This window comes from Streptomyces sp. NPDC005151 (genome assembly GCF_053599875.1).
The window spans coordinates 1-56,102 of record NZ_JBSFYR010000011.1; the positions used below are offsets into that span (position 1 = coordinate 1).

Genomic DNA, 56,102 nt, shown 5'->3' on the forward strand with positions numbered 1-56,102 from the left:
ACGGGGCTGGGGCACGCACCTCGCGGCGTTGTCGTCCATCACCATGGCTCAATCCTCCGCCTTGCGATGCACGCACCCCAGCCCCGCTCCTTCACTCACCCCCCCATTGCCGGTCGGTCTCAGCCGACGCTCTCCGTCCGTTCCAACTCCTTGAAGAAGTGATGACGGGTGTGGCCGCCCGGGAGCCCACCGCCGCTGCCGGTCTCCAGATAGCCCTGTCGGCGGTAGAAACCGGGCGCCTGGAAGGACATCGACGAGACGATCACGGAGGTACAGCCGCGCCCCAGAGCCTCGTCCTCGGCGGCGCGCACCAGTCGGGCACCCCACCCCTCGTGACGCCGGTCGGCCCGCACCCACACCTCGGAGATCCCGGCGCACCCGCCCCAGGTCCAGCCGACCAGCCCCGCCACCAGGTCACCCGCCTCGTCGGTGACCCGCACCGAGAGCCCCCGGTCGTCGTGGGCGCCCGTCGCATGGTTGTTGAAGGCTGTCAGCTCTTCGCTCAGCCTGGCGGAGAGCTCCGCGTCCTCCGCACCGACGCGCAGGTTCACGCCCGCGCTCCGTCCAGTCGTCATGAAGCAGGAGTGTGCCAGCTCCGCCGATCCTGCGAAACCGGAATTTCTCCAGGTCAGGGAGGTGCCGAAGGCTGCCGCACTCCCGGGGCGGACGCTACAACCAGCCCTTCTCGCTCGCGATGCGCACCGCTTCCGCCCGGTTGCGTGCCGCTGTCTTCTGGATCGCCGTGGACAGGTAGTTGCGGACCGTGCCCTGCGAGAGATGGAGGGCTGTGGCGATCTCCGCGTTGGTGGAACCGTCGGCCGCCGTGCGCAGCACGTCGCGTTCGCGCTCGGTCAGTGGGCTCGCGCCGTCGGCAAGCGCGGCGGCCGCCAGGGTCGGATCGATGACGCGTTCACCGGCGAGCACCTTCCGTACCGCTTCTGCGAGTTGGGACGCCGGGGCGTCCTTCACCAGGAACGCGTCCGCGCCCGACTCCATCGCCCGGCGCAGATAGCCGGGGCGGCCGAAAGTCGTGACGACGACGACCTTCACGGCCGGGAGCTCCCGGCGCAGCACGCCCGCCGCTTCGATGCCCGTCATGCCCGGCATCTCGATGTCGAGGAGGGCGACATCGACGGCATTCTCGCGGGCCGCCGCGAGGATCTCGTCACCGCGGGCGACCTGGGCCACCACCTCGATGTCGGGTTCCAGGCCGAGCAGCGCCGCGAGGGCCTCGCGCACCATGCACTGGTCCTCGGCAAGGAGGAGTCTGATCACGCTCATTCACCGGATCCTAGGGTGGATCCGAGCGGAACACCGAGGGTGAGGGTGAAGCCTTTACCGGAAACGGAGCTGGTGGCCCGGGCGGTCAGCGTGCCGTCGACCGTGGCGAGTCGTTCGCTGATGCCGGTGAGGCCGTTGCCCGGCTTCGTTCCGGAGCCGCCCCGGCCGTCGTCCGCCACCGTGAGTTCGAGGATCCGGCCGTCGAGCGTCTGGCGGGGGGTGAGCGTGACCGCGCAGCGGCGGGCGCCGCTGTGGCGTACGACGTTGGTGACGGCTTCCCGCAGCGCCCAGGCGAGGACCTCCTCCGGCTTCTCGGGGAGCTCGGCGGGGGCGTCCGTCGGGATGTCGGCGATGATGCCCGCGGCGGCGAGTGCGGTACGGGCCCCGGCCAGTTCGCCGGGGAGGGTGGGCCGTCGGTAGCCGGTGACCGCACTGCGGACGTCCACCAGCGCCTGGCGGCTGACCTGTTCGATGTCGGCGACCTGGAGCGCCGCCTGGTCGGGGCGGTCGGGCAGCATCCGCCCCGCCAGCTCGCTCTTGAGCGTGATCAGGGAGAGGGAGTGGCCGAGCAGGTCGTGCAGATCGCGGGCGAGCCGCAGCCGCTCCTCGTTGGCGGCGAGCTGGGCGACGGTGGCGCGGGCCTCGCGCAGCTCGATCGTCGTGCGGATCATCTGCCGTACGCCGGTCATGGCGAACCCGCCGAGCAGGGCGGGGAAGACCAGGGCGGTGATGACATCACGCGGGTGGTCGCCGGTCAGGCCGATGCCGACGAGTACGGCGGTGACGACGGGGATCAGCCGGCCGGCGGTCCGCAGGGGCAGGGTGGCCCCGACGGTGACGGAGACGTACACGAAGAGGACCAGCCACGGGGTGCCCAGCGTCAGGGAGAGGACGGCTGCCAGGGCGCCGAGGAAGACGATCGTCGCCCCGACCCGGCGGCGGTCCAGTGCCTTCGAGGTGTGGCGGAAGACCAGGACCAGGTACGTCCCGACGAAAACCAGCAGGCCGAGGGCGCCCAGCGCGGCGGCCCACGGGGTGTGGTTGCCGTCGATGAGGTCCTTGACCGGGGCGCTCATGAACGCGAGCCAGATGCCGATCCAGAGCAGCTTGATGCCCACCTGACGGCGGTTGGCCGGCGGGCGCCCGATCCCCACGAACGTCTCGTCGTCGTTCACGCCTTCAGGGTGTCCTTCCGGTAGAGCCAGGCCGCGCCGCCCGCGAAGAGCAGGAAGTAGACGCAGAGGATGGCGACGTCCTTGGCGTGTGGCGAGCCGCCCATCTCGACCGCCTGGCCGAGTGCAGCGTACGCGTGGGTGGGCAGCCACTCGGAAATGTTCTGGAGCCACTGCGGGAAGGTCGCGCTCGGCATCCACAGGCCGCCGAGGATCGACAGACCGAAATAGATGATCATGGTGATCGGGCGGACCGCGTCCCCGCTGGCGATGTAGCCGATGGCGACCCCGAGCGCGGCGAAGACCAGCGATCCGGCCCAGATGACCCCGATCAGCGCGAACCACTGCCAGGTCTCCATCCGTACGTGCTTGACGACGGCGGCGACCAGGAACACGACCACGATGCACGGCAGGGTGACCATCGCGGCACTGGCGATCTTCGCCAGGACATAGCCGCGGCTGGGCAGCGGGGTGAGGCGCAGCTGGCGGACCCAGCCCTTCTCGCGCTCCTTGGCGATGCGCTCGCTGTTGCCCATGAGGACGGCGGTCAGCGCACCGAAGGAGGCCATCGAGACCATGAAGAACGCCTGCAGGGTCAGATCGGCGTGCGGGACCTTGTCGGTGGTGTTCCGGGTGCCGGAGATCAGCAGGTAGATGAACGACGGATAGATGATCGAGAAGAACATGAACTTCTTGTTCCGCAGGGTGCGGGTCACTTCGAGCTTGATGAGCGCCCACGAGAAGAAATTCAGCATGCGGTCCTGGCCTCCTCGGCCTCGGTGATGGCGACGAAGGCCTGCTCCAGGCCGAGTCCTGCGACTTCGAGTTCGCGCGGGTAGAGGCCGAGTGCGTAGACCGCGTGGACGGTCGCGTCGGCGTTGTGCGACTGGATACGGACCCGATTGCCGCTGATGTCGAGCACGGACAGGAACGGCAGGCCGCGCAGGGCCGATTCGTCGACCGCGCCCTCCAGTTCGAACGAGATCCGGCGGGCTCCGGCCTTCGCCTTGATCTCGGCGGCGGTGCCGTCGGCGAGGAGCCGGCCCTTGTGGAGGACGAGCACGCGGTCGGCGATCGCGTCGGCCTCTTCGAGGTAGTGGGTGGCGAACAGGACGGTACGGCCCTGCTCGGCCTGTTCCCGCATGGTGGCCCAGAACGCCTGGCGGGCGGTGACGTCCATGCCGGTGGTCGGCTCGTCGAGGACGATCAGGTCATTGGCCCCGGCGGTGGCGAGCGCGAACCGTACGCGCTGCTCCTGGCCGCCGGAGAGCTTGTTGACCATCCGGTCGGCGATCGACGCGATGCCCGCGCGGGCCAGCACGTCGCCGACCGGGTACGGCCGCGGGTGCAGATCGCAGACGAGCCGGACGAGCTCCTCGACGGTGACGTCCTCCATCAGGCCGCCGGTCTGCAGCATCGCGCCGACCCGGCCCTTGGCGATCGCCTCCTGCGGGGACGCTCCGAAGAGCCGGACCGTGCCGGAGTCCGCGGTGCGCAGGCCCAGGAGCAGGTCGAGAGTGGAGGACTTGCCGGCGCCGTTGGGGCCGAGGATCGCCACGGTCTCGCCGGGGTGCAGGTCGAGGGTGAGCCCGTCGACGGCGCGTACGTCTCCGTACGCCTTGCTGACCTGGTCGAAGCTGACCACTGCGGCGTGCGCGGTGGTGGCTTCGGTGGCTGTCGTTGTCATGCGCCCAGCCTGGCGGAGCGGGGTGTCCGCCAGGCAGGGTCACGGGTCGTGAATCGGGGATGACAGATGTCATGCCCCACGCATGACGCCGCCCCCCGGAACGGGGGACGGCGTCATGGGGATCCGTGCTTCGGTGGTGCTATCCGTTGCCGTCGAGGGCAATGGTGACGGTGCGCTCGGTGGGGGTTTTGCCGAGCAGCGCGGTCTGCATGGCGTGTGCCACGTCGTCCGCACTGAGCTGGTGCTTCTTGCCGTCACCCTTGGTGATCATGATGCCGTCGAAGACGCCGTTACAGAGGGTGTCGATCGCGGTCTTGTTGTAGAACTCGACCAGCCGGCCGTCGACCGCCTTCATGGAGAGGATCTGCGGCAGCGACTTCGCCGGTCCGAACGGGATCTGCTTGGGCCCTGCCTTGATCGTGATCAGGCCGGACATCGCGGGTTTCGCGAAGTCCTTCATCGCCCGGTCCAGTTCGGCCTGGGTGATGGTGGGCTGGCGGGCGGTGACCGGCAGTTGGACCGTGGCCGCCTTGCCCGTCTGCACCTGGGCGCGGTACGCGTCCCGTACCGAGATCATCGACCTGTTGACGTCCAGCGTCTTGCCCACCTTGCCGGGGACCGCGACGGCCTTGCCAGGCTCGAACCTGATCGTGCCGTCGTTGGCGGACCCGGACACGCCCGCCAGGTCCGTCAGCGCGACCCCGAGCTTCTCCTCGTCGACCGGGATCACCGGGTCGGCCTTGCGCTCGGCGCCGAAGAGGGAGCCGATCACCGAGACGGGGTTGTAGTCGCTGCCCGCGGCGCCGCGCACGGTCTCCACGCTGTCCAGCGCGAGACCGGCCTTCTCCGGGGCGAGCTTCTCGTTCTTGCCGTCGACGGAGAGCTGGAGAGGGGTCTTGGCGCGCTCGCCGAGAGCCGCGTCCAGCTTGGCGACAGCCTGCTCCTTCGTGCCGCCGCCGATGTCGACGCCGAGGACGGTGGTGCCCTTGGGGACCTCGGAGTGGTTCATCAACAGCCCCGCGCCGTAGGCGACACCGGCCAGGACAACGACGCCCGCGCCGAGCATGACCGGCTTCGAGCGGCCCTTCTTCTTCGCGGGGGCCGGGGCAGGTCGGGCGGGGGCGGGCGCCTGGGCGGCGGGGCCGCCCGGTCCTGCCGGTCCGCTGCCCATCGGGTCGTTCGGGATCCGGGGCGACAGGTCGGCGCGCGGACCGGGCCCCCCGGGGCTGCCCGCGTTCGAGAACAGGGACGGAGCGGACGCCGAGCGGTGCTCCGGCGGGACGACAGGGATACCGCTGTTGAGCGTCTCCCCCGAGACATGGCCGCCGGGGCCGGGCGGTGCGAACTGCGGTGTGAGGATGGCCGTGTCGTCGGACATCCGCGGGGGCACGCCACCGGGGGCGCCGGGAGCGGACGGTCCACCGGGACGCGCCTGGCCTGCACCCGGACCTGCCGGGCCGGAACCGGGGCCGAAGCCGTCCGGTCCGCCGAGGCGGGGAGTCAGGGACGAGGTGCCGGTGACCGGGCCGGTCGTCGGGCCGGACGGGCCCGGCGTACGCACACCGAGATTCGGCGTGGCACGCGGCCCGCCCGGGACCGCGGAGTTGTCGCCGGGGCGGGGTGCGCCCTGGTCGCCGGTGCGCTGCGGGCCGTCCGAGAAGTACGGCAGATCGGCGCGCGGCGGGGTGGGAGCACCGGATCCGGCACCCCCGCCCGCACCGGCGGATCCGGCAGCGGCGGCACTGCCGGCCGCAGCGTCGACCACCGACGTGTTCGTCGGTGCCTTGCGCGGGGCGAACCAGTCGCTGCCGCTCTTCTCCCTGGCCGGCTTCTCGGCGCTCGGGTCCGCGCTCGCGGAGCCGTCTCTCGCGTCGGTGGCCGGTCCGCCCGATGCACCCGGCCCGCTCGACGCACCGGGCGCACCGCCGGACGCGGGTGCGCTCACGCGCGGCGTGCTGCCCGTGCGCTCACGCGTGGCGTCCGCGTCGGCGTCGCTCATCGGCGTACGCATCACGACCGGCGGGATGGGCCGCGAGCCGGGGATGTTGATCCGGATACGCGTCGTCAGCGTCGTCTCGGTCCTCGGCTCTTCGGACCGAGGCGGATCCGCAGGCTCCGGGGTCTCCTCCGGGGCGTCCTGCGAAGGGTGCAGCGACGGATACTGGCGTGATCCGTACGGCGGCGTACCCGAGGGATACGCGGCTCCCCCGCGCCCCTGGGGGCCGGTGGACGAACTGTCAGTTTCACGACTCAAAGCAGGTTCTCCCGATTGGCTCCGCCGCCCGTACTTCCCCCATGCCGCAGGCCAGGGGACGGCTCGGTGCGCGAACCACCATACTGGCCGCCACCGACAGACACCCCGCGACCGGGGGAAACGACGGTGCGCCTCCCGGACGGGCAGGGGGCATTACGGGATCGGACGTGGCACATTACTTGCCAGGTCGGCCGTTGTCGGCGCCCTGTTGGGGCGACCGCGACATGGTGGCACACATCACAGCGACGGCCATCCCCCCCAGCATGAAGAGGGTGAGCCCCAGTTCGTCTCCGAAGACGTAGTCGCCCTCCGGCCGTCCGCCGAGCAGAAAGATGACCGAAATCAGCCAGCCCGCGGCCGGCGCGAGGGCGCCGATCTGGGTCCCGATGAGCATGCGGCCCCCGTAGAACAGTCCGGCGCAGGCCACCAGTGCGAGCAGCAAACCGCCCGGGAACCAGGCGGCTTGGACGAACGCTCCCGCGAGCCCGACGAGCGCACCGAGGACCGCGAGGCCCAGGTAGGCCCCGATGCGGCCCGGGTTCAGGGGTGCGGCGAGACCGGTGGGCGCGGGCTCCCGGGGCGGGGCGCCGGTGCGGGGCCGGCGCTGCTTGCCGCTGCTCATGACCGTGCTCCCGACTCAGCCCCTGGCACGTCCTCCGCACCCGATGCGCCCGGTACTCCCGGTACGCCTGCGAAGAGATCGCGTTCCCGTGCACCCGCGGGCGCTCCGGACGTTCCGCGTACCAACTCGTAGTACTCGGTGGTGAAGACGGGCTGACCCAGATCGTTCGAGAGGGCGAAGAACGGGCCGTCCACGGCGATCTGGGTGCGGTGTGCCCGCATCGCAGCCGTCTTGGCCGCCGCGTGGGCGGCACCGTCGATCTCCGTGGTGATCCGGGTGTCGTTCACCACACCCGGTACGTCGGCGATCGCGGCGATCCCCGGGAAGGCGTCGGGGGCCGTCGAGCGCAGCCGCGCGAAGGCCTGCTCGGCGACGGAGCGCGGCACCCGGTTCCAGTAGATCTTGTCGATGGCGTGCGGGGCACCGAGTGCGCCGCGGTACGCGGGGTCGGCTGCCAGGTCCGCGGCGCGCATCGCGACGCGGTGCGCCTGGATGTGGTCGGGGTGCCCGTACCCGCCGTCGGGGTCGTACGTGACGAGGACCTGCGGGCGTACCGAGCGGATCACCTCCACGAGGTACCCGGCGGCCTCGTCCACGTCCGTGTTCCAGAAGGCGCCGGGGCGGTGATTCTGCTCGGCACCCATCATTCCGGAGTCACGGAACCGTCCGGGTCCGCCCAGGAAACGGTGGTCGGTGACCCCGAGCTCCTTCATCGCGGCAGCGAGTTCACCGATGCGGTGGTCGCCCAGGGTGTCGTCCCGGTCGGCCGCGAGATGGGCGAGTTCGGGCGGGATGACCTCGCCCTCCTCGCCACGCGTGCAGGTCACCAGAGCGACCCGGGCACCCCGGGCCGCGTACAGGGCCATGGTGGCGCCGTTGTTGATCGACTCGTCGTCGGGGTGCGCATGCACCAGGAGCAGACGACGGGCGGGAAGGTCCGTCATGGGACCCACCCTACGAGCCGACTGCCCTGCGGGACGACCACGGAGTGGGCCGGGGCCCGTCGCAGCTGCGCCTGCCGGACCCCGCGAGCCCGGCATGATCGGAAGGGCCCCGGATCAGAACTTGATGTCGCCGATCATGCCGGCCACATTCGTGGTCAGCTCCGAGATGGTGGGTGCAATGGACGAACTTGCGAGATAGAAACCGAGCAGCATGCAGACCACCGCATGTCCGCCCTTCAGTCCGGATTTCCGGATCAGCAGGAAGACAATGATCGCCAGCAGCACCACCGCCGAAATCGAGAGTGCCACGGCGGTTCACCTCCATCAGTACGGTCGGGACGGGCAGCACACATGGAGCCAGCAGGTTCATACCCACCGAGCGCTACGGATCATAACGATCCGTGCCATCGCATTGATCGGGGCACAGCAGCACGAGGGGCGCACGACCGGACGGTCGGGCGCTGTATCCGGTTCCGCGGTTCCCGCTCCGATCAGGCCTTAGGGTTCGGGGGTATGACCTCGCAGAAGCTCTCGTTTCCCCGTCAGCAAGCCAGAACACAGCGGTTCACCCTCGGTGCTCCGCGGGCGTTCACCGTCTCACCGGACGGGGAGCGGGTGATCTTCCTGCGGTCGGCCTCCGGCACGGACCGGACCAACCGGCTGTGGGTGCTGGACCTGGCGGACGGTTCCACGCCGAAGGAGCGGGTCGTCGCCGACCCCGAGGCGCTGCTGGGCGGTTCGGCGGAGAAGCTGTCCCCGCAGGAGCGGGCGCGGCGCGAGCGGAGCCGCGAGGGGTCTGGGGGGATCGTCGGCTATGCGGTCGACTCCGCGGCCGAGTTGGCGGCGTTCGCGCTCTCCGGGAAGGTGTACGTCGCCGAGTTGAGGGCCGGGACGGCCCGCGCGCTGCCGGTACCGGGCCCGGTGCTGGACCCGCGTCCGTCGCCCGACGGGCGCCATGTCGCGTACGTGTCGAAGGGCGCATTGCGCGTCGTGGGGGCGGAGGGTGACGGGGACCGGGCGCTCGCGGAGCCGGAGGACGCGCACATCTCGTACGGTCTCGCGGAGTTCATCGCGGCCGAGGAGATGCAGCGCTCGCGCGGCTTCTGGTGGTCGCCGGAGTCGGACCGGCTGCTGGTGGCAAGGGTCGACGACAGTGCGGTGAAGCGGTGGTGGATCGCCGACCCGGCACACCCCGACCGCAAGCCCGCCGAGGTCGCGTACCCGGCGGCGGGGACGCCCAACGCGGAGGTACGGCTTCTGGTGACGGACCTGGACGGGGCCCGTACCGAAGTGGTGTGGGACCGGGCCCGGTATCCGTATCTGGCGCAGGTGCACTGGTCGTCGGACGGCGCCCCGCTGATCCTGGTGCAGGCCCGTGACCAGCGCAGTCAGCTCTTCCTCGCGGTGGACACGGAGAGCGGTGCGACGCGGACTGTTCACGTCGACGAGGACCCGGTGTGGCTGGACCTGTTCCCCGGGGTGCCCGCGTGGGCGCCGGACGGGCGGCTCGTGCGGATCGTGGACGAGGGCGGGGCGCGGGTCCTCGCGGTGGGCGACCGGCCGCTGACCGGGGCGCAGTTGCAGATCCAGGCGGTCCTGGACATCGGTGAGTCGGATGTCCTGGTGTCAGCTTCGGCGGGCGAGGACGCGGCGGAGCCGGAGATCGGGCAGAGCCATGTCTACCGGGTCAATGAGCTGGGCGTGGAGCGGGTCTCCGAGGGGGCGGGGGTGCACTCGGCGGTCCGGGCGGGCGAGGTGACCGTGCTGGTCTCGGCGTCGCCGGAGCGGCCTGGCACGCAGGTGCGGGTGCTCCGGAGCGGGAAGCAGGTCGCGACGGTCGCGAACCACGCGGAGGAGCCGGTTCTCACGGCCCGGGTGCAGTTCACCGAAGGGGGCGCACAGCGGATTCCGTGCGCCGTACTGCTCCCCACCGGCTATCAGGAATCGGATGGTCCGCTTCCGGTCCTGATGGATCCGTACGGTGGACCGCACGGGCGACGGGTCGTCGCCGCGCACAATCCGCACCTCACCTCGCAGTGGTTCGCCGACCAGGGCTTCGCGGTGGTCGTCGCGGACGGCCGCGGCTCTCCGGGGCGCTCCCCCGCCTGGGAGAAGGCGATCAGGAACAACCTGGTCCTCACCATGGACGACCAGGTGGAGGCGGTGCACGCACTCGCCGAAAGGTTCCCGCTGGATCTCTCCAAGGTGGCGATCCGCGGCTGGTCGTACGGCGGCTACCTCGCGGGCATGGCCGTGCTGCGGCGGCCCGACGTCTTCCACGCGGCGGTCGTGGGAGCTCCGGTGACCGACCAGCGGCTGTACGACACCCACTACACCGAGCGCTATCTCGGTGACCCGACGACACAGCCCGAGGTGTACGCGTACAACTCGCTCCTCACCGACGAGGGGCTGTCCGAGGCCGCGGACCAGGTCCGGCCGATGATGATCATTCACGGGCTGGCGGACGACAACGTGGTGGTCGCGCACTCACTGCGGCTGTCGTCGGCGCTGCTCTCGGCCGGGCGGCCGCATGAGGTGCTGCCGCTGAGCGGGGTCACGCACATGACTCCGCAGGAGCAGGTTGCGGAGAATCTGCTGCTGTTGCAGGTGGACTTCCTGAAGCGGGCACTGGGGCTGGACAGGTAGGCGGGCGCTCCGTCCTCGGTCTCCCCCGGGCTCAAAGGCCCGGGGGAGACCCTCGACGCCTTCCGCCGACCGGGCGGGTCCTACCCAGCCCGGTGGGGGCTGGGAGGGCGGCGGGGCCCGAACACACCGGGCTGCGGGTAGCCGTAGCGCCGGTCCTGGGCAGTGGGGGCGGGGGTGCTGTCGGGGAAACCTCTGCGGGCCACGGCCGGCAGCACCACCACTCCGGCAAGTGTTTCGAAGAACCACGTCAGTACCGTGAGCCGACCCTCGGTCGGCAGCTTCCCGAAGTGGTCGAGCAGCTCGTAGTGCAGCACGCGGGCGATTCCCAGGATCCCGCCGGGCAGCAGCAGCCCGGCGGCGATCATGCCGAACGGCCGGGCGTGCACCGCACGGGCGAGGGCGCTGATTCCGGCGAAGAGACAGAGCAGCGCCACCACGGCGCCGTCCCATCCCGGCGGAGGGTCGGTCAGCGGCTCGGTGAGGGAGCCCCCGCCCACGAACCACTCGGGCTACATGGAGGGGTACGTGACGGCCTGGCGGATCTCCCAGGCGATCACCACCGCTCCCGAGGCTCCCAGCAGCAGGAACGTCGGGGCGCCGGCACTCCGGTTGAAACGGGTAACCGGCCGGAGGGACATGACCCCCCCCCCCCCCCCCCCGACCGGTTCACGGCACCCGCACGGCCGTACGATGTCCATGCTGGCGCGTTCGTATATCGGACGTGCGACGGTCAAGTTGCCCGTGCGTTAACGAATCCGGGGTTGCGTTCCCGGCCGCGGTCAGTCAGCGTGCGCGCCTCCGGACGGGGGTGCCGGCCCGTCGCCCTTGCCCGTGCCGTCGTAGGGTGCAGCCGGCTCACCGGGCCCGCCCGGCTCCTTTGGCGCCCCGGGCTCCGCCTCCGGCGCCTCCAGCAGCTCCTCCGGCGGCACCACCTGCTTCTCCTCCGCGAAATGGCACGCCGAATCGTGCGCGGCCGCGGTGTCCGTCAGCCGGAAGACGGCCGGGACCGCGAGCAGCGGCACCTCCAGTTCGCACCGCTCCTGCGCCTTCCAGCAGCGGGTACGGAAGCGGCAGCCGGACGGCGGGTTGGCCGGGGACGGCACGTCGCCGTGCAGGATGATCCGCTCGCGGTACTCGCGCGCCATCGGGTCCGGCACCGGCACCGCGGACAGCAAAGCCTGGGTGTACGGGTGCGTGGGGTGATCGTAGATCTGCTCGTCCGTACCGATCTCGGCGAGCCTGCCCAGATACATCACGCCCACCCGGTCGGAGATGTGCCGGACGATCGAGAGGTCGTGCGCGATGAAGACGTAACTCAGGTTGAACTCCGCCTGCAGCCGGTCGAGCAGGTTGATGACCTGGGCCTGTACGGAGACGTCGAGGGCCGAGACCGGTTCGTCGGCGACGATGATCTCGGGGTTGAGGGCCAGCCCGCGGGCGATGCCGATGCGCTGGCGCTGGCCGCCGGAGAACTGGTGCGGATAGCGGTTGATGTACTCCGGGTTGAGGCCGACGACATCGAGCAGGTCCTGCACCTTGCGCCGCCGCTCGCCCTTGGGCGCGACCTCTGGGTGGATCTCGTACGGCTCCCCGATGATGTCGCCGACCGTCATCCGCGGATTGAGCGAGGTGTACGGGTCCTGGAACACCATCTGGATGTTGCGCCGCACGGCCTTCAGCGCACGCCCGGACAGCTTGGTGATGTCCTCGCCCTTGTACTTGATCGCGCCGGACGTCGGCTGTTCCAGATGGACGAGCATCTTGGCGACGGTCGACTTGCCGCAGCCGGACTCCCCCACGATGCCGAGGGTCTCGCCCGCGGCCAGCTCGAACGAGACACCGTCGACCGCCTTGACCGCACCGACCTGCTTCTTGATCAGGATGCCCTGGGTCAGCGGGTAGTGCTTGACGAGGTCGATGACCTCCAGAATGGGTTCGCCGCCCGCGCGAATGCTCCCCTGTTCAGCGCGCATCGAGCGTCTCCCTCCAGAAGTAGCAGGCGCTCTCGCGGTGTTCGGCCACCTCGAACAGCGGCGGCACCTCGCCGCGGCAGATCTCCTGAGCCATCGGGCAGCGCGGGTTGAAGGCGCAGCCGGGCGGGATGTGCAGCAGGTTGGGCGGCAGTCCCTTGATGGCGTACAGCTCCTGGCCCTTCTGGTCCAGCCGCGGAATCGACTGGAGCAGGCCCTTGGTGTACGGGTGGGCGGGCGCCTTGTAGATCTCGTGGACGGGGGCCGACTCGACGATCCGGCCCGCGTACATCACGGCGATGTAGTCGGCGACGTCGGCGACCACGCCCAGGTCGTGGGTGATCAGGATGAGGCCCATGTTGAGCTCGCGCTGGAGCTCGGCGAGGAGGTCCATCACCTGGGCCTGGACGGTCACATCGAGGGCGGTGGTGGGTTCGTCCGCGATGATCAGCGACGGTTCCAGCGCCAGCGCCATGGCGATCATGATGCGCTGGCGCATGCCGCCGGAGAACTGGTGCGGGTAGTTCCCGACCCGTTCCTTCGCGGCCGGGATGCGGACCCGGTCCATCAGCTCGATGGCCTTCAGCTTGGCGTTCTTGCGGGACATCCCTCGGTGCACCACGAACATCTCGCCGAGCTGTTCCCCCACGCTGAGCACGGGGTTGAGGGAGGACAGGGCGTCCTGGAAGATCATGGCCATCTGCTGACCGCGGACCTTCCGGCGCTCCTCCGCCTTCAGTTTCAGCAGATCGCGGCCCTTGAAGACGATCTCGCCGCCGGTGATCTTCCCGGGCGGCATGTCGAGGATCCCCATGATCGCCTGCGCGGTGACCGACTTGCCGGAGCCGGACTCGCCGAGCACGGCGAGCGTCTCACCCTCGGCCACCGAGTAGTTGACCCCGTTGACGGCCTTGGCCACCCCGTCCCGGGTGTGGAACTCCACGTGCAGATCGCGCACTTCGAGCAACATGGCAGCGGGCTCCTCAGCGCAGCTTGGGGTCGAGGGCGTCGCGCACCGCGTCGCCGAGCATGATGAATGCGAGCACGGTGATCGCCAGCGCCCCGGCGGGCCAGAGCAGCATGTGCGGGGCGTTGCGGATGTACTGGGAGGCTGCGGAGATGTCGATGCCCCAGGAGACCGCCGGTGGTTTCAGTCCGACACCGAGGTACGAGAGGGTCGCCTCCAGCGAGATGTACGTACCGAGGGCGATGGTCGCGACGACGATGACCGGGGCGATGGCGTTCGGGGTGATGTGGCGGAGCAGCATCCGGCTGTTGGAGGCGCCGAGCGCGCGGGCCGCCTGCACGTAGTCGTTCTGTTTGGCGGTGATGACCGAGCCGCGGGCGATACGGGCGATCTGCGGCCAGCCCAGCAGGACGATGAAGCCGATCACCGGCCAGACGGTGGAGCCGGTCACCACGGAGAGGAAGACCAGACCGCCGAGGACGACCGGGATGCCGAAGAAGACGTCGGTGATGCGGGAGAGGACCGAGTCCCACCAGCCGCCGAAGAAGCCGGCCAGCCCGCCCAGGATGCCGCCGAGGAGCGAGACCCCGAGGGTGGCGCAGACGCCGACGGTGACCGAGGCCCTGGCTCCGTAGACGGTTCGGGTGTAGACGTCGCAGCCCTGTCCGTCGAAGCCGAACGGATGGCCGGGCTGGGAGCTCTCCTGGGCTTTGCCCAGGTCGCAGTTGAGGGGGTCCTGTTCCGCGATCAGCGACGGCCAGATCGAGATGATCACCAGGAAGAGGATGATCAGGGCGGAGATGATGAAGACCGGGTTGCGGCGCAGGTCGCGCCAGGCGTCCGACCAGAGACTGCGCGGCTTCTCCGCGGGTCCGGTTCCTTCGGGGCCGCCCGGGGTCTTCTGCAGCGTCTCCCCTTCCTCGACGGCAAGGTCCATGCCCGCACCCGCTCCTCCCGCGGAGATCGCTTCGTCCGGCGTCTGCTCAGGCATAGCGGATCCTCGGGTCGAGTACGGCGTACAGGAGGTCGACGACCAGGTTGGCCGCCAGGAAGACGAGGACCAGGATGGTGACGAACCCGACGACGGTCTGGGAGTTCTGGCGCAGGATGCCCTGGTAGAGCTGGTAGCCGACGCCGTGGATGTTGAAGATGCGCTCGGTGACGATCGCCCCTCCCATCAGGGCGCCCACGTCCGTACCGATGAAGGTGACGACGGGGATCAGCGAGTTGCGCAGCAGGTGCCGGACGACGACCCGGCGCCTGGGGAGGCCCTTGGCGACGGCGGTACGGACATAGTCGGCGCGGGCGTTCTCGGCGATCGAGGTCCGGGTGAGCCGGGTGACGTACGCCAGGGAGACGGAGGCGAGAACGAATCCGGGGACGAGCAGCTCGTTGACCGGCGCCTCCGGGGAGACGGACGGCTTGATGATGCCCCACTGGACACCGAGGAGGAGCTGGAGCAGCAGACCGGTGACGAACGTCGGGATGGAGATCACGACGAGGGTCAGGATCAGCACGGTGGTGTCGACGGGCCGGCCGCGGCGCAGGCCGGTGACGACGCCGAGGCTGATGCCGATGACGATCTCGAAGACGATCGCGACGATGGTGAGCCTGATGGTGATGGGGAAGGCGGTGGCCATCAGCTCGGTGACCTTCTGGCCGTTGAACGCGGTGCCGAAGTCGCCGGTGAAGACATTGCCCATGTAGGTGAGGTACTGCTGCCAGACCGGCTTATCGAGGCCGAATTCCGCGCGGAGTCGGGCGGCGGTCGCAGGATCGCACTGGCGCTCGCCGCAGAGACCCGCAATGGGGTCACCCATCACGTTCACCATGAGGAAGATCAACAGCGTGGTGCCGAAGAAGACCGGGATCATCTGCAGCAGCCGCCGGATCACATAACGTCCCATGAGGGGCTCCGGGGGTCGCGGGGGGCAGTTGCTCGGGGATGGGGAAGCCGGGTGGCCGGTGCGGGGTGTGCACCGGCCACCCGGCTTCCGGGTCCTACTTGACCGTGACCTGCTCGTACACCGGGACGCTGAACTGGTTCAGCGAGACGTTGGTGATCCGGTCCGAGTAGCCGGCGCTGCCGTTCTGGTACCAGAGCGGGATGACGGGCATCTGTTCGGCGAGGACCCTCTCCGCGTCCTGGAACGTGGAGACGGCCTTGGCCTTGTCGGACTCGGCGTTGGCCTTGTCGATCAGGGAGTCGAACTGCTTGTTGCTCCACTTGCCGTCGTTGGACGAGGCGTTCGTGTAGTAGGTCGGCTGCAGGAAGTTCTGGATCAGCGGGTAGTCCATCTGCCAGCCCGCGCGCCAGGGGCCGGTCAGCTTCTGCTGGGAGACCTGGCTGCGGAAGTCGGCGAAGGTGCCGACCGGGGCGCCGACGCAGGCCTTGTTGTTGCCCAGCGCCTTGTTGATGCTGTTGCAGACGGCGTCGACCCACTCCTTGTGCGAGCCGGTGTCCGCGTTGTACGAGATCTTCAGCTGGCCGCCGGGGATCCCGCCGCCCTCCTGGACCAGCTTCTTGGCGTCCGCCGCGTTGTACTCGCACGGGGCACCGCAGAGCCCCTTCTTGAAGCCGCCCTCCTCGCCGAGGACCGGGGAGGTCCAGTCGGAGGCGGGAGTGCGGGTCTTCTGGAAGATCTGGCTGGTGATCTGGTCCCGGTTGATCGCCATCGACAGGCCCTGCCGGACCTTGATGCCTCCGGGGGTGTCCCACTTCTTGTCGTAGAAGGGGAAGGCGATCGTCTGGATGATGCCTGCCGGGGTGTTGATGTAGCGGTCGCCGAGGTCCGCCTTGACGTTCTTCAGCTGCGAGGCCGGTACGTCGTCGACGAGGTCGAGATTGCCGGCGACCAGGTCGGTGTAGGCGGTGTTGTTGTCCGTGTAGACCTTGAGGTCGATGCCGCCGTTCTGCGCCTTGTCGTCCCCGGGGTAACCGTCCCACTTGCGCAGGCTCATCGAGGAGCCCTTGGCGTACTTCTCGATGGTGTAGGGGCCGTTGCCGACGGGCTTGGACACCCAGGCGGCGTGGTCGGTGAAGAAGGCCTTCGGCAGCGGTGCGAAGGCCGGGTAGCCGAGGGTGTCCGGCCAGAGCGAGAACTTCTGCGACAGCTTGACCGTGAAGGTCTTCGGGTCGACGACCTTGAGGCCGGAGAGCGTGGCCGCGGAGGCCGTGCCGGTGTTCGGGTGGACCTTGTCGTAGCCGTCGATGTAACCGAAGAAGTAGGCGTTCTTCTGATTGTTCTTCAGCAGGGCGCCGTAGTTCCAGGCGTCCACGAACGAGTTCGCCGTGATTTTCTCGCCGTTGCTGAAGGTCCAACCGTCCTTCAGAGTGATGGTGAAGTTCTGCGAGTCGGTGGACTCGATCTTTTCGGCCAGCATGTTCGTGGCCGCACCTGTCTTCGGGTCGTACTTCTTCAGCCCTCGGAAGACCATGTCGAGGACTTTGCCGCCCTGCACCTCGTTGGTGTTGGCGGGCTCCAGCGGGTTCTGCGGGTCACCCCAGGAGGAGCTCACCATCCCATTGGCGCCACCACCCCCGCCACCACCGCCGCCCCCGCAGGCCGTCGCCGTCAGGGCAACGGCAACCGCGCAAGCGGCCCACTTGGCTTGTGTGGCTCCGCGCATGGAAAGCCTCCTTATCGGTCTTCATCACACTTAGCGCCAAATATCACCTCATCAAAAGATCAACGCATCAGCACTACAGCCGTCCGTGTCACCCGTCACCGGAACGGCCGGACACCCCACCACAAAAAGGCCACCCGGACCCTGGCGGGGGTCCGGGTGGCCTGAAAGATCGCTTCGTCCCGGTGGGGGTGGTCGGTAAAGGGCCGTTCCGGGCCGCCTCGACGGGCCTGGCGTCCGGGAAGCCCCAAAAAAAAGGCCCGGGTGCCAGGACGCCTGCGCGTCCGGACACCCGGGCCTTTGAACCGATCCGAATGGTGTCAGTTCTTGGTGACCTCGTCCTCGAGGGCGGCGAGCGCCGGGTCCATGACGATGTCCTCGCCACGGTCCTCGGTCGTCGGCTCCTCCGGGAAGTGGCACGCGGTCAGGTGCCCTTCACGGTTGCCGGAGATCTGGACGAGCGGCGGCTCCTCCGTGGCGCACTTGTCCTGCGCCTTCCAGCAGCGAGTGCGGAACCGGCAGCCGGACGGCGGCGAGATCGGGGACGGCACATCGCCCTCGAGCCGGATGCGCTCCTTGGACGCGCTGTCGACGTCCGCCTCCGGCACGGCCGACAGCAGGGCGTGCGTGTACGGGTGCCGGGGTCGGTTGTAGAGCGAGTCGCGGTCCGCGACCTCTACCACCTTGCCGAGGTACATCACGGCCACGCGCTCGGAGAAGTGCCGGACGATCGCCAGGTCGTGCGCGATGAAGACAAAGGCGATGCCCATCTCCCGCTGCACCTTCTGCAGCAGGTTCACCACCTGGGCCTGGATCGAGACGTCGAGCGCCGAGACCGGCTCGTCGGCAATGATCAGCTTCGGCTTGAGCGCGAGGGCACGGGCCACACCGATGCGCTGGCGCTGGCCGCCGGAGAACTCGTGCGGGAAGCGGTTGTAGTGCTCGGGGTTCAGGCCCACGAGCTCCAGCAGCTCTCGCACCCGGTTCTCCACGCCCCCGGCAGGCTTGATGCCGTTGACCTCCATCGGGCTCTTGATGATGCTGCCGACGGTCTGACGCGGGTTGAGCGACGAGTACGGGTCCTGGAAGATCATCTGGATCTCGGACCGGATGGGGGCCAGCTGCTTGCGGCTGGCGTGGGTGATGTCCTGGCCCTCGTAGACGATCTTTCCGCCGGTGGGCTCCAGAAGCCGGGTCATCATCCGGCCCGTGGTGGACTTACCGCATCCGGACTCGCCCACCAGACCGAGGCTCTCGCCCTCGTACACCGTCAGGTCGATCCCGTCGACCGCCTTGACGGCACCGACCTGGCGCCGGAAGGGAAAGCCTCCGTAGATCGGGAAGTGCATGGCCATGCCCTGCACGGACATCAGCTCGCGGCGTTCACGAACCTCATCCGCTGAACCCTGCTGTTCAGGCAGAGTGACGTTTTCACTCATGTCTCTGCGTCTCCCTAGCCCAGCCGGGGCTTGATGTGATCGATGAAGATGGTGTTTCTCTGCTCCCCTGTGAGGTGGCAGGCCGCGGCCCGTCCGTCGGCCAGCAGCGGCCTCTCGCCGCTGCACCGCCCGCCGTCCACCTTGTCGGTGAAGGCGCAACGCGGGTGGAAGGCACAGCCGGAAGGCGGGTTGAGCAGGCTGGGCGGAGATCCGGGGATCGGCGCCAGCGCCTCGTTGATGTCGCTGCTCAGACGCGGCATCGAGCTGAGCAGACCCCAGGTGTAGGGGTGCTCGGGGGCACGCAGGACCTCACGGACGCTGCCGCGCTCCACTGCCCGCCCGGCGTACATCACCAGCAGGTCGTCCGCCATGTTGGCAATGACGCCGAGGTCGTGGGTGATGAAGATGATCGCCGACCCGAACTCCTGCTGGAGGTCCTTGAGGAGGTCCAGGATCTGGGCCTGCACGGTCACGTCGAGCGCGGTGGTCGGCTCGTCGGCGATCAGCAGGTCGGGGTCGCACATCAGCGCCATGGCGATCATCGCGCGCTGCCGCATACCGCCCGAGAACTGGTGGGGGTAGTCGTCGAAGCGCATCGTGGGCTGCGGGATGCCGACCTTCGTCAGCATCTCGATGGCCCGGGCCTTCGCCTCCTTCTTGGAGGCGCCGGTGTGCTTGCGGAACGGCTCGGAGAGCTGTCGTCCCACCGTGTAGTACGGCGAGAGCGCGGTCAGCGGATCCTGGAAGATCATCGCGGCCTTGTTGCCGCGGACCTTCTCCATTTCCTTCTCCGTGGCGGCGGTCAGGTCCTGGCCGTCCAGGACGATCTCTCCCTGGACGTTCGAGCTCTGCGGGTTGTGCAGCCCGAGGATGGCCAGGTTGGTCACGGACTTCCCGGAGCCCGATTCACCCACGATACCCAGCGTCTTGCCGCGCTCGACGTCGAAGGAGAGCCCGTCGACCGCGTTGACGATGCCGTCCTCGGTGGAGAACCGCACCCGCAGGTCGCGTACCGAGAGGAAGCCCTCCGGCCCGGTCGGGGCCGGTGTGTCTTCGGTCTTGGTCAGTGTGGTCACGGTCGTTCTCCTAGGCGAGGCGCACGCGCGGGTCGATGTAGGCGTAGGCGAGGTCCACGACGATGTTCAGGAGCAGGATGAAGAAGGCTCCGAACAGCATCACGCCCATGGTCAGCGGCAGGTCCTTGGTCAGGGAGGACTCCACCGCGAGGCGCCCGATGCCGGCCAGGTCGAAGGTGAACTCGGTGACCACGGCGCCCGCGAGGAGGGCGGAGAGGTCCATGCCGAGGATGGTGACGATGGGAGCCAGCGAGCCACGCCAGGCGTAACGGAAGAAGACGTACCGAGCCGGCATGCCCTTGGCACGCGCGGTACGGACATGCTCTTCCTGGAGCTGCTCGATCATGGTGGAGCGAGCCATACGCGTGTACTGAGCGGTGAAGATCGTCGCCATGACGGCCCAGGGAATCAGGAGTCCGACGGCCCAGCCGATCGGATCGTCCATGAACGGAACGTACTTGGGGTTGTCCATCCAGCCTGTGCTGTAGACGAAGATGCCAAGAACGATCGGCCCAAGGAAGTAGATCTGGAACGAGCTGAGCACCATCGAGGTGCCGCTGACGACCTTGTCGGCCATGGTGCCGCGCTTCCACGCGGCGAGCAGGCCCGAGGCCAGTCCCAGCACGAGGAAGATGACAAGACCGCCGATGGTCAGCGACAGCGTCAGCGGGAAGCGGTCCATGATCGAGTCCCAGACGAAGTCGCCCGAGTTGAAGGACACGCCGAGGCACGGTGCGGAGCAGTGGCCGACGGCGAAGTCCCGGCCGGAGACTATGCCGACCATGAAGTCCCAGAACTGGGTGGTGATCGGCTTGTCGAGGCCGAGGTTCTCGCGGATGACCGCGATGTTCTCCGGCGAGCAGTTCTTGCCGCAGGAGAGCTCGGCGAAGTCCTGAGGGATTGTGTAGAACAGGAAGAACGTGAACGCGCCGATCAGGAACATGATGACGACGGCGCCGGTCAACCTGCGGATGAGGAACTGAAGCATCGCGGGAGGCTGCTCTCTTCGGAAGCGGCGGGGTAGTGAGGATGAGGGTCCGTGGGGGTGCGCTCCGCCTGGCGCACACCCCCACGGATCAGCCGTGATTCGGTGTTACGGCTGCATCAGGTACAGACGGTTGATGTCGATGTAGCTCGAGTTCGTGCTGTACCGGGCGCCACCGATGTTGGAGCCGAAGAGCTGGATCTGCTTCGAGTAGTAGACCGGAGCAGCCGGGTTGATCTCCTCGACGATGCGGTGGTGAGCCTCTTCCCACTTCTTGGCCGCGGCCTCGGGCTGCAGGACCAGGGCCTCCTGGATGAGGGAGTTGACCTTCTCATCGTTGATGTGGGAGTAGTTCGACCCACCGTCGGAGACCAGCGTGCCGTCGTAGACCGGGGTGACGACCGTGGACGGGGAGGACCAGTCCTGGCCCCAACCCGTCATGTAGATGTCGTACGGGTTCTTCAGCTTGCCGACCTGCTCGTAGAAGCTGGCGCGCTCGATCTCCTTCGCCTGGATGTCGAAGCCGATCTTGTTCAGCGCGTCCTTGATCAGGAGCATCTGCTTCTGGCCACGCGGCGTGTTGGAGTAGGCGTAGGTGAGCTTGGTGCCCTTCTTGAAGCCCGCCTCCTCCAGCAGCTTCTTGGCCTTCTCCGGGTCACCGTTGGGCTTCTTCAGCTTGCCGAACGGGTCGTACGTCGGGTCGAAGCCCGGCAGGGTCGGCGCGAACAGACCACCGGCCAGCTCGCCACCGTACTTGCCACCGTCAGCCTGGATCATCGACTGGTTCGGGATGGCGTAGGTGATCGCGTCACGGATCTTCTTGTCCTTGACGCGGTCCAGGTTGAACGTCAGCTGCCACACGTAGGGCTGGTAGCCCTTGATCGTGCGCTTGTTGACGGCCGGGGTGCCGATGACGTCCTGCATCTGCGCCGGGTCCACCGAGTCCGTGAACTGGATGGCGTTCTTGGCGTCACCCTGGTCGGCAATCAGACGCTTGGTCTGGCTCGGACCGTCGATCGTCGTGGTGAAGGTGTAACCGTTGACGTACTGGTGACGCACCGCGTCCGTCTTCGGGTCCCAGTTGGTGTTCTTGACCAGCTTGAGGGACTTGCCGGCCTTGTACTCAGCGATCTTGTACGGGCCGAGAGACTTCGGGGCCTTGTCGTACTTCTCCTTCGTGTCCGCCTTCTTCGGCACGATGCCGTATCCGGCCATGGCCAGCGCCTGCGGAAGGTCCGGGCGGGCCTTGTCGAAGTGGAAGACGACCGTCTTCGCGTCCGGGGTCGAAAGGACGGAGTCCGGAAGGTGCTTGCCCTTGTACGGGCCGTCCGGCAGCGCCTTGCGGTAGTCGGAGCCGGAGAGCCAGGACTGGACGAACGACGGGCCGTCGAAGATGACCTTCGAGTACTGACGCTCGATGGTGTGACGGACGTCGGCGGACGTGATGACGTCGCCGTCCTCGTCCTTGATGCCATCCTTGAGCGTGTACGTCCAGGTCTTGCCGCCGTCGGTGGCCTTACCGGCGTCGGTGGCGATGTCGCCGACGACGGTCAGGTTGCCCTTGTCGTCCTCCTGGTAGTTCGTCAGCTTGCGGTGAAGCAGGTTGGCGAACTGGCCGGCGTCACTGACGTAGATCTGACCCGGGTCCATGTGGGAGAGGTCGGACTGCGTGTAGACGCTGATGGTGCCGCCGGGCTTGGCGCCCGGGACCTCTGCCGCAGGGCCGTTGGAGGCAGCCGCGTCGGCGTAGGCGACAGGCTTGGACTGCGACGCGGCGTCCTTCTGCTTCTTGGACTCGTCCTTGCCGCTGTCCTTGCCGCTGTCCTTGGAGCAGCCGGTGAGCGCCAGAGAGCCGGCCGCGAGCGCGACGACTATGGCGCGAGCGGAGCGCGAGTGAAGGGGCTTCATGATGCTCGTTACACCTACCTGTCGGTTGTTATCGAGAAAAGCTGCCTTACCGTCCGGTTGCCCGGCGCGAGGGCGGCAGTTACCCCACCCATGGACGTCACCGTCCGGTCTTGGGGTCAAACGCGTCCCGGACCGAGTCACCAAGGAGGTTGAACACAAGAACGAAAACCACCATGGCGACGCCCGGGAAAATCATGAACGTCGGGTCCTGCTCGTAGATCCCGGAGCCGATGGCGAACATCCGCCCCCAGTCAGGGGTGGGTTCGACGAAGCCGACACCGACATACGAGAGGAACGCGATGCCCAGGATGGAGCTGGGCAGCGTGTAGGTGCCCTGCACAAGGATCGGCGTGACGATGTTCGGCAGGATCTCCTTGCGCACGATCCGCCACCGCGAGGCACCCGAGACCTTGGCCGCCTCGACGAACTCCCGCTCCCGCAGGGTGAGTACGGAGCTTCGCACCAGACGGGCCATACCCATCCAGCCGAGGAACCACATCACCAGCAGGATCGCGACGGCGCGCAGGTAGGTGGGGGTCTCATCCGCCGGAGAGACGAACAGCGCGGTCACGACGGGCATGAAGGCGATGAAGAACAGCTGGCTCGGGAAAGCCAGGAAGAAGTCGGTCGTCCGGCCCAGCCAGTAGTCGACCTTGCCACCGAAGTAGCCGCCCACCATACCGATGATCACACCCGTGAGCACGCTGAAGAGCGTGAGGATGAGCGCCATGTAGAGGGACGTGCGCATGCCGTACAGCAGCATGGTGAACACATCTCGGCCCAGGTTGGGCTCGACGCCGAACCAGAAGTCACCGGACATGCCGCCGAAGCTGCCCGTGGGCATGGCGAAGTCGTCGAGGAGGGACGGGTAGTCCGCCTCCTGCGCGTAGAGCGTGTACGGGTTCTTGCCGTAAAGAGCCGAGACAACCGGCGCGAGGGCGGCGATGGCGAAGTAGAAGAGCACCACAACGGCGGAGATCATGCCGGTGCGGTCGCGCTTGAAGCGCATCCACATCAGTTGCCCCGGAGAGCGGCCGACGGGCGCCTTCGCGTCCGCTGCTGTGGTCTGTTCGTCCAAGGCGACAGAGGCCGTGGCGTCCTCGGCCTCGATTGGACTGGTCATGATGTGTCCATTCACAGATGTCGGGTACCGGCGCCCCGGCAGGTTGCGACGGTTGAGTCAGATGCACTCACCGCGTCGGACCTGCTGCGTGACGGTCCCCGGCTGCCTACCGACACCCGGTACACGGGTACGGCGGCAGGGCCGACGCCTGACGGAGATCACCCCAGGGCGGTGCGGCGGAAAGGGAGCGTCGACAGGAGTGGGTTTCACTCCCGGGAACGCGAGTTGAGCGGTAGGACGGGCTGAGAAGTCGTCAGCCGATGCCGACGACAGGACCGGGTGAGCCGCTATGAACGAAACCGGTCTGACGCGCCGTCCAGGACGATGCGCCCCCACTGGCGCTCAGGGCACCGCGCATGGGTTCCTCCTCGTGAGTCCACGTAAACAGTATTGGTACCGGATCATCCGCCGACACCCCTGACGACGGAAGAGCAGTACCTCGTGTGCTCGTGAGTCGGCACTCCCCACAGCGCTTGACCCATTGACCCGAGCTCAATGAGCCAACTATTAAGTACGACCAGGCCGTAAACCACACTTAAAGTGTCTCGGTTTGACAACATCGATACCCCCCGAGCGCCCGAAATCCGGACAAACTCATCCCAGACAGACGCACCCGAAACGGACTGTTAACACGTGTTCCGGAGAGCGACGCCCGATACTCGGACATCTCCACGGGAAAACGGGTTGCGTCCAGCCCCGATGGACCCTCCCACGACTCTGCCGCCCGGAACAGACCGGTGCCCCGACCCTCCGGAAATATCCGGGCGCCCGGGGCACCTGCCGAACACACGACGTCCGGATCCGCCGAACAGATCAGCAGCAGACCGTCGTCTTCATCACTTCAACTCAGCAGTACGTCTTCCTCACCACCTCGGCCAGGGAGCCCTTGGGCGGCTTGGCGCCACAGCGCAGTCCGCCCTCGACCGACGTCGTCCAGCTCTGGGCCTTGCCGTAATGGCCGGTCTTGACCCACTTCGTGGCGCCGTCGCACCGCCACTGCGTGCAGTAGCCGCCGGCCTTCCTGGCGCCGGCGAAGAATACCTAGGTGCCGTTCTTGCTCACCTGGTGAGTGATCGACTCCGAAGTCTTCCTGGTCGCCTCGCCCTCCGCCTTGAGCTCAAGGCCGACGGACGCCTCCAGGCTCGCGAGAACGATCTTCCCGCTCACCTTCGAACCTACCGTCGCCGTCACCGCAGCCGTGATTTCGCGCACTTTCTCCGCGCCGAACGTCTTCTTCGCGGTACCGCCCGTGGAGTTCTCCAGCACCTTCCGGTGCGTGACCACCCACGGCTTCGCCTTGCTGGTCCAGGTGAGCTTCGTACGCCCGGGGCTGCACATCGGCATTGCCCGAGGGCGCCGCCAGCACGGGCGCCGCCGGCACGGCCGACATCGCCGCGCCGGCCACTGCCACTGCCACGAATTTCCGCATACCGTTCCCCCTTGCTTCCGCGAACGAACTACGTCCGCGACTCATTCCTTCGCCGCACCGGTCAATGCGACTGGAGTAGATATTGGCCGCATCAGTGGTGCGTTTCCAGCCAGTTGAGGAGTTCTGAGGTTGAGGCATTCACCTCATCACGAAGGGTAACTGGAATCGAGGCGTCCACTTGATCTTCGCATATGCACACCTTCATGTGTCGTCCGACACCGCTGGACGCAAAAATACCCGGCCCCCAATCAGCTGGGGAGCCGGGTATTTGTCTCGCGTCGGACCGACCGCAGCCGGACCGTCGGGCCCGAGGGTCAGCGCTTGGCGCGCGACGCGGTGCGGCCGCGCTCCTTCTGGTCCAGGACGACCTTACGGATACGGACCGTCTCCGGGGTCACCTCGATGCACTCGTCGTCGCGGCAGAACTCCAGCGACTGCTCGAGCGACAGCTTGCGGGCGGGCACCACGTTCTCCGTGGTGTCCGCGGAAGCCGCACGCATGTTGGTGAGCTTCTTCTCCTTGGTGATGTTCACGTCCATGTCGTCGGCGCGCGAGTTCTCGCCGATGATCATGCCCTCGTAGACCTCGGTGGTGGCCTCCGTGAAGATGACACCGCGCTCCTGGAGGTTGACCATGGCGAACGGCGTCACGACGCCCGCACGGTCCGCCACCAGCGAGCCGTTGTGACGCGTGCGCAGCTCGCCGAACCACGGCTCGTGGCCCTCGAAGAGGGAGTGCGCGATGCCCGTGCCGCGGGTCTGGGTCAGGAACTCCGTACGGAAGCCGATGAGGCCGCGGGACGGGACGATCCACTCCATGCGGACCCAGCCCGAACCGTGGTTCGTCATCGTCTCCATGCGGCCCTTACGGGTCGCCATGAGCTGCGTGATCGCACCGAGGTGCTCCTCCGGCGAGTCGATCGTCATGCGCTCGATCGGCTCGTGCGTCTTGCCGTCGACCTGCTTGGTGACCACCTGCGGCTTGCCGACGGTGAGCTCGAAGCCCTCGCGGCGCATGGTCTCGATGAGAATGGCCAGGGCGAGCTCACCACGGCCCTGGACCTCCCAGGCGTCGGGGCGCTCGGTCTCCAGGACACGGAGCGAGACGTTACCGACCAGCTCCCGGTCCAGACGGTCCTTGATCTGCCGGGCAGTGACCTTGTGGCCCTTGCCGCCCTTGCCGACCAGCGGCGAGGTGTTCGCACCGATGGTCATCGAGATGGCCGGCTCGTCGACCGTGATCAGCGGCAGCGCGATCGGGTTCTCGGGGTCGGCCAAGGTCTCGCCGATCATGATGTCCGGGATACCGGCGATCGCGCAGATGTCGCCCGGACCGGCCTTCTCGGCCGGCTTGCGGGTGAGCGCCTCGGTCATCATGAGCTCGGTGATGCGGACGTTGGACATCGAGCCGTCGCGCTTGATCCACGCGACGGTCTGGCCCTTGCGCAGCTCGCCCTGCTCGACACGGCACAGCGCGATACGGCCGAGGAAGTTGTCGGCGTCCAGGTTGGTGACGTGGGCCTGGAGGGGCGCGTCGTCGTCGTACTCCGGGGCCGGGACCGCGGAGAGGATCGTGCTGAAGAACGGCTCCAGGCTGTCGCTGTCCGGCGGGACGGTACCGTCCTCCGGCTTGGTCAGCGAGGCGACGCCGTCACGGGCACAGGCGTAGACGATCGGGAACTCGATCTGGTCCTCGTCGGCGTCCAGGTCCAGGAAGAGGTCGTACGTCTCGTCGATGACCTCGGCGATCCGGGAGTCCGGACGGTCCGTCTTGTTGATGCAGAGGATGACCGGCAGCCTAGCCGTCAGCGCCTTGCGGAGCACGAAGCGGGTCTGCGGGAGCGGGCCCTCCGACGCGTCGACCAGCAGGACGACCGCGTCCACCATCGACAGGCCGCGCTCGACCTCGCCACCGAAGTCGGCGTGGCCGGGGGTGTCGATGATGTTGATGGTGATGACGTCGCCGCCATCCTTCGGGTGGTACTTGACGGCCGTGTTCTTGGCCAGGATCGTGATGCCCTTCTCACGCTCCAGGTCGTTCGAGTCCATCATGCGGTCGTCGAGGTGCTCGGCGGCGTGCGCGGCGAAGGCGCCCGCCTGCTTGAGCATGGCGTCGACCAGCGTGGTCTTGCCGTGGTCGACGTGGGCGACGATGGCTACGTTACGGATGTCGTGGCGCGTGGGCATGGGTGGCTTGCGCTTCTCTCGGATCGTGGGATCAGGCGTCTTAGTCGGTCTCAAGTCCTGGTACGCCCGCCGGGCGGACGCGCCACGGCTACCCCCCATGGTACGGGGCTGGCGCCGTGGCGGCTTCCTGGGCAAGGGTTACCAGCCGCTCACAGACGGCGACCGACGCCGCCGGCTGCGCGGGCCGCGGCCCGGCCCTTCTCGCCGAACGCCTCGTCACAGCCGACTGCTCAGGTACCCGAAACACTTCAGTTCGCCATATGTCCGACGGTCTGCTCGCCCCTCGCTCCCCCGCTGCGGAGGAGCGAAAATCGGCCTCGACCAGCCGGAGGTGCTGTACGCCACATACCGGCCGTCCGGCCGCGCGGCCGGGGCCCCTGTCCGCCGCCTTCCGGACCGGAGGCGTCTCCCCGCCCTTCGATGCGGTGGCAGCTCATCGCCCTCGCGCTTCGTGTTTCTGCCCCCGTGGTCGTGTCTTCCGGTGAATTTCACCGGCGGTCATGGACACGCTCCCGGCCGGGGGCGGCTCGACGCGGCAGTTGAGCGACTTCGGAGGGGGAGGGGATGCGCAGTGTGGGGGGTGTCCGCACATTGATTGCCCGGGTCAACAGGTAGCCACGACCTTGCCCGCCGAGCGCCTCGGCGGGCAAGGGAATTGAGCCACTTCTGAGCTTCCGCTGCGGTCCTGACCTGCTACTTCTTACGATTCGCGGGGGGTCCTGCCGCTTGCGGCTTCTTGAAACCGATGTCCTGGTAGTGCGGGGCTCCGAAGCCGAAGGCGCCGACATTCGCAAGCTTCTTGTCGGTGGCCACGAGCTGTGGGCGCTGATACAGCGGAATCGATCCTGCAGCCGCCCAGATCCGGGCGTCCGCCTGCTTCATCAGGTCCTGGGCAGCCCCCTCGTCGAGTTCGGAGACCGCCTGGTCGAAGAGCTGGTCGATGTGGTCCGTACCGACGCGGGTGTAGTTCTGCTCGACGAGCAGCGAACCGTCGGTGGCAGGGACCGGCTTGGCGAAGATCGGTCGGTCGTCGGTGGCCGGGTAGGCGGTGGCGGGCCAGGAGTACAGCGCCAGGTCGTAGTCGCCGGAGGCGACATGGTCCTTGAAGTAGCTGGCGTCCGAGACCTTGATGATCTCGGTGTGGATGCCGACCGAATCGAGCATGGCCGAAATCTTGTCCCCCACGGTCCGCAGCGACTCCGAGCCGGGTCCGGACGGCAGGACGAAACGCAAGGTCAGCGACTTACCGTCCTTGCCGAGGGGGCCGCGGACGGAGTCGGCGGCCTTGGCCGGGGCCGCCGGAGCCGCAGTCCCCGCGGGGGCGTAGGCGCCGACGGCGCCGCCCGGCCCGCGCTCCTGGGCGGTGACCTTCCCCCGGGCGCCCTCGACAGGGCTGGTATCGGTGCCGGCGACGGTGCGGGCGTCGGCGTACGCGTCCGAGAAGGTTCCGGCCTGGCGCAGCAGTGCGGCGCTCTGGACGGCGGCGGCCGGAGCGGGGGCGAGGACGCGGCTGAATCCTTCGCCGTCACCCGGCTTGTTGTCGCCGTCGGTCTTCGCGGCCTTCTCTTCCTTCGTGGCCTTGTCCGCCTTCTCCTCAGCTGCCTTGCCCTTCGTCTTCTCGCCCTCGCTGCCCGCCTTCGTGCCTCCGGGCTTCTTCGCCGCGCCGTCCCGGGTCCAGCCGGCGTCCGCCAGCAGCGCCTGCGCCGCCCCGGTGTCCTGGTCGCCGAGCGCCCCACTGCTGTCGTGGTAGCCGCGCTGTCCGGCCACTGCCAGGTGGCTGCCGAGCGGGGCAGCGGGCAGGCCGAGCGGACTCAGTACGGCGTCGGCGAGCTCCTGGCGGTTCAGGGCCCGTGCGACCGCGCGGCGCACCCGGTTGTCGGCCAGTGGCCCGGACTCGCCGTTCAGCGCGAGCTGGGTGTAGGCGGGCTCCAGCGACTTGCGGAGAACGTAGGCGCGCAGCCCGTCCTGCTCGGAGGCGTACACCTCGGCGGCTGCCCTGGTCTTCTCCCTGGCCGCCCGGGCGACCGCCGCCGCGTTCTCGTCCGAGCCGTGCGCCACGGCCCAGGAGCGCATCGCCGCGGCCGGGCCGGTCTCCCAGCCGGGGCCGTGGGTGAGCGGTTGCCCGTTGCCTCCCTTGTCCCGTCCCGCCGCCACGATCCGGTGCGCCGCCGCCGCGTCGACATCGGCGACGTCGACCTTGCCCTCGACCAGCGCCGCAGTACGGTCCCGCGGCTTGACCGCACGGAAGACGATCGAGTCGAGCTTCGCCTGACCGCCCCACCAGCGCGGGTCGCGGACCAGGGTGATGGCGCCCTTCCCCTGGTCCACGCTGCTCAGCCGAAAGGGTCCTGCGGTGGCCTTGAGCGTGGTCCGCGCTCCGTCGTTGAAGGTGCCCGGGGAGCCGGTCATCTCCTTGGGGTACAGCGGGGAGAAGAGGGAGCGCCAGTCCGCGTACGGCTTGGCGAAGGTGACCCGGACCTCCAGGTCGTTGGCGCCGCGTTCGATCCGTTCGATCCGCTCGTAGCCGGCGTTGCGAGCGGTCCAGAACGCCGAGTCCTTGCCGCTCAGCGCCCGCCACTGGGCGACGAAGTCGGGGGCTCCGATCTCCCGGCCGTCGCTCCAGACCGCCTGCTGGTTGAGCCGGTAGAGCACGACCTGCTTGGGCTCGCGCTCGACAACCTTTGCGGATTTCAGATAGTCCCGGTTCATCTGCGGGGTGCCCTTGGCGTCGAGCGGGAAGAGCGTCGGCAGCAGTGCCCCGGTGATGCGTGTGGTGGTGGCGTCGGCGTCCGCCTGGAAGGCGTTGAAGGTCGCGGGCATCGCGTCGATCGCCCAGTTGACCGTGCCTCCCTCGGCGACCTGGCCCCGGCCCGCGGGGGCTACGTCCTGCGGAACGGCGATGGCGGCGGTGGCCTCATCGTCCGAGCTGCCGCACCCGGCGAGCGCGGGAATCGTGAGCACACCTGCGACAAGGAGCGCGAGCGGGCGGCGCTTTCGGACCATCCCGCGCGGGACGCCGACGTGGGACATGGCTGATACCTCCGGGGCCGGCCCGGCCCACCCGTACTCGGATGGACCAGATGATGCGTATTTGGTGGCATTGGCTGTTGATCACACTGGTTCCGCTCATCCAATGAAGGTGCCCACGCGCGCGAGACCGCGCAGACACGGCGCACGGCCCGCGAACCTCACCTGTGCGGCGGAGCGCCGGGCAAAGACGGGGCGGCCCGCTCCCTTCCCAAAAGGGATGTGACGCGCGACACTCGCATGCGCATGAGCATGCCACCCGCTACCGCGGAGGTGAGAGCAAGTCATGTCACTGCAGGACGAGTTGACTGCTGTTCAGCACTGCCTCGACGACCTGGTCCGCACCGTCGGACGTCTGGAGCGGAGCCTTGCGCAGCTGCGCGCGGCCGACACCGGTCCGCAGCCACCCGGACCCGCCGCCGGCACCGACCCCGTCGACGGCGTCATCACGATCACCGAGGCGCCGTACGACGCCACCCTGTGGACGGACTCGGACGACGAGGGTCTGGGCGTCCGCGGCAGGCACGCACCCTAGGAGAGTTCCTTGGCCACCGGCACAGAACCAGGTACGGAACCATCTCGACGCAAGGCCCCCGCGCGGCACGGCGCACGTACCACCCGGCCGTCCGGCGTGCACGACGCGTCGCGGGCCGCCATCGCCGCCCGCCATCTGCGAACCGACCGCTGGTGGCTGGCGCCCGCGGTCACCGCGGGCGGGCTCCTCGCCTTCATCGTCTACTCGACCTGGCGGGCCTTCTCGAACGCCGACTACTACGCCGCCCCCTATGTGTCGCCGTTCTACTCGCCCTGTCTGGCGGAGAACTGCGCCCCCATGCGGCACGGCCCCAACTGGGAAATCTTCGGCAGCTGGTGGGGCCTCTCCCCCGCCCTGCTGATCCTGATCTTCCCGCTCGGCTTCCGGCTGACCTGCTACTACTACCGCAAGGCCTACTACCGGGGCTTCTGGGCATCGCCCCCGGCCTGCGCGGTCGCCGAGCCGCACACGACGTACACCGGCGAGACCCGCTTCCCGCTGATCATGCAGAACATCCACCGGTACTTCTTCTACGCCGCGATGCCGGTCGCCGGGATCCTCACGTACGACACCGTGCTCTCCTTCCGCGACGAGCACTACGCCTGGGGCCACATGGGCCTCGGCTCCCTGATCTTCCTGATCAACATCACGCTGATCTGGGCGTACACCCTGTCCTGCCACTCCTGCCGGCACATCATCGGCGGCAGGCTGCGGCACTTCTCCAAGCACCCCGTGCGCTACCGGCTGTGGGGCTGGGTGGGCCGGCTGAACGCCCGGCACATGCTCCTCGCCTGGGCCTCCCTGATCAGCGTGGCACTCGCCGACTTCTACGTGTATCTCGTCGCCTCCGGCGCCTTCGACGATCCGAGGTTTTTCTGAATGACTGAGCTCGAACGGCAGCAGTGGGACGTCGTCGTGGTCGGTGCCGGAGGCGCCGGGCTGCGCGCCGCCATCGAGGCGCGGGAGCGCGGGGCCCGTACCGCGGTCATCTGCAAATCGCTCTTCGGCAAGGCACACACGGTCATGGCGGAGGGCGGAATTGCCGCCTCCATGGGCAATGTGAACTCCGGGGACAACTGGCAGGTGCACTTCCGCGACACCATGCGCGGCGGGAAGTTCCTCAACCAGTGGCGGATGGCGGAGCTGCACGCAAAGGAGGCGCCGGACCGGGTCTGGGAGCTGGAGACCTGGGGGGCGCTCTTCGACCGTACGCCGGACGGGAGGATCTCCCAGCGCAACTTCGGGGGCCATGAGTACCCGCGGCTCGCCCACGTCGGGGACCGTACCGGCCTCGAACTGATCCGCACCCTCCAGCAGAAGATCGTCTCGCTGCAACAGGAGGACCACCGCGAGCACGGCGACTACGAGGCTCGGCTGAAGGTCTTCCAGGAGTGCACCGTCACGCGGGTGCTCAAGGACGGCGAGCGAAGCGAGAGGGGGGTCCCCCCGGCCGAAGGCTCGGGGGGGAGGGTCAGCGGGGCCTTCTGCTACGAGCGCGAGTCCGGCCGCTTCTTCGTCCTGGAAGCGCCCGCGGTCGTCCTCGCCACCGGCGGCATCGGCAAGTCCTTCAAGGTCACGTCGAACTCCTGGGAGTACACCGGCGACGGCCACGCCCTCGCACTGCTGGCGGGCGCACCCCTGCTGAACATGGAGTTCGTACAGTTCCATCCGACCGGCATGGTCTGGCCCCCGTCCGTGAAGGGGATCCTCGTCACCGAGTCGGTGCGCGGCGACGGCGGGGTGCTGCGCAACTCCGAGGGCAAGCGGTTCATGTTCGACTACATCCCCGATGTGTTCAAGGAGAAGTACGCGCAGTCGGAGGAGGAGGGCGACCGCTGGTACGAGGACCCGGACCACAACCGCCGCCCGCCCGAGCTGCTGCCGCGCGACGAGGTCGCCCGCGCCATCAACTCCGAGGTGAAGGCGGGCCGCGGCTCACCGCACGGCGGCGTCTTCCTGGACGTGTCCACCCGGATGCCGGCCGAGGCGATCAGGCGGCGGCTGCCCTCGATGTACCACCAGTTCAAGGAACTGGCGGATGTCGACATCACGGCGGAGGCGATGGAGGTCGGCCCGACCTGCCACTACGTGATGGGCGGAATCGCCGTCGACTCGGACACCGCGGCAACCGTCGCCGTGCCCGGTCTGTTCGCGGCGGGCGAGGTCGCGGGCGGCATGCACGGCTCCAACCGGCTCGGCGGGAACTCCCTCTCCGACCTACTGGTCTTCGGCCGACGCGCCGGGCTGCACGCCGCCGAGTACGCGAGCGCGATCGGCGACCCGCCGGTGGTGGACGAGGAGCAGATCGACGCGGCGGCGGCGGAGGCTCTGCGTCCGTTCAGCGCCGGGGACCCTGACGCCGCCGGGGGGCCGGCGGAGAATCCGTACACCCTCCACCAGGAACTCCAGCAGACGATGAACGACCTGGTCGGCATCATCCGGCGGGCACCCGAGATGGAACAGGCGCTGGAGAACCTCGCCGAGCTGCGAATACGGGCGCGCCGCGCCGGGGTCGAGGGCCACCGCCAGTTCAACCCGGGCTGGCACCTCGCCCTGGACCTGCGGAACATGCTGCTGGTCAGCGAGTGCATCGCCCGGGCCGCGCTGGAACGCACGGAGAGCCGCGGCGGTCACACCCGCGAGGACTGTCCGACGATGGAGCGCTCCTGGCGGCCGGTCAATCTGCTCTGCCGGCTGTCCGAGGACGGTGCCTTGGCGCTGGGCGGCCGGATCGAACTCGTACGGAAGACGACCGACCCCATCCGACCGGACCTGCTCTCCCTCTTCGAGAAGGAGGAGCTGGTCAAGTACCTCGCCGAAGAGGAGCTGTACGAGTGAGCAGCTACGAAGCCCGGTTCAGGGTCTGGCGCGGCGACACCGACGGCGGTGACCTGCAGGACTTCTCGGTCGCGGTGAACGACGGCGAGGTCGTCCTCGACATCATCCACCGGATCCAGTCCGGCCAGGCGGGCGATCTGGCGGTGCGCTGGAACTGCAAGGCCGGCAAGTGCGGTTCGTGCAGCGCGGAGATCAACGGACGGCCGCGGCTGATGTGCATGACCCGCATGTCGGTGTTCGACCGGGACGAGACGATCACCGTCACTCCGCTGCGGGCCTTCCCGGTGATCCGCGATCTGGTGACGGACGTGACCTTCAACTACACCAAGGCACGGGAAGTGCCCGCCTTCGTACCGCCGGAAGGGGTGAAGGCGGGCGACTACCGGATGCAGCAGGTCGATGTGGAGCGTTCGCAGGAGTTCCGCAAGTGCATCGAGTGCTTTCTCTGCCAGGACACCTGCCATGTGGTCCGCGACCACGAGGAGAACAAGGCGGCGTTCGCCGGACCGCGCTTCCTGATGCGGGTCGCCGAGCTGGACATGCACCCCCTGGACGCCGCCGCCGAGTCGGGACTCGACCGGAAGGCGACGGCGCAGGAGGAGCACGGGCTGGGCTACTGCAACATCACGAAATGCTGTACGGAGGTGTGCCCCGAGCACATCAAGATCACGGACAATGCGCTGATCCCGCTGAAGGAGCGGGCGGTGGACCGCAAGTACGACCCGCTGGTGTGGCTGGGGAACAGGATCCGTCGGCGGGAGGCTCCCTGATGCCGGTCGGCGTCCGCACCGGACGGGTCAGTGACTACATGCTCGCCCTCGACCAGGGCATGATCGCCGCGGCACTGGCCCAGGCGATCCGTCCCGGGCTGCTGCAACGGACCTTCCGGACGGGTGTGTTCCGGTCGAAGGTGCGTCCGCTGCTCGCCAAGGAGCGGTTCTCCATCTGACCCGCGGCGGCGTGCAACGGGGTCAGTTCCAGCCCTCGCGGTACGCCGCCCAGTCACCCTCCCGCGCGGCGAAGTCCACATAGAGCGCGACTCCGAACCGTTCCCGGCCGCGGTCCGTGCGTCCCAGACCCAGTCTGGTGCCGCGGACCGCGGCCTCGGCCGTCTCCGCCGACTCGTGGTGCCCGAGATCGTCCTCGTGGAAGAACGGCAGGCCCATCAGCAGATCGGTCTCCCGGGGGGTCACTTCGAGGGCGAGCGCGGTCTGCTCCGCGACGTAGCCGCCGTACATGCCCTCCAGCGGCATCCAGCTGTCGTACGACATGACGGCGATCTGATCGACACGGCGTGCCACCTGCCCGAAGAACTTCTGCGACCACCACTTGGGGCTGCCGCTGAGCGTGCCCACGACACTGTGCGCGGCGGGCAGCGGGTCGATCTGGTGGGCGGCGACGGAGAGCGGTGCCGTGCGGGCCTGTGTGAGGGCGTGCAGGTCGTCGAGAAGCAAGAGATAGTGCCGGTCGCCCGAGTGCAGGGGTTCGAGGTCGAAGTGGACACCGTCGAAACCGGCATCGAGGATCTGCCGCGCGGAGGCGACCACCGCGGTGCGGGACGCGGACCGGTCCAGACGAAGCCCGTCGGGACCTTCGGTGGCCAGGACGTCGCCGAGCCAGGCCTGCACCCGGATGCCCGGCAGAGTGCGGTGCACGGCATCGAGCAGCCATCGCGCCTTCGGGTAGCGGGTGGTGGGCAGCGTGCCGTTGTGTTCCAGGGGCCCGGCATGGACGTACAGGTCCTTGATCCCGGTCCCGCTGATCCGGGCGGCGAACGCGGCGAGGTCCTTGTCGTTCTTGCGCCCGTCGACCCAGGCGTGGCCCAGCCAGACGGCATCACGGCCGCGGGTACGGGTCCCGGCGCCGGGATCGCCGGAGTAATTGATCCGCAGCGCGGCACCGGCCGTGACCACCGGAATCACGATCACCAGGACGAGGCCGAGCGCGATCCGCCGCGGCCAGGTCTCCCAGAACCGGCTCCAGCGGAACCGGCCCACCCGATTCCGTGGAGCACCGGCCATGCCCCTCATACGCGTACGCACTCCGGTACCCCCTTGATTGTCGGCGTGCCGTGGCAGTATGACCGCCATGACTCCTCCCTGCCGAAAGGCCGATGCCGGGTAAGCGGCCCGGCGCGCTGCGCGCCGCCCAGCAGAGAACGCCCGAATGGCTGTGCGAGCCGGGCAGGATCCACCGGCTCTCCCTCTCCGCCGGCACCGCGATCCGTCGTGTGGAGCATGAGAACGATGCGTACACGGTCTTCCCGGGTGCCACAGCCGTGGCCCTGCGTCGCTGCCACTCCTTCTTCGGCCTCCCGGGCCGCACCCTGTACCCCAGCCTCGCCGACTGCCCCTGCCGGGGCTGCTCGCTCGACGACGTGACCCTTGCCAGGGACGTGCTCGGCGACGTCCTGGCCCTGCTGCCACCCCGGCCGCAGGCCGAGCCGGGGCGCCTCGTCGCCCGAATCGACAGGGAGCTGTTGCGCCGGACCCTCCCCGATCCGCGCGCGCCCGGTCACCCGTGGCGACGGGAGACATGGTGGCGGATGCGGCTGTACGACGGCGTCATCGATCCCCCGCAGTGCGGACCGTAGGACCCCATCGCGGAGGATCACGTCGGGACGACCCCGGGCGGATCGCCGGGTCGCGGGTGACTGAGGGTGGACATAACCTCACAAAGGTGATGCAGCTCGTGAGCCGTACCCGGATTCTCATACCGGGCCGCGCCCTCCTCGCCGTGCTGTTGGCGTTGGGCTGGCTGGCCCTTCCCGCTGCGCCGATCGCCCGTGCGGACGACCCCGTGACGCTGTCCCGGGACGGGCAGATCACCGACAAGGTGGGTGCTCTCGGCGATCGAAGGTCCGAAGTGGCCGCCGCGCTCGACCGTCTCTACGCCGATCGCCGCATCCAGCTCTTCGTCGTGTATGTACGTGACTTCTCCGGCCGTTCCGCGCAGAAGTGGGCCGATGACACCGCCCGTAAGAACGGGCTCGGCCTGGAGGACGTCCTGCTCGCCGTCGCCACACACGACCGGCAGTACGCGTACACCGTCGATCAGGGCTCCCGCCTGACCGACGCCCAGCTTCGGGACGTGGCGAGCACGGCCATCGAACCGGCCCTCAAGGAGCACGACTGGGCGGGCGCCGCCATCGGAGCGGCCGACGGTTATACCGCCGTCCTGGCCGGGAAGCCCGTGCCCACCCCCGCCGTCACACCCGGCGCCGACGATCCCGGGACGGGGAATTCCGGCGGGACGAGCGCCGGGGACCTGCTCCTGCCCGTGGTTCTCGCCGGCGGGGCGGGAGCGGTCGCCGCCTATGCATACGCCCGCCGGAAGAAGCGCACCACGATCCGCACCACTCCTGGCGCGACCGGCTGGGGACAGGGCGCCCCTCCGCCGGAACCGCCGACTCCGCTGCCGGAGCTCGATGCCCGGGCCAAACAGACGCTGGTGGAAACGGACGACGCGGTCCGCACCAGTGAAGAAGAACTAGGTTTTGCCACCGCACAGTTCGGGGAAGAGACCGCCACCCCGTTCACCGGGGCCGTCACGTTCGCGAAAGGCGAGCTGACCGCCGCGTTCCGGTTGCGCCAGCAGCTCGACGACGCCTTCCCCGAGGACGACGCGACGCGCCGTCGGATGCTGGACGAGATCATCAGCCGCTGCACCGAGGCCAACACACGACTCGACGCCGTCTCCGAGGACTTCGACCGGCTGCGCGCACTGGAACGCAACGCTCCGCAGGCCGTGGCCACCGCCGAGTCCGCTTTCCGCACGCTCGCGGGCCGGGTCTCGGCGGCCGACACGGTTCTCACCACTCTGCGCAGCCGGTACGCAAAATCGGCCTCTTCCTCCGTCGCGGGCGATGTCGAACAGGCGAAGGACCGTCTCCTCTTCGCGACCTCGAGTCTCAACCAGGCGCGACAGGCGGTGGACGAGGGCAACAACGCGGCAGCCGCGGTGTACGTACGGGCCACCGAGGGCGCGGTCGGGCAGGCAACCACCCTCGTCGACGCCGTGCACCGACGGGCCCAGGAGCTCGCGGAGGCGGCGGCAAAGCTGCCGGCCGCGCTCACCGAGACAGAAGCCGATCTGGCCGATGCGAGCGGGCTGCTCGAAGGAACCGCGGAAGACGTGCCGACCGCGGATCTGCGGGGCCGGATCGCCCGCGCCCGGTCGGTGCTCGGCGAGGTGAAGAGGGAGCTGGCGGCCGGTCCTTACGACCCCATCGATGCGCTGCGCAGAGTGGAGGAGGCGGATGCGGCGCTCGACGAGGCGCTGGCCGGGGCGCGCGAGCGGGAGCAGGGCAATCTCCGCGCCCAGTCCCTGCTCGACCAGGCGACGCTCACCGCACGCTCGGCGATTGCCGCAGCCGCGGACTACATCACGACGAACCGCGGGGCGGTGGGCAGCCAGGCCCGGACCCGGCTCGCGGAGGCCCAGCGGCGGCTGGAGCGGGCCCGGGAGCTGGCCGGGAACAACGATGCGCAGGGCGCGCTGGCCGAGGCGCATCAGGCGGACTCGCTGGCCGGACAGGCGCAGAGCCTGGCCGAACAGGATGTGCGGGCGTACGGGAACCGGAACGGTCCGGGCGGTGTACAAGGAGGCGGAGGCGGGATGAGCGGGGCAGTCCTCGGCGGGATCATTCTCGGCGGTCTCCTGGGCGGCGGGGGCGGCGGCTACGGAGGGGGGCTCGGGGGCGGATTCGGCGGGAGCGGCGGTGGCGGCGGGCCCGGCAGTTTCGGCGGCGGGGGCACCCGCGGCCGGCGGGGCGGCGGCGGCCGCTTCTGAAACATCGGCGGAGCATGCGCGCGAGCGTTCGGACAGCCCGTACGGCCTGTCTGATTCACGCAACCCATGGAATTCATATGGTCCACACGGTCCATACCAAGGAGAGGTGCCATGACCAAGCAGACCATCCTCGGCCGCGTCACTCAGCTGGCAAAGGCCAACATCAACGCGCTGCTGGATCAGGCGGAGGATCCGCAGAAGATGCTGGACCAGCTGATCCGCGACTACACGGCGAACATCTCGGAGGCCGAACAGGCGGTGGCGGCGACCATCGGCAATCTGCGGCTGATGGAGCAGGACCACCGCGAGGACATCGACGCGGCCAAGGAGTGGGGCGAGAAGGCGCTCGCCGCCAGTCGCAAGGCCGACGAGCTGCGGGCGGCGGGCTCGGCAGCGGAGGCCGACACGTTCGACAACCTGGCGAAGGTCGCGCTCGGCCGCCAGTTGCAGTCGGAGAAGGAGGCGAAGACCGCAGAGCCGACGATCGCCGCGCAGACGGAGGTGGTGGACAAGCTCAAGTCCGGCCTGGACCAGATGAAGAACAAGCTGACGGAGCTGAAGTCCAAGCGGGACGAGCTGGTCGCACGCGCCAAGTCCGCCCAGGCACAGAACCAGATGATGGACTCCGTCAAGAGCATCAATGTGCTGGACCCGACCAGTGAGCTCAGCCGCTTCGAGGACAAGGTGCGGCGAGAGGAGGCGAAGGCGATGGGCAAGCAGGAGCTCGCCGCATCGTCGCTGGACACCCAGTTCGAGCGGCTGGACAGCCTGGGCGACAGCGCCGAGGTCGAGGCCCGGCTCGCCGCTCTGAAAACGGCGTCATGACCGCCGCTCCCGGAGCGGCGGCCGTTCTGACCCCACGTCCCGGTCCCGCGTTCAGAACATGCTCAGCAGCTGCTCGGCCGTGCGCTCTGCGGCCGGTTCCCCGTCAGGCAGCGGCAGTTCGAACCAGACGGTCTTGCCGCGCGGAGTCCGCCTCGAACCCCAGGCCGCACTCAGCAGTCCGACCAGCTGCAGCCCGCGACCGCCCTCGTCCGTGTCGCGTGCTCGGCGTCGCCGCGGCTGGACGAGACCTGCGTCCCATACCTCGCACACGAGCGTACGGTCGCGCAGCAGCCTGAGCCGGATCTCGCCCTCGCCGTAGCGCAGAGCGTTGGTGACCAGCTCACTGACGAGCAGTTCGGTGGTGTCCACCAGGTCATCGAGTTCCCAGGCGAGCAGTTGTCGACGGGCCAGTTCGCGGGCGCGGCCGACGGAGCGGGGTTCGCGCGGCAGCCGCCAGTCGCCGACCGCATCGACCGGCAGCCCCTGGATGCGGGCCATCAGCAGGGCGATGTCGTCCTCACCGTGCCGGGTGTCGAGGGTGGTCAGTACGTGGTCGCAGACGTCCTCGAGCGGGAGCTCGGGTTCGATGAGGGCGTTGCGCAGTGCCTGCAGTCCTTCGTCGAGCGGGTGGTCGCGGGACTCGACGAGACCATCGGTGTAGAGGGCGAGGAGGGCGCCCTCCTTCAGTTCGACCTCGACTTCCTCGAAGGGTTCGCCGCCGACGCCGAGCGGCATCCCGGGTGGGACGTCGAGCAGCAGGGCAGGTTCGCCCGGCTCGACCACAACAGGGGGGAGATGTCCGGCGTTGGCAAAGGTGCACCGCCGGGTGACCGGGTCATAGACGGCGTAGACACAGGTCGCCAGGTAGACCTCGGAGAGATCTGCATCCCGGGCCTTGTGGGACGTCCTTGACGGCCACTGGGCGCCGCCGAGGCCGTCGGAGGGGGTGCTGACACCCGGGGTGCCCAGACCGCGGGCGACCTCGTCGAGGGCGGCGAGCACCTCGGCGGGTTCCAGGTCGAGGAGGGCCAGGGTCCTTACTGCGGTGCGCAGTTCGCCCATGGCGACGGCTGCCCGCAGTCCACGGCCCATGACGTCGCCGACCACCAGGGCGGTGCGGTGTCCGGGGAGTTCGATCACGTCGAACCAGTCGCCGCCGACCTCGGTCGCGGTGTTGCCGGGGAGATAGCGGCAGGCGATGTCGAGACCGGCGGCCTCGGGATCGCCCGGTGGCAGCAGGCTGCGCTGGAGGATGAGCGCGCGTTCGTGCTCGCGCCGGTAGAGGCGGGCGTTGTCGATACAGACGGCGGCGCGGGCGGCAAGTTCGGTGGCGAGGGCCCGGTCGCGTTCGCCGAAGGGTTCGCTGCCCTTGGTGCGGGAGAACTGAACGAGGCCGACGACGGTGTCATGGGCGACCATCGGAACGGCAAGGGTGGACTGGACGAAGCCGCTGTCGTCGCCGGGGACGTCCTTGATGTGGCCGGTCCGCAGGGCTATGGAACAGGGGGAGTTGAAGGAGTAACGGTGGACGGCGCCCAGGGCGGGCGGGTCGATGGCACCGTCGGTCGAGGCGCTGTCCGGGGCAGTGGCCGACAGGATATCCGACACGGCGCTGGCGAAGGCGACACGGCGCAGTTCCGCGGATCCGCCGACGGACTCGTGGTGGAGCGAGCCCCAACTGCCGGGCGGGGCCTCGTCACCGGTGAGCAGACCCTGGTAGAGGTCGACCGAGGCGAGGTCGCAGAAGCCGGGTACAGCGACGCCGAGGAGTTCGCGGGCGGTGGTCTCCAGGTCGAGGGAGTTGCCGATGCGGGCGCCGGCCTCGTTGAGCAGGGCAAGGTTGCGGCGGGCGCTGGCGGCCTCGCGGGCGGCGATGTGTCGGCGGGTGACATCAGTGGCCAGTCCGGCTATGCCGATGGGGCGGCCTGCTCCGCTGTGCACGCGGTAGAGGTTCATCGACCAGTGGCGGCTCTCGGAGTCGCCCGGTGCGGTGCCGACGAGTTGGAGATCGGTGACGGAGTCGCCGGTCTCCAGAACCCGCCTGAGTGTGGCGGTGAGCCGCTCGGCCTCGGGGCGGGCGAGATAGTCGTCGATCGTGCGGCCGCGGTGGTCGTCGGCCTGGCCGCCGAAGACGGTGGCGAAGCGCTGGTTGGCGCGCACGACCGTGAAGTCTGTGCCGAACAGCACGAAACCGAAGGGAGATTGTCCGAAAATGGCCTGCGATGCGGCAAGGTCCGTCTCGATACGCCGAAGGGCGCGGACGTCCACGACGATGCAGAGGGCGGCCGGTTCCCCGCTCTCTGTCTCGCTGGGCATGACATAGACCTCGGCGAGACCGTGCACGGCGTCCTCGCCCGGCATCCGGAAGGGGACGAGGCCCGTCCACTCCTTGCCGTCGAGTATCTCGCCGACCCGGCGATGACCGCCGGTACGCAGCTCTGCGGGCATAAAGGTCTCGACCGGGTCCCTGCCCACCGCCTCGTGCGCGGCAATGCCGAAGAGGCCGGCGGCCCGGCGGCTCCACTGCTCGATCAGCCCGTCGGGGCCGATCGAGAAGGAGGCGACCCTGATGTAGTCATAGATCGAGCCAGGCGGGCTGCTCTGCCACACGACGTCGCCCGCTGTCCCAGGTATTTCGCTCACGCGACCGTCCCCTCCAGCTCACACACCGGACCGGTCCTGCCCGCAGTATTCAGCACTACGGCGCTTACCGACACGGCGTTCACGATCACAGCACGGCCACAGTCCCTTTCAGTCAGGTTCTGCCCGACCTCTGGTGATCGCTGTGCGTCCCACCCCACTCCTAACCAGGGAGGGCCAGCTCGAACCACACCGTCTTGCCACTCTTTCCGCGCCGGGTCCCCCAGCGGTGTGCGGAGCAGGCCACCAGCTGCAGTCCTCGGCCACCTTCGTCGTCGGGTGCCGCAGCACGTTCGGTGGGCGGATCCGGAAGCGGATCAGAGACTTCCACAAGCAGTCCGGGGCGGGCGTCCGGAGCTTCGCCATCGAGGCGGGGGCGCACCAGCCGTACCCCGATGGGGCCCGAGGCGTAGCGCAAGGAATTGGTCACCAGCTCGCTGACCAGCAGGACGGTCACATCACCGACGGCCGCGTCAAGCCCCCACCCCCGCAGCGCCTCGTGGACCGCATGCCGAGCAGTACGCACGGCGCCGGGCACTGCCGGAAAGGTCCACTCGGCGCAGTCGCCTTCGGTATCGATCACGCCGATCACTTCCCAAGACCAGCAACGAGGAACGTCCTGTTTACGGGGGCTAATCTGCACATACCCGATATTTAGGGCGACCTATCGCCGGAATCGACGCGTAGGGCGTACGGGCGTATGGCGACGTGCGCGCAGCGCAGGCGCAGAGGGGGTGCGCCCGATCAGCGGCGCGCGCCGCCCGGCAGGCTCCGGGTCGGCGCGGATCCGGTCGGCGCGGATCCGGTCGGGAGGCGGCGCATGGCTTCGGCGACGGCAGGCCGGTCCTGATCCAGCCAGTCGACCTCGTCACCCTCGCCGGGCCCGAGCCAGCGCAGCTCGTCGTGGTCCTGGAGCGGCGCGGGCACGCCGGACACCAGTCGCGCGGTCCACACCCGGAGTACGTATCCGGGCTTGAGCGGCCACTCGCCGGGGATGCGCTCCAGCGGCTCGGTCTCGACGCCGAGTTCCTCGCGGAGTTCACGTACGAGCGCCTGTTCGCCGCTCTCCCCCGGCTCCAGCTTTCCACCGGGCAGCTCCCAGCGGCCGGCCAGCTCGGGCGGGGCACTGCGACGCGCGGCCAGCAGGCGCCCCTGGTCATAGACGGCTCCGGCCACCACCACGCGATCACTCATAGGCCGGAGCGTAGTCCCCGGCTCCGCCCCTCACAGGCCCCGCCCCGTCCCGTACCACCCCCGACAGTCGGCCGTCGGTCACGGCCGGGCGCTCTGCCCGATGCGCTCCACCCAATAGAGTTGCTTGTGTCCGCGGTTGTCGAGTTTGTCGGCGATCTTCTGCGCCTCGTCCTGCGTGGCATACCTGCCGACGCGATACCGATTGCCGTTGTCGTCCTGCCGTATCACCAGCCAAGGGAGCACGGCACCGCCGTCGCTCATCGTGTCCCTCCTGAGCATTGAGCCCCTCCCCTGAACGGCGTGCACGTCTCTAAGGATCCCCAGGAAACCGCAGTACGCATATGCCCGAGCGTACGCCTGACCTTTACGCAACGGATAAGTAATTACACAAAGAGAAACCGATCCGGCCAACGCTAAGGGGCACACCCACTCGGATGCGCCCCCAGTGCCTCGCGGATCGGTTGTGCCGCTTACGGCCTCCCCCGCGATAGGGAGTGGATCAGCGAGCGGCGTCATGCGGCTTCGGTGGCAAGGCGGAGGACGGAGTCGACGCGGAGCGTCGGTGACCGACGACAACGCCGCAAGCAAAGTCGCAGGGCGCCGGGAGCCCACTCCCTGTCGTGGGGGAGGCCGTTACGCCTCCGCCACCTCTGCCCCGGCGCCGTGCGCAGCGTCGGCATGAGGACCGGGCCGACGGTCGGGTCCTTGCGGCAGGACATGACAACTCGTTACGGTCAGTGACGGCCCCTCGGTTACGGGAACCGAGGGGGCGTCAACTCGTCGTCACAGGCCCCGGACAGTCCGTCCGGGTATCGGTCACTCGACAGAAATCCCGGCCGCGAGCCCGCCGGGGGCCCGAAAAAATCCCGCGGGAGCGCTCGGCCAAGAGACCGGCGCCGAGCTCGACCGAGGGCTCGACAGCGGGCCCGCGACGAAGCCCACCAGCGCGCGAACCGCCGCTCACCTGACAGGAAGGTGGTAAGCGATCCGGTAGCGGTCGGCGGGCACCACCACATCCGCCGTCTCGACCGCCCGCCCCGATGCGTAGTACGTACGCCCGATCACCATCACCACATGACCCGGCACACCGCCGAGCGCCAGGAGCTCCTCCGCCAGCCCCGGGCGCGCGCCTACCTGCTCGACCACGTTGTCCACGACGACATCGATCGCGGCCATCCGCTCGACCACCCCGCAGCCGCCCAACGGGCCCTCCTCCGGCAACATCACCGGCGTGCGCCCCGTGACGGTGAGGGGCTCCCAGGAGGTGGAGAGCATCATCGGCTCCCCCGCTTCCCGGAAGATGTATCTCGTACGCATCACCCGGTCACCCGCCTCGATGCCGAGCCGTTCGGCGATCTCCGGACTCGCTCCTTCCTGCTCGCTGCGGGACTCCCACGTCCCCCGCACCCCGTCCGCCGTCTGTTCCTGGCGGAACGGGCTGGCACCGGCGCCCGGACGGTATCCGGAACGGGCGATGCGACGCGGGACCGGGCGCTCGCGCACATACGTACCGGAACCGGAGCGCCCCTCGACCAGCCCTTCGGCCATCAGTACCTTGCGCGCCTCCAGCGCGACCGTGTCGGAGACTCCGTACTCCTCGCGGATACGGGCCTGCGACGGCAGGCGCGTATGCGGCGGCAGCGAACCATTGGCGATCTTCTCTCTCAGATCGCTCGCAACGCGTAGATAGGCGGGCTGCTCACCGAAAGTCACAGGCCACTCCCAACAGGTTGACAGTCTGCAACAGACTGGCAACCGTCGGTTGTAGACCGCAAGCACAGGCCAAAGTTTCACCCGAAGTGATGACCAGGCGCCGCACGGCGCATATCCGGACCCCGGCCGCCCCCGACCATCCGCGATCAGCCCAACCCCTTGACCCTTTTTGGTCCAGACCAATAGCTTCCCCTGCGCACGTCAGGGCTGGACCGGCGCGACGGGCGACGGCGACGGTCTCGGCCAGCCGGCCGCGGCCCCCGCACCCGCCACCTGGGCGGCGGGCTACGAGGACTACAAGGCCCTCAAGAAGCTGGCCGACTCCGGTACGTACAAGATCCACCGGGACGTGAGGAACGGTCACGCCTGGCTGTTCGACGGCACGGCCCTGTGGACGTACGACGACCCGCAGGTGCTGCGCACCAAGACCTCGTACATCCGCAGCCACGGCCTCGGCGGTGCGATGTTCTGGTCGCTGGACGGGGACACGGACGACGGCGAGCTGATGACCGCCGTCGACCAGGGCCTGGGCCGGCGTTAGCAGGCGAGAGGGTGTGGGGGCAGCCGCCCCCACACCCTCGGTCCGTTCACGGACCCGTCGTCGCAAGGATCAGAACTGCAGGGCCCAGGAGTTGATCTTCCCGGTGTCGGCCGCGGCATTGTCGCTGACCCGCAGCTTCCAGGTCCCGTTGGCCACCTCCGACGAGGCGTTCACCGTGTAGGTGGTGATCACGTTGTCGGCGCTGCCGCCCGGATCCGAATGGCATGCACATGACAATCGCAAGGACTCGGATGCCGCGCTGCCCGTTCCCTGCTGTCAGCGAAAGATTGACCGATCCATAGGAATCCCACAAGACGGCCTTGAGGTACGCCATACCTTTGCCATTCACCCGCCACACGGCTGACATGCTGGCGGGCATGGCCACATATCTCTGCCCGCAGGACGGCGCCCGCGCCGACACCACATCCCTGACCTGGTGCTGTCCGGTCTGCCGCGGCCCCTGGGACCTCGACTTCGAGCCGGACGCACCGCTCTGGGTCAACGCGCTTGCCGGACGCGTCAATTCACTGTGGCGATACGAAGAGGTGCTGCCCCTCTCCTCGCCCACCACCAGCCTCGGCGAGGGCCGCACACCGCTCGTACCGCTCACCGGCACGGTCTCCGCCAAGCTCGACTTCCTGATGCCGACGCTCTCCTTCAAGGACCGCGGCGCCGTGATGCTCGCCGAGCTGGCCCGCCGCCTCTCCCCCGGTCGCGTCGTCGCGGACAGCAGTGGCAACGCGGGAACGGCCGTCGCCGCGTACTGCGCGCGTGCCGGACTGCCCTGCACGGTGTACGTCCCCGAGGGCACATCCCCCAAGAAGACCGAGCAGATCCGGGCCCACGGCGCCCGCCTGGAGATCGTCCCCGGCGACCGCGAGGCCACCGCGCTGGCCGCCAGGGCCGCCGCCGACTCCCCCGGCACCTTCTACGCCTCGCACGTCTTCAACCCGTACTTCCTGCACGGCACGAAGACGTACGTGTACGAGATGTGGGAAGACCTCGGCGGCAGGCTCCCCGACGCCATCGCCGTACCGGTCGGCAACGGCACGCTGCTGCTCGGCGCGGCGCTGGCCACCGCGGAACTCCTCGCCCAGGGCCTGATCGACGCGCGTCCCGCCCTGATCGCCGTACAGGCCGAGGCCGTGTCGCCGCTGGCCACCGCGTTCCACCGGGGCGCGGACGGCCTGCCGGACCATCCCGGCCGGGCCGCCCCCGCCGCCCCCACGCTCGCCGAGGGCATCGCCATCCCCCGCCCGCCGCGCGCCCGCCAGATCCTGGCGGCGGTGCGGGAGTCGGGCGGCACCTTCCTCACGGTGACGGAAGATCAGATCCGTACCGCGCAGAGGGACCTGGCGGCCCGCGGCTTCTACGTCGAGACGACCGGCGTCGCCTGCTGGGCGGCGGTCGGCGACTGGACGGACCGCAGTGTGGTCGTACCCCTGTGCGGGGCTGGACTCAAGACGGGCCTGGCCCCCTGATCAGGGGGCCACCGAAGGCGAGGGAGCGGGCCGGGTCAGTCCGTCCAGTACGTGTCGTGCTTGATGAAAAACTCGGCCCGCTCCTCCTCCGACCACTGCGCGGCCTCCGCCACCTTCTCGAAGTACTCCTCGCGCGGCGCACCCGGTGTGAACAGCAACAGCATCGACGCCGGGGCCTCGGAGTCGTTCCGGAAGGCGTGCAGACCGCCCTGCGGTACGTAGACGAAGTCGCCCTGCGTCGCGTCGACCCACTGCTCGCCGTCGTAGATCCGCACCGTCCCGTCGAGGATGAAGAACGACTCCGAGATGGACCGGTGGAAGTGTGTGGCCGGGCCGCCGGCCCTGGGCGCCATGTCCATCCGGTAGAGCCCGAATTCGCCGTGCGTCGTCTCCGTGGTCGCCAGGTAGTGGGTACTCCCGCCGCTGCGGGTCAGCAGATTCGCCGCCGTGCTCGCCGGCCGGTACGTGGCGCTGATCTCGCCCTTGCCGTCCGTGTACGTCGGTTCCGGGTACGACATTCCGTTTCTCCTCCGCCGATCGAACTGTCAGCCGTTCACCCCGCGCGTCGCCCGCCCGCGGTGCCGGCGTCCTTACGTTCGCACAGTGAGCCTCTCGCGCGTCTCTCTCGTCACGGTCCTCCGCGCCCTGGTCGCGGGAGCGCTGATCGCGTCGCCGACGCCCCTGTCGTACGCGGCGGCTCCCCCGCCCGCCACCGTCCCCGCGCCGACGGCCTGCGGTCGGGACACCGAGGCCGCATGGGCGCCGGCCTCCACCCGTTTCGGCGAGGCCGCCGGCTACCACCCTCGCGTCGGCAACGGCTGTCCCGGCCACCGAGTGCCCGCCACCGGCGTACGGGAGTTGCGGGTCGTCCGGCCCTGAACACCGCTCGGCCGAAACCGATCGCGCACGCCCCCCGGGGCAGCGCATCATGGGCGGCATGACCGACACGCGAACGGCCCATGCCGCGTAAGCCACCCGCCGCCGTCCGCAGAGGGCTGCGGCACCGTCACCGCCCGTGGGAGAGCCGGGCCGTGGTACCCGGGCTCTCGGCGCGCGCCCTGACCGAACTCGACCGCGCCGAACGGGAGCGCTTCTGGCGGCGCAGAACCCGGCGCTGCCCGTCGCAGTCATGCACTACATGCTCGACTCGGCCGCGGCCGGACCCGCTTCCCCGCACGGACGGTGAGCCGGGCCGCGCCCCTCGCCCTCCCGTGCGCGGTACGGCGGGCAGAGTACCGCCGGGCCGGTTCTGTGGGCCGTCGGTGGCAATGCGGCCCACGTCCGCTTGTGCCTGCCCTCGGGTTCCCACGCCCCGCTGAACAATTGCCCTGGTCAAGACGGACGGACGGGTCTCAGCGGACCGAGGGGAACGACCGATGGACAGAACGGTACAAACAGATCGCAGAGCTCTGCTCGCCGGCGGACTTGCGGTCGCCACGGTCGCGCTCGTGGGGTGCTCATCGACGAGCGCCGCCCCGTCGGCGACCAGCGCTTCGCCGGAAGGGCGGCCGACCACGCCCGCCGCAGCATTCGCGAGACTGATGGACGGCAACAAGCGCTGGGTGAGCGGAGACCTTCGGCATCCCGACCGGGATCCGGACCGGCGCGAGCTCGTGGCCCAGGCGCAGGAACCTTTCGGGGCGATCCTCTCGTGCATCGACTCCCGGGTGCCGCCCGAACTCCTCTTCGATACGGGGCTGGGCGACCTTTACGTGATGCGCACCGGCGGGGAGGCGGTCGACCCGGTGGTCACGGGTTCCGTGGAGTACGGGCCCATGACGAGTGGCACTCCGCTCATCGTGGTCCTTGGCCATCAGCGTTGCGGCGCCGTCGAGGCGGCGTACAAGTCCATCCTCGACGGCAAACCGCTGCCGGGAAACCTGGAGGCGATCGCCAAGGCTCTGCGGCCGGCGTACGAGCAGGCGGTCCGGGAGGGCGGTGCCGACCCGGTCGAGACCATGGCCCGCGCCCAGGTCGAACTGACCGCGGGCGACCTGCGCTCCAACCAGGACCTGGCCCCACTCGTGGCAAAAGGCGCCCTTGCCGTGGTCGGCGCCTACTACTCGCTCGACACCGGCACGGTGGAAGTCCTGGCGGGCGCGCCTTGAAGGGCCGGGTTCAACAGAGCCCCCGAAGTGTTACGACCGTGCGTCGGGGTCAGACCTGCTCCTGGAGCCTCTCGTTCAGGCGGCGGGACAGTTCGACCCGGCGTGTCTTCAGCGTGGCGGTGCGCGGCAGTTCGGCCAGCGGGATCTGGACGGGGTCGGCCAGCTGGGGGTACGCGGCGACGGCCGCGCGCCAGCGGGCCGGGTCGAGCGGCTGGTCCCGGTGGGTGCAGACGACCGGGATCGCTTTGTCACCCGGGCCCGGCACCACGACGACCTCGGCCAGTTCCTCCAGCTTGTCCAGCACGATGTCCTCGATCTCGAGGTTGCCACCCCGGGGATCGTGTCGAACTCCCGGTCGAGCATGTGCAGGCAGCCGAACGCGGTGCGGTAGCCGACGTCCCCGGTCCGCCACCATCCGTCGTGCACGTTGGCGTCGTAGCGCTCTCGTTCGCCCGTCTGAGCTCCCGGACCTCGCGCTCCAGTTCCGCTATGCGCTGCATGCTCACCGTGTTCTCGCCTGACCACTACTCAGGAACGATCTCCGCCCCGCGTCTGCCGCCGGCCACAAAGGCGACGGTCATCGTGCCGGGTACGGTTCCCCTGTCCAACGTCTCTGAACTCATTGGGTCTTCCCCGAAGGTGTGTGTCCGGACATGACCCGGACGGCGAATGCGATCGCCTCTGCTGAAGGATCCGCTGCTGAAGAGCGAGCCGGACAACCCGGATCTGCCACGGGCCCGGTGCCGACCCTCCCGGCCGGTGCCGGGCCCGTGGCAGACAGCCGTCACCGGCCGCCGAGCGCGGGTTCGCGATCGGGCTCGTCCGCCAGCTGCAGGGCGTCGTCCCGGCTGTGGAACAGCTTGCCGGGCCACCACATCCACCGGCCCACGTCCAGGGTCAGCGCGGTGACCAGCACCGAGCGGACCACGATGGTGTCCAGCAGCACGCCGAACGCCACCGTGAAGCCGAGCTCGGCCGCGAAGACCAGCGGCAGCGAGGCCATCGCCGCGAAGGTGCCGGCCAGCACCACGCCCGCCGAGGTGATCACGCCGCCGGTGGAGGACAGGCCGGTCAGCGCGGCGCGCCGGGTGCCGTACAGCAGCGCGTCCTCGCGTACCCGGGTGACCAGGAAGATGTTGTAGTCGATGCCCAGGGCGACCAGGAACACGAACGACAGCAGCGGGAAGGTCGCGTCGGCCCCGGCGAATCCAAACACATGCTCGAACACCAGGCTGCTCACGCCGAGGGCCGCCCCGAACGACAGCACCACCGTCGCCATCAGCAGCAGCGGCGCGACCACCGCCCGCAGCAGCGCCGCCAGGATGAGCAGCACCACGAGCAGCACGATCGGGATGATCACCTTGGAGTCGCGGGCCGCCGCGTTCTCGGTGTCCAGCATGATCGCCGTGCTGCCGCCGACCTGCGCGTCGGCGCCCTCGACCGCGTGGACCGCCTTCCTGGCCTGCTCGACGGTACGCATCGCCGCCTTGCTGCTGGGCTCGTCCTTCAGCTCCCCGAGCAGGACGACCTCGCCGCCCTTGGCCACCGGGGCGGCCGCGACGCGGGCGATCCCCGGCACACCGGCCAGCGCGGCCTTGACCTGCTCCGCCGCGTCGCCCTTGGCCACGACGTAGACGGGGTCGCCCGATCCGGCCGGGAAGTGCTCGGCCCGGATCTCCTCGCCGACCGCCATCTGCGGCTTGGTGGTGAACTGGTCCTTGTTGGCGAGGCCGTCGGCCTTGAGCCCGAACGCCCCGAGCGCCATGGCCGCGAGGACCAGCACGGTGCCGATCCACACCACCCGCGGGCGACCGGAGACGGCCGTGCCGACCCGGCTCCAGACGCTCTCCTTGACCGTCGACTCCGAGCCGTACACCGGCTTCACCGGCCAGAAGATCCACCTACCGCAGGCGACCAGCAGGGCCGGCATCAGGCTGACCATGGCGAGCAGCCCGACCAGGATGCCGATGGCGCAGGCCGGACCGAGGCCCTTGGTGGAGTTCAGGACGGCCAGCATCAGCAGCATCAGGCTGACCGCGACGGTTGCGGCGCTGGCCATGATCGCGGGGCCCGAGCGGTACAGGGCCTCCGCCATCGCCTCGTGCCGGTCCTCGTGCCGCAGCAGCTCCTCCCGGTAGCGGGAGATGAGCAGCAGCGCGTAGTCGGTGGCGGCGCCGAAGATCAGCACGGTCAGGATGAAGCTGGTCTGCTTGTTGATGACGAGTCCGGCGTCCTTGGCCAGCAGGTAGATCAGCGCCTCCGCCGTGACCAGGGCCACGCCGACGGTGATCAGCGGCAGCAGGGGCAGCAGCGGGCTGCGGTAGGTGAGCAGCAGGATCGCGAGCACCACCAGTGCGGTGATCGTCGTCAGGGCGCCTCCGCCGCCGAACGCCTTGATCGAGTCGGCTCCGTAGCCGGCCGGCCCGGCCACGTGGAAGCCGAGGCCGTCCGCGTTCTTCTTGCCGACCTCGGTCATCGCGTCGACGACCTTGCCGAGCCCTTCCCAGCCGGACTTGTCCTTGCGTACCTGGACGACGGTCTGGATGGCCTTGCCGTCCTCGGCCTTCACCGGGCCCTGCATCTGGCCAATGACGTTGTCGATGCCCTTGAACGCCGCGGCGTCGGCCTGCGCCTTGGCCATGTCGGCGTCGGTGACACCGCCGGACCGGTCGTAGACCACGATCGCGGGCACGCTGTCGGCGGGCATGAACTTCTCGGCGCGCTCGACGACCGCGGTCGACTCCGCGTTGCCAGGCAGCCAGGACGAGTTGTCGTTCTTCTCGGCGTCACCGAGCTTCCCGGCCAGCATCAGCGCCGGGACCAGCAGGACGGCCCAGAGCGCGATGACGACCCACTTGCCCACTCTTCCGCTGGGCAAGGCGGCCAGTTTCCGCATCATGTCGATTCCTCTGTACGTGGTGTTGGAAGGGGGCGAGGGCGGGGTCGCGACGGCGGTCACCGTACCCCTGCAGCGCGGCCGCCGGGTCCAGGACTCGCGAGCGGACGTGGCCGAGGGCGAGCAGTACAGGGATGTCGGTCAGCAGCGGGAAGTGGTACGTGAAGGGGCGGGGGCCGACCATGTCGGGCGGGCCGCCGAAGCCGCCGTCCGCCTTCTGCTGTGCGGGCAGCCAGGAAAGGGCGCGGCCGACGGGCTGCGAGTCGTCGCCGTAGCACAGCGCGATCAGGCCGTAGGCGGTGCTGATGTCGTCGCTGGGGTCGCCGGGCTGCATGCCCCAGCCGCCGTCGGCGTTCTGCGTCTGGCGCACCGTGCGCTCGATCCGCCCGGCCATGGCGGCGGTGCGGCGCGGAGCCGAGCACGCCCGCCGTCAGCCGGCCGACGAGCTCGGCGTCGCCGGCGGTCTCCCGGCCGACGGCCCGCCCGACGGAAAGCGAGGCGAGGACGCGGTCGAGCCGGTCCGGGGACTCCTGGTGGCCGCGGAGGAACGTCAGCAGGCGGTCCCTGGCCGGGGAGTGCGTGCCGGTGCGGGTCATCAGCGAGAGTGCGAGCGCAGACTCCAGCACCCGGCTCTCGCACTCCTCGCGTATCGCGCCGTCGGCATCGACTCTGCCGCTTACGTACGAGACCAGCTGGGACGTGGCCTGGCGCACCTCGTCCGGGGAGACCTCGTCGGGCCACGGTAGCAGCGTCGAGCGCGCGAGGTCCGCGTTTTTCATACTGTGCTCCTGTCTGAACCGGAGTGGGTGGCCTGGGAGTTCGGCGAAAAGGGCCCGGCTCCACCGGGTCGGGGGATCCCCTGCGGAGCCGGACGCGGGTCAGCGGATGCCCTGCGCGAACCGGAAGAACCGGTGCGGGTCGTACTCCTCCTTGACCGTTCCTAACCAGTGTGCGTGAGTGAGTCTTGGACCCACTGTTGCGTCCTGGGTGCATCCCGAACGGTGTTGGATGCACTGGGTTCCCGCTTTCGCTTCCCGCTCGGCGCCGGCCCTCCAGGGGGCCGGTCCGTTGTGGGTGGGCGGGTTCCCTCACGCCCCCGGGCGTCCGGTCCGGCCTGGACGGTCCGATGCCCCACACGATCTCTCCGGTCGTGTGGGGGCGGTGCCGTCCTTCCCCAAGCTCTCAACTCCGTTCGAGCAGGGGATACCCCATCCCGGATCGGGTGTCCGAGGGCGCGTCGTCCGATCGCGATGCCCGCGGCATCGTGACGGGACATCTTTCGGTGCGGGGTGGCCAGCGGTTTCTGCCAGTGCTGGCCACCCCACTGGGAGGTGTAGGCGGGGTCGACCGCGACAATGCTCAGGCCGTGTTCGGCGGCCATCGACACCAGCCGGGCCTTGAGTTTCCCGGTGGGCATGCCGGAGATGAGCTGCCGGAACCGCTTCCGGCGGCCGTGCTTCTCCCGAGTCTTCTCGGCGGTGAAGTCGAGATCTTCGATCCCGATCGCCGCGACCCCGACACGCCTGGCCCAGTTGATCAACCGGGTCAGGGCGTGGCGGATCTGTGCGTCGCGGTGGCCGGCGGTGCCGGACAGGTCGTAGGGGAAACGGCGCGGGTCACCGATGGGGTTGCCGTGCCGGTCGAGCCGGTAGGCGGCGAAGTGGTCGGCGTTGGTGTCGACGCCGACCATGCCCCGGGCACGGGCGGTCTCCAACGGGATGGTCCGGACGACGGGGCGCTGCCAGGAGGCGGTGAGATACCAGCGGCCACGCTCCACGTCGAGGTGGATGCGGTAGGCCACAGCCCGGTTCGCTTCGATGCGGTCGGCCCACTCCGCACCCCGGTGCGCGAACGCGATACGGCCGGTGAGGGTGTACCGGCCGTGCCTGGCGTTGGCCAGGTGCGCGAGCGGGGCAGGCAGTTTGATGCTGACCTCGCCGTCCGGGGTGACGCGGATCGTCTCGTTCCCGAACCGCTTCCCCGACTCACCATCAGCGGCAAGAAACCAGCGCCCCGCCTCCCACCGTTCCCGCCACTGCTCCTCGGTGAGCTGGGCCTGGGCGAGATGGTGGCGGGTGTTGAGGAGACGCTTACCGCCCCGTACCACCCGCACCCGCCCGGCCTGCCACTCGGCAACAGCAGCGGCGTGCCGGTCTTCCAGCATCGCAAGGCGACGGGACTTGCGGAACCACTCGCTCTTCGACCGGTAGCCACCCGCCGCGCGCTTGGTGCCCTTCTCCCCGATCGGGAGGGACAGGCGGTGCCGCAGCATGTTGATCCCGGCTGCCAGCTTCTGGATATGCGCCGCCTGGCAACGGCGCGCGAGCGCCCACTGATCGTGCGTGGCCTTGGTGATCGCACCGGCGATCCGCGACGACGACAGTGCCGTCAGCTCCCGCTTGCGTGCCGCCCACGTATCGGCGCTGTGATCGTGTCCGTCCCCACAGCGGGCCTTGAGATCACGGGAAGCAAGCGCACCCGTCGGCGACCTGCTCCTGGCCAGCGAGGTGTGCTTCTCCGGCGGCGTCTACTGCTTCGCCCTGGCCCGCTTCGGCACGCACGCGGACGCCGAGATCCTCACCGCCTACCTCGACCACTACCTCCCCCGCACCGACCTCCGCTACGACCAGCCCGCCGCCCTCGGCGCCCTCCTCCGCCTCGACGCCCAGCTCGGCACACACCACGCCGACCGCTTCACGGAGCCCGACGGCCTCTGGGACCAGTGGGTCCAGGCCCTTGCACACCTCCAGGACTCCCCCTACTTCACCCCCGCCGAACAGCGCCGCTGGACAGACCTCCAGTGCGACTTCGCCAACAGCTGGACCCAGCCGTAGCCGCAGCCGCCCGACTGCGGCTACGTGAAGTCCGAGTACGCCATGTACCGCCCGCAGGTGCGGCACATGAAGAGGTAACCGGTGGGCTGGCCGTCCTTGTCCAAGGCACCGAGATGGCTCTCCACTGCGTCGGCGGACCACCCCCACACGCCTGCCTCACTGCGCAGTGCCTCCAGGGCATCGGGGAACGAGGCCAGCTCGGCGGCCCCAACGACCCCCAGGAACGCCGCCCCATCACCGCAGTGGAAGAACCACCGCGGGTCCTGCCAGGACGAGAAACCCGGCGTACGCGCGTCGACGGACATCACGACCTCAAGCGGGACGTCGTCCCCGACCGGGTCACCGATGAAGTGCGCGTCGTACTTCGCAGCCGCGCTGCCGTCCGCGATGCACCATGGACACAGCAGGTGGGAAAGCTCCTCGACCGCGTACACCGGACCCGTGTAGACGTACCCCCGCACCCGCCCGCAGCAGACGCACGTCGTACTGGACGCAACGACCGCCCCGGTCGCCAAGGGGTCGGGGTGGTACGGAAAGCCGGGCAACTCCTCGAACATGCCGGTCACGCTACCCGCGCGCAGGGAGGTCGTGCCGGACTGAAACCGCCCTCGATCCGAAGGGTCACGACCGCAACAGCCGAGCCTGCGGGTCGTAGCAAACGAGCCCCATCGATGCCGCCAGATCGGCAGCGTAGGCCGAAGCCTCCTCGGCCATGCTGTAGCGCATCGGGAAGTAGATGAACGGACCGGACACCTCGCCGATCAACGGCCCCGTGGACCGTGGAGAGGTGTCCTCCTCGTCCTCCGTGAGGTCCACCCATCTCGCCAGCAGCCGGGCGACGTACTCGGCGATACGTGGCGACGGCGGAAACTCTTCGGCCGTGTCGATGTAGCGGTCGTACAGCTGGGTGCAGACCTTGCCCGCGATCACATCGTCGCTAGGTCGGTCGCCTTCCCACACCGCCAGGTCATAGCTCATGGCCGCACACTGCCACGGCCCACTGACAGCACCCCTCGGGCTTCGCTCCACCACTCGGCGGAACCCTCTGTCCGACGACGCTGTTACGTTCCGCCCATGACCGCATCAGACGCTCTGCTCCGCCAGATCGAGCAGAACCCATCTCTGGCCGCCTCGCTCGTCTGTCCCGGCGACTTCGACATCGACCGTCGGGACCCCATAGACAACCTGGTCCTTCCCACGGGAGCACCGCTGCACCCGATAGCCGGCTGCGGCGCTGGCGGCACCTACTACCTTTGCGGGGAAGCCGGCGCCGAGGAAAGGCCCGTCCTGTACGCCGACTCCGAGGGCCGCGCCAGTCTGATCGGCGCCGACCTCGTCGAGGCCGTCACGCTCATCGTCGTGC

The 56,102-nt window shown here is 69.1% G+C and carries 50 protein-coding genes and 5 pseudogenes (1 of these 55 running past the window's edge); 16 read left to right on the forward strand and 39 right to left on the reverse strand.

All coding sequences use genetic code 11. From position 1 onward, the window contains the following. Positions 1 to 119: 119 nt before the first annotated feature. The 9 genes from ACWD6R_RS08830 to ACWD6R_RS08870 form a co-directional block, all read right to left on the reverse strand. Positions 120 to 575: a GNAT family N-acetyltransferase gene (locus tag ACWD6R_RS08830; protein ID WP_451818059.1), complete on the reverse strand. Its 456-nt coding sequence runs from the start codon at positions 573 to 575 to the stop codon at positions 120 to 122. Between the two features lie 94 nt (positions 576 to 669). After that, positions 670 to 1,281, reverse strand: coding sequence for a response regulator (locus ACWD6R_RS08835; RefSeq protein WP_451818060.1), 612 nt, complete (start codon positions 1,279 to 1,281; stop codon positions 670 to 672). Beyond that, positions 1,278 to 2,456 carry a sensor histidine kinase gene (locus tag ACWD6R_RS08840; protein WP_451818061.1) on the reverse strand — a complete coding sequence of 393 codons (1,179 nt, stop codon included), beginning with the start codon at positions 2,454 to 2,456 and terminating at the stop codon, positions 1,278 to 1,280. Before ACWD6R_RS08840 ends, ACWD6R_RS08835 begins: the two co-directional genes overlap by 4 nt. Further along, on the reverse strand, positions 2,453 to 3,208 hold the full coding sequence (locus tag ACWD6R_RS08845) for an ABC transporter permease (protein WP_451818062.1): 756 nt from the start codon (positions 3,206 to 3,208) through the stop codon (positions 2,453 to 2,455). The genes ACWD6R_RS08840 and ACWD6R_RS08845 overlap by 4 nt, the downstream gene beginning before the upstream one ends. Then, positions 3,202 to 4,140: an ABC transporter ATP-binding protein gene (locus tag ACWD6R_RS08850; RefSeq protein ID WP_451818063.1), complete on the reverse strand. Its 939-nt coding sequence runs from the start codon at positions 4,138 to 4,140 to the stop codon at positions 3,202 to 3,204. The genes ACWD6R_RS08845 and ACWD6R_RS08850 overlap by 7 nt, the downstream gene beginning before the upstream one ends. Positions 4,141 to 4,279: 139 nt before the next feature. Then, the gene (locus ACWD6R_RS08855) at positions 4,280 to 6,394 is read right to left on the reverse strand and encodes a hypothetical protein (RefSeq protein ID WP_451818064.1); all 2,115 of its coding nucleotides are present in this window, start codon (positions 6,392 to 6,394) and stop codon (positions 4,280 to 4,282) included. A gap of 175 nt (positions 6,395 to 6,569) precedes the next feature. Continuing rightward, positions 6,570 to 7,016 carry a DUF6113 family protein gene (locus tag ACWD6R_RS08860; protein WP_451818065.1) on the reverse strand — a complete coding sequence of 149 codons (447 nt, stop codon included), beginning with the start codon at positions 7,014 to 7,016 and terminating at the stop codon, positions 6,570 to 6,572. Continuing rightward, entirely contained in the window at positions 7,013 to 7,960 is a 948-nt protein-coding gene (mshB, locus tag ACWD6R_RS08865) for an N-acetyl-1-D-myo-inositol-2-amino-2-deoxy-alpha-D-glucopyranoside deacetylase (RefSeq protein WP_451818066.1), read from the reverse strand. The genes ACWD6R_RS08860 and mshB overlap by 4 nt, the downstream gene beginning before the upstream one ends. Positions 7,961 to 8,074: 114 nt before the next feature. Then, a complete protein-coding gene (locus ACWD6R_RS08870) occupies positions 8,075 to 8,269 on the reverse strand; it encodes a hypothetical protein (RefSeq protein WP_406421856.1) in 195 nt (64 codons plus the stop codon). A 204-nt stretch (positions 8,270 to 8,473) separates the two neighbouring features. Between ACWD6R_RS08870 and ACWD6R_RS08875 the strand changes: the two genes are divergently transcribed. Next, complete coding sequence (locus ACWD6R_RS08875; RefSeq protein WP_451818067.1) at positions 8,474 to 10,606, forward strand: prolyl oligopeptidase family serine peptidase; 2,133 nt, start codon at positions 8,474 to 8,476, stop codon at positions 10,604 to 10,606. Positions 10,607 to 10,686: 80 nt separating this feature from the next. Here the strand turns inward: ACWD6R_RS08875 and ACWD6R_RS08880 are convergent, their stop codons facing one another. The 15 genes from ACWD6R_RS08880 to ACWD6R_RS08950 form a co-directional block, all read right to left on the reverse strand. After that, a complete protein-coding gene (locus ACWD6R_RS08880; protein ID WP_451818068.1) occupies positions 10,687 to 11,103 on the reverse strand; it encodes a hypothetical protein in 417 nt (138 codons plus the stop codon). A gap of 12 nt (positions 11,104 to 11,115) precedes the next feature. Further along, complete coding sequence (locus tag ACWD6R_RS08885) at positions 11,116 to 11,244, reverse strand: hypothetical protein (protein ID WP_451818069.1); 129 nt, start codon at positions 11,242 to 11,244, stop codon at positions 11,116 to 11,118. A 141-nt stretch (positions 11,245 to 11,385) separates the two neighbouring features. Continuing rightward, positions 11,386 to 12,579 (reverse strand): ABC transporter ATP-binding protein, encoded by a 1,194-nt coding sequence (locus tag ACWD6R_RS08890; RefSeq protein ID WP_451818070.1) that lies wholly within the window; start codon positions 12,577 to 12,579, stop codon positions 11,386 to 11,388. Next, positions 12,569 to 13,546, reverse strand: coding sequence for an ABC transporter ATP-binding protein (locus tag ACWD6R_RS08895; RefSeq protein ID WP_451818071.1), 978 nt, complete (start codon positions 13,544 to 13,546; stop codon positions 12,569 to 12,571). Before ACWD6R_RS08895 ends, ACWD6R_RS08890 begins: the two co-directional genes overlap by 11 nt. 13 nt (positions 13,547 to 13,559) lie before the next feature. Further along, on the reverse strand, positions 13,560 to 14,534 hold the full coding sequence (locus tag ACWD6R_RS08900; protein WP_451818072.1) for an ABC transporter permease: 975 nt from the start codon (positions 14,532 to 14,534) through the stop codon (positions 13,560 to 13,562). Further along, positions 14,527 to 15,450: an ABC transporter permease gene (locus ACWD6R_RS08905; RefSeq protein WP_451818073.1), complete on the reverse strand. Its 924-nt coding sequence runs from the start codon at positions 15,448 to 15,450 to the stop codon at positions 14,527 to 14,529. The genes ACWD6R_RS08900 and ACWD6R_RS08905 overlap by 8 nt, the downstream gene beginning before the upstream one ends. A 94-nt stretch (positions 15,451 to 15,544) precedes the next feature. Then, the gene (locus ACWD6R_RS08910) at positions 15,545 to 17,173 is read right to left on the reverse strand and encodes a peptide ABC transporter substrate-binding protein (RefSeq protein ID WP_451818074.1); all 1,629 of its coding nucleotides are present in this window, start codon (positions 17,171 to 17,173) and stop codon (positions 15,545 to 15,547) included. A 317-nt stretch (positions 17,174 to 17,490) separates the two neighbouring features. Beyond that, positions 17,491 to 18,609: an ABC transporter ATP-binding protein gene (locus ACWD6R_RS08915; RefSeq protein WP_451818075.1), complete on the reverse strand. Its 1,119-nt coding sequence runs from the start codon at positions 18,607 to 18,609 to the stop codon at positions 17,491 to 17,493. Between the two features lie 14 nt (positions 18,610 to 18,623). Next, positions 18,624 to 19,685: an ABC transporter ATP-binding protein gene (locus ACWD6R_RS08920; RefSeq protein ID WP_451818076.1), complete on the reverse strand. Its 1,062-nt coding sequence runs from the start codon at positions 19,683 to 19,685 to the stop codon at positions 18,624 to 18,626. 10 nt (positions 19,686 to 19,695) lie between these two features. Further along, positions 19,696 to 20,673: an ABC transporter permease gene (locus ACWD6R_RS08925; protein ID WP_451818077.1), complete on the reverse strand. Its 978-nt coding sequence runs from the start codon at positions 20,671 to 20,673 to the stop codon at positions 19,696 to 19,698. 105 nt (positions 20,674 to 20,778) lie between these two features. Continuing rightward, positions 20,779 to 22,578: an ABC transporter substrate-binding protein gene (locus tag ACWD6R_RS08930; RefSeq protein WP_451818078.1), complete on the reverse strand. Its 1,800-nt coding sequence runs from the start codon at positions 22,576 to 22,578 to the stop codon at positions 20,779 to 20,781. Positions 22,579 to 22,675: 97 nt separating this feature from the next. Then, entirely contained in the window at positions 22,676 to 23,701 is a 1,026-nt protein-coding gene (locus ACWD6R_RS08935) for an ABC transporter permease (RefSeq protein WP_451818079.1), read from the reverse strand. Between the two features lie 1,041 nt (positions 23,702 to 24,742). After that, entirely contained in the window at positions 24,743 to 25,045 is a 303-nt protein-coding gene (locus ACWD6R_RS08940) for a hypothetical protein (RefSeq protein ID WP_451818080.1), read from the reverse strand. Between the two features lie 399 nt (positions 25,046 to 25,444). Continuing rightward, the gene (typA, locus tag ACWD6R_RS08945) at positions 25,445 to 27,316 is read right to left on the reverse strand and encodes a translational GTPase TypA (protein ID WP_451818081.1); all 1,872 of its coding nucleotides are present in this window, start codon (positions 27,314 to 27,316) and stop codon (positions 25,445 to 25,447) included. A 693-nt stretch (positions 27,317 to 28,009) separates the two neighbouring features. Next, positions 28,010 to 30,346: an ABC transporter family substrate-binding protein gene (locus tag ACWD6R_RS08950; RefSeq protein WP_451818082.1), complete on the reverse strand. Its 2,337-nt coding sequence runs from the start codon at positions 30,344 to 30,346 to the stop codon at positions 28,010 to 28,012. Positions 30,347 to 30,629: 283 nt separating this feature from the next. Between ACWD6R_RS08950 and ACWD6R_RS08955 the strand changes: the two genes are divergently transcribed. The 5 genes and pseudogenes from ACWD6R_RS08955 to ACWD6R_RS08975 form a co-directional block, all read left to right on the forward strand. After that, a complete protein-coding gene (locus tag ACWD6R_RS08955; RefSeq protein WP_451818083.1) occupies positions 30,630 to 30,878 on the forward strand; it encodes a hypothetical protein in 249 nt (82 codons plus the stop codon). A gap of 9 nt (positions 30,879 to 30,887) precedes the next feature. After that, the gene (locus ACWD6R_RS08960) at positions 30,888 to 31,757 is read left to right on the forward strand and encodes a hypothetical protein (RefSeq protein ID WP_451818084.1); all 870 of its coding nucleotides are present in this window, start codon (positions 30,888 to 30,890) and stop codon (positions 31,755 to 31,757) included. After that, complete coding sequence (locus ACWD6R_RS08965) at positions 31,758 to 33,716, forward strand: fumarate reductase/succinate dehydrogenase flavoprotein subunit (protein ID WP_451818085.1); 1,959 nt, start codon at positions 31,758 to 31,760, stop codon at positions 33,714 to 33,716. Next, positions 33,713 to 34,486, forward strand: a complete 774-nt coding sequence (locus ACWD6R_RS08970) for a succinate dehydrogenase/fumarate reductase iron-sulfur subunit (RefSeq protein ID WP_451818086.1) — start codon at positions 33,713 to 33,715, stop codon at positions 34,484 to 34,486. The genes ACWD6R_RS08965 and ACWD6R_RS08970 overlap by 4 nt, the downstream gene beginning before the upstream one ends. A gap of 5 nt (positions 34,487 to 34,491) precedes the next feature. Then, positions 34,492 to 34,665, forward strand: a pseudogene (locus ACWD6R_RS08975) (glucoamylase family protein); the annotation flags it as partial. A gap of 22 nt (positions 34,666 to 34,687) precedes the next feature. Here the strand turns inward: ACWD6R_RS08975 and ACWD6R_RS08980 are convergent. Then, positions 34,688 to 35,806, reverse strand: a complete 1,119-nt coding sequence (locus ACWD6R_RS08980; RefSeq protein WP_451818087.1) for a hypothetical protein — start codon at positions 35,804 to 35,806, stop codon at positions 34,688 to 34,690. Between the two features lie 23 nt (positions 35,807 to 35,829). Here ACWD6R_RS08980 and ACWD6R_RS08985 point away from each other — a divergent pair, with 23 nt between their 5' ends. The 3 genes from ACWD6R_RS08985 to ACWD6R_RS08995 all read left to right on the forward strand — a co-directional run bounded on the left by ACWD6R_RS08985 (position 35,830) and on the right by ACWD6R_RS08995 (position 39,332). Further along, the gene (locus ACWD6R_RS08985; RefSeq protein WP_451818088.1) at positions 35,830 to 36,309 is read left to right on the forward strand and encodes a hypothetical protein; all 480 of its coding nucleotides are present in this window, start codon (positions 35,830 to 35,832) and stop codon (positions 36,307 to 36,309) included. A 98-nt stretch (positions 36,310 to 36,407) separates the two neighbouring features. Further along, positions 36,408 to 38,507: a TPM domain-containing protein gene (locus ACWD6R_RS08990; protein ID WP_451818089.1), complete on the forward strand. Its 2,100-nt coding sequence runs from the start codon at positions 36,408 to 36,410 to the stop codon at positions 38,505 to 38,507. 111 nt (positions 38,508 to 38,618) lie between these two features. Next, the gene (locus ACWD6R_RS08995; RefSeq protein ID WP_451818090.1) at positions 38,619 to 39,332 is read left to right on the forward strand and encodes a PspA/IM30 family protein; all 714 of its coding nucleotides are present in this window, start codon (positions 38,619 to 38,621) and stop codon (positions 39,330 to 39,332) included. Positions 39,333 to 39,383: 51 nt separating this feature from the next. Here the strand turns inward: ACWD6R_RS08995 and ACWD6R_RS09000 are convergent, their stop codons facing one another. The 5 genes from ACWD6R_RS09000 to ACWD6R_RS09020 form a co-directional block, all read right to left on the reverse strand. Further along, positions 39,384 to 41,942, reverse strand: coding sequence for a SpoIIE family protein phosphatase (locus ACWD6R_RS09000; RefSeq protein WP_451818162.1), 2,559 nt, complete (start codon positions 41,940 to 41,942; stop codon positions 39,384 to 39,386). A 193-nt stretch (positions 41,943 to 42,135) separates the two neighbouring features. After that, positions 42,136 to 42,564, reverse strand: coding sequence for an ATP-binding protein (locus ACWD6R_RS09005; RefSeq protein ID WP_451818091.1), 429 nt, complete (start codon positions 42,562 to 42,564; stop codon positions 42,136 to 42,138). Between the two features lie 152 nt (positions 42,565 to 42,716). Next, entirely contained in the window at positions 42,717 to 43,166 is a 450-nt protein-coding gene (locus ACWD6R_RS09010) for a (deoxy)nucleoside triphosphate pyrophosphohydrolase (RefSeq protein ID WP_451818092.1), read from the reverse strand. 78 nt (positions 43,167 to 43,244) lie between these two features. Next, the gene (locus ACWD6R_RS09015) at positions 43,245 to 43,427 is read right to left on the reverse strand and encodes an SPOR domain-containing protein (RefSeq protein ID WP_451818093.1); all 183 of its coding nucleotides are present in this window, start codon (positions 43,425 to 43,427) and stop codon (positions 43,245 to 43,247) included. A gap of 699 nt (positions 43,428 to 44,126) precedes the next feature. Then, complete coding sequence (locus tag ACWD6R_RS09020; protein ID WP_451818094.1) at positions 44,127 to 44,879, reverse strand: GntR family transcriptional regulator; 753 nt, start codon at positions 44,877 to 44,879, stop codon at positions 44,127 to 44,129. A 190-nt stretch (positions 44,880 to 45,069) separates the two neighbouring features. On the opposite strand from ACWD6R_RS09020, the pseudogene ACWD6R_RS09025 reads away from it, so the two are divergent. Next, positions 45,070 to 45,420, forward strand: a pseudogene (locus tag ACWD6R_RS09025) (glycosyl hydrolase family 18 protein); the annotation flags it as partial. A gap of 69 nt (positions 45,421 to 45,489) precedes the next feature. On the opposite strand, the pseudogene ACWD6R_RS09030 reads toward ACWD6R_RS09025, so the two are convergent. Next, positions 45,490 to 45,630: pseudogene (locus tag ACWD6R_RS09030) on the reverse strand (proprotein convertase P-domain-containing protein); the annotation flags it as partial. Positions 45,631 to 45,797: 167 nt separating this feature from the next. On the opposite strand from ACWD6R_RS09030, the gene ACWD6R_RS09035 reads away from it, so the two are divergent. Continuing rightward, a complete protein-coding gene (locus tag ACWD6R_RS09035) occupies positions 45,798 to 46,901 on the forward strand; it encodes a threonine synthase (protein ID WP_451818095.1) in 1,104 nt (367 codons plus the stop codon). 35 nt (positions 46,902 to 46,936) lie between these two features. Here the strand turns inward: ACWD6R_RS09035 and ACWD6R_RS09040 are convergent, their stop codons facing one another. Next, positions 46,937 to 47,419: a cupin domain-containing protein gene (locus tag ACWD6R_RS09040; protein WP_366689924.1), complete on the reverse strand. Its 483-nt coding sequence runs from the start codon at positions 47,417 to 47,419 to the stop codon at positions 46,937 to 46,939. Positions 47,420 to 47,504: 85 nt separating this feature from the next. Between ACWD6R_RS09040 and ACWD6R_RS09045 the strand changes: the two genes are divergently transcribed. Next, positions 47,505 to 47,780, forward strand: a complete 276-nt coding sequence (locus tag ACWD6R_RS09045; protein WP_451818096.1) for a hypothetical protein — start codon at positions 47,505 to 47,507, stop codon at positions 47,778 to 47,780. A gap of 497 nt (positions 47,781 to 48,277) precedes the next feature. Then, the gene (locus ACWD6R_RS09050) at positions 48,278 to 49,009 is read left to right on the forward strand and encodes a carbonic anhydrase (protein ID WP_451818097.1); all 732 of its coding nucleotides are present in this window, start codon (positions 48,278 to 48,280) and stop codon (positions 49,007 to 49,009) included. A 49-nt stretch (positions 49,010 to 49,058) separates the two neighbouring features. Here the strand turns inward: ACWD6R_RS09050 and ACWD6R_RS09055 are convergent. The 3 genes and pseudogenes from ACWD6R_RS09055 to ACWD6R_RS09065 form a co-directional block, all read right to left on the reverse strand. Continuing rightward, a pseudogene (locus ACWD6R_RS09055) lies at positions 49,059 to 49,462 on the reverse strand (long-chain acyl-CoA synthetase); the annotation flags it as partial. Between the two features lie 331 nt (positions 49,463 to 49,793). Further along, positions 49,794 to 51,908 carry an MMPL family transporter gene (locus ACWD6R_RS09060; protein WP_451818098.1) on the reverse strand — a complete coding sequence of 705 codons (2,115 nt, stop codon included), beginning with the start codon at positions 51,906 to 51,908 and terminating at the stop codon, positions 49,794 to 49,796. After that, positions 51,796 to 52,275 (reverse strand): hypothetical protein, encoded by a 480-nt coding sequence (locus ACWD6R_RS09065; RefSeq protein ID WP_451818099.1) that lies wholly within the window; start codon positions 52,273 to 52,275, stop codon positions 51,796 to 51,798. The genes ACWD6R_RS09060 and ACWD6R_RS09065 overlap by 113 nt, the downstream gene beginning before the upstream one ends. A gap of 1 nt (position 52,276) precedes the next feature. Between ACWD6R_RS09065 and ACWD6R_RS09070 the strand changes: the two genes are divergently transcribed. After that, positions 52,277 to 52,651 carry a hypothetical protein gene (locus ACWD6R_RS09070; protein WP_451818100.1) on the forward strand — a complete coding sequence of 125 codons (375 nt, stop codon included), beginning with the start codon at positions 52,277 to 52,279 and terminating at the stop codon, positions 52,649 to 52,651. Positions 52,652 to 52,783: 132 nt separating this feature from the next. Here the strand turns inward: ACWD6R_RS09070 and ACWD6R_RS09075 are convergent, their stop codons facing one another. Together ACWD6R_RS09075 and ACWD6R_RS09080 are read right to left on the reverse strand one after the other, a co-directional pair. Then, positions 52,784 to 52,879: a BBE domain-containing protein gene (locus tag ACWD6R_RS09075; protein WP_451818101.1), complete on the reverse strand. Its 96-nt coding sequence runs from the start codon at positions 52,877 to 52,879 to the stop codon at positions 52,784 to 52,786. Continuing rightward, positions 52,846 to 54,384, reverse strand: a pseudogene (locus ACWD6R_RS09080) (IS200/IS605 family accessory protein TnpB-related protein); the annotation flags it as partial. The pseudogene ACWD6R_RS09080 and the gene ACWD6R_RS09075, both read right to left, overlap by 34 nt. On the opposite strand from ACWD6R_RS09080, the gene ACWD6R_RS09085 reads away from it, so the two are divergent. After that, complete coding sequence (locus tag ACWD6R_RS09085; protein WP_451818102.1) at positions 54,359 to 54,739, forward strand: DUF6000 family protein; 381 nt, start codon at positions 54,359 to 54,361, stop codon at positions 54,737 to 54,739. The pseudogene ACWD6R_RS09080 and the gene ACWD6R_RS09085 sit on opposite strands and share 26 nt — an antisense overlap. 20 nt (positions 54,740 to 54,759) lie before the next feature. On the opposite strand, the gene ACWD6R_RS09090 is transcribed toward ACWD6R_RS09085, so the two are convergent. Together ACWD6R_RS09090 and ACWD6R_RS09095 are read right to left on the reverse strand one after the other, a co-directional pair. After that, positions 54,760 to 55,296, reverse strand: a complete 537-nt coding sequence (locus ACWD6R_RS09090; RefSeq protein WP_451818103.1) for a CbrC family protein — start codon at positions 55,294 to 55,296, stop codon at positions 54,760 to 54,762. 64 nt (positions 55,297 to 55,360) lie between these two features. Next, positions 55,361 to 55,717, reverse strand: coding sequence for a hypothetical protein (locus tag ACWD6R_RS09095; RefSeq protein ID WP_451818104.1), 357 nt, complete (start codon positions 55,715 to 55,717; stop codon positions 55,361 to 55,363). Positions 55,718 to 55,813: 96 nt separating this feature from the next. On the opposite strand from ACWD6R_RS09095, the gene ACWD6R_RS09100 reads away from it, so the two are divergent. Next, on the forward strand, positions 55,814 to 56,102 hold the 5' portion of the coding sequence (locus ACWD6R_RS09100; RefSeq protein ID WP_451818105.1) for a hypothetical protein. Its footprint extends 254 nt past the window's final position; only the first 289 of its 543 coding nucleotides appear in the window; the start codon lies at positions 55,814 to 55,816; its stop codon lies off the right edge, out of view.

What these genes read in the sequence shown, in the direction of transcription:
- ACWD6R_RS09035 (WP_451818095.1), top strand. Translation starts at nt 45,798, where the DNA reads ATGGCCACATATCTCTGCCCGCAGGACGGCGCCCGCGCCGACACCACA.
- ACWD6R_RS08915 (WP_451818075.1), bottom strand. Translation starts at nt 18,609, where the DNA reads ATGAGTGAAAACGTCACTCTGCCTGAACAGCAGGGTTCAGCGGATGAG.
- ACWD6R_RS08995 (WP_451818090.1), top strand. Translation starts at nt 38,619, where the DNA reads ATGACCAAGCAGACCATCCTCGGCCGCGTCACTCAGCTGGCAAAGGCC.
- mshB (WP_451818066.1), bottom strand. Translation starts at nt 7,960, where the DNA reads ATGACGGACCTTCCCGCCCGTCGTCTGCTCCTGGTGCATGCGCACCCC.
- ACWD6R_RS08860 (WP_451818065.1), bottom strand. Translation starts at nt 7,016, where the DNA reads ATGAGCAGCGGCAAGCAGCGCCGGCCCCGCACCGGCGCCCCGCCCCGG.
- ACWD6R_RS08835 (WP_451818060.1), bottom strand. Translation starts at nt 1,281, where the DNA reads ATGAGCGTGATCAGACTCCTCCTTGCCGAGGACCAGTGCATGGTGCGC.
- ACWD6R_RS08955 (WP_451818083.1), top strand. Translation starts at nt 30,630, where the DNA reads ATGTCACTGCAGGACGAGTTGACTGCTGTTCAGCACTGCCTCGACGAC.
- typA (WP_451818081.1), bottom strand. Translation starts at nt 27,316, where the DNA reads ATGCCCACGCGCCACGACATCCGTAACGTAGCCATCGTCGCCCACGTC.
- ACWD6R_RS08905 (WP_451818073.1), bottom strand. Translation starts at nt 15,450, where the DNA reads ATGGGACGTTATGTGATCCGGCGGCTGCTGCAGATGATCCCGGTCTTC.
- ACWD6R_RS08910 (WP_451818074.1), bottom strand. Translation starts at nt 17,173, where the DNA reads ATGCGCGGAGCCACACAAGCCAAGTGGGCCGCTTGCGCGGTTGCCGTT.
- ACWD6R_RS08885 (WP_451818069.1), bottom strand. Translation starts at nt 11,244, where the DNA reads ATGTCCCTCCGGCCGGTTACCCGTTTCAACCGGAGTGCCGGCGCCCCG.
- ACWD6R_RS08895 (WP_451818071.1), bottom strand. Translation starts at nt 13,546, where the DNA reads ATGTTGCTCGAAGTGCGCGATCTGCACGTGGAGTTCCACACCCGGGAC.
- ACWD6R_RS08980 (WP_451818087.1), bottom strand. Translation starts at nt 35,806, where the DNA reads ATGGCGGTCATACTGCCACGGCACGCCGACAATCAAGGGGGTACCGGA.
- ACWD6R_RS08950 (WP_451818082.1), bottom strand. Translation starts at nt 30,346, where the DNA reads ATGTCCCACGTCGGCGTCCCGCGCGGGATGGTCCGAAAGCGCCGCCCG.
- ACWD6R_RS08830 (WP_451818059.1), bottom strand. Translation starts at nt 575, where the DNA reads ATGACGACTGGACGGAGCGCGGGCGTGAACCTGCGCGTCGGTGCGGAG.
- ACWD6R_RS08940 (WP_451818080.1), bottom strand. Translation starts at nt 25,045, where the DNA reads ATGCCGATGTGCAGCCCCGGGCGTACGAAGCTCACCTGGACCAGCAAG.
- ACWD6R_RS09010 (WP_451818092.1), bottom strand. Translation starts at nt 43,166, where the DNA reads ATGAGTGATCGCGTGGTGGTGGCCGGAGCCGTCTATGACCAGGGGCGC.
- ACWD6R_RS08850 (WP_451818063.1), bottom strand. Translation starts at nt 4,140, where the DNA reads ATGACAACGACAGCCACCGAAGCCACCACCGCGCACGCCGCAGTGGTC.
- ACWD6R_RS08900 (WP_451818072.1), bottom strand. Translation starts at nt 14,534, where the DNA reads ATGCCTGAGCAGACGCCGGACGAAGCGATCTCCGCGGGAGGAGCGGGT.
- ACWD6R_RS08985 (WP_451818088.1), top strand. Translation starts at nt 35,830, where the DNA reads ATGCCGGGTAAGCGGCCCGGCGCGCTGCGCGCCGCCCAGCAGAGAACG.
- ACWD6R_RS08875 (WP_451818067.1), top strand. Translation starts at nt 8,474, where the DNA reads ATGACCTCGCAGAAGCTCTCGTTTCCCCGTCAGCAAGCCAGAACACAG.
- ACWD6R_RS08965 (WP_451818085.1), top strand. Translation starts at nt 31,758, where the DNA reads ATGACTGAGCTCGAACGGCAGCAGTGGGACGTCGTCGTGGTCGGTGCC.
- ACWD6R_RS09095 (WP_451818104.1), bottom strand. Translation starts at nt 55,717, where the DNA reads ATGAGCTATGACCTGGCGGTGTGGGAAGGCGACCGACCTAGCGACGAT.
- ACWD6R_RS08890 (WP_451818070.1), bottom strand. Translation starts at nt 12,579, where the DNA reads ATGCGCGCTGAACAGGGGAGCATTCGCGCGGGCGGCGAACCCATTCTG.
- ACWD6R_RS09090 (WP_451818103.1), bottom strand. Translation starts at nt 55,296, where the DNA reads ATGTTCGAGGAGTTGCCCGGCTTTCCGTACCACCCCGACCCCTTGGCG.
- ACWD6R_RS08845 (WP_451818062.1), bottom strand. Translation starts at nt 3,208, where the DNA reads ATGCTGAATTTCTTCTCGTGGGCGCTCATCAAGCTCGAAGTGACCCGC.
- ACWD6R_RS08935 (WP_451818079.1), bottom strand. Translation starts at nt 23,701, where the DNA reads ATGACCAGTCCAATCGAGGCCGAGGACGCCACGGCCTCTGTCGCCTTG.
- ACWD6R_RS09040 (WP_366689924.1), bottom strand. Translation starts at nt 47,419, where the DNA reads ATGTCGTACCCGGAACCGACGTACACGGACGGCAAGGGCGAGATCAGC.
- ACWD6R_RS08930 (WP_451818078.1), bottom strand. Translation starts at nt 22,578, where the DNA reads ATGAAGCCCCTTCACTCGCGCTCCGCTCGCGCCATAGTCGTCGCGCTC.
- ACWD6R_RS09060 (WP_451818098.1), bottom strand. Translation starts at nt 51,908, where the DNA reads ATGATGCGGAAACTGGCCGCCTTGCCCAGCGGAAGAGTGGGCAAGTGG.
- ACWD6R_RS09015 (WP_451818093.1), bottom strand. Translation starts at nt 43,427, where the DNA reads ATGAGCGACGGCGGTGCCGTGCTCCCTTGGCTGGTGATACGGCAGGAC.
- ACWD6R_RS08925 (WP_451818077.1), bottom strand. Translation starts at nt 20,673, where the DNA reads ATGCTTCAGTTCCTCATCCGCAGGTTGACCGGCGCCGTCGTCATCATG.
- ACWD6R_RS09050 (WP_451818097.1), top strand. Translation starts at nt 48,278, where the DNA reads ATGGACAGAACGGTACAAACAGATCGCAGAGCTCTGCTCGCCGGCGGA.